This window comes from Burkholderia sp. Bp8986 (assembly GCF_003854225.1).
Classification (GTDB): domain Bacteria; phylum Pseudomonadota; class Gammaproteobacteria; order Burkholderiales; family Burkholderiaceae; genus Burkholderia.
On record NZ_QTQM01000015.1, the window covers coordinates 1 to 57,529 of the forward strand.

Below are 57,529 nucleotides of genomic sequence, written 5' to 3' on the forward strand. Positions count from 1 at the left end.
CCAGCGCAGCTCCATGTTGTAGTTCAGGCCACCGCGAATCACGTGGCAGTGGTTGTCGATCAGGCCGGGCAGCGCGCTGCGGCCGCCGAGATCGACGACCTTCGTCGCGCGGCCCGCGAGCGGCATGACTTCCGCGTCGCTGCCGACCGCGACGAAGCGGCCGTCCTTGATCGCGACGGAGGTCGCGACGGGGTTCGCGCGGTCGAGGGTCGTGAATCGTCCGTTGTGGAGGATCAGATCCGGTTGAGTCCCGGTTGCGGTCATATGCATCACCTCGCTTCGATCAGAAGCCAAAGAGCTGTTTGAGGGTGGGGATGGCCTGCACGCCGATCACCATGCCGAGCAACCCGACAAGGGCAATCAGCGGCGGTGCCGGGGAGCGCACCTTGATGGCGCTGTAAATGACACCGATCAGCAAGCCCGCACCAAGGGAAACCAGATAGGGTTCCATACGATCAATTTCTCGGACTGGTTGGAGAGCAGGTCCTGACGTCCCGGCCAACATGCCGCGGACGGCATCCGTGATTCGTTCACGGTCCGCCGTCCGCGGCAACGGAGCCGGCGCGGCGCGTTCGCATCGAACCCGCCGCACCGGCATCGACGGTCGCAGACCGTCCGCGCTTACTTCGCCGGAACGGCCGGGATCGACTCGTGCGGCGTCGCGGTGCGCTGCGGTGCCTTGTGGACCATCGTGTACGCGTAGTCGACGCCCATGCCGTACGCGCCCGAATGCTCCTTCGCGATCGCCATCACGGCGTCATACGTCTCGCGGTGCGCCCAGTCGCGCTGCCATTCGAGCAGGACCTGCTGCCACGTGACGGGCACCACGCCGGCCTGCACCATGCGCTGCATCGCGAAATCATGCGCGGCCTGCGTCGTGCCGCCCGATGCGTCGGCGACCATGTAGATCTCGTAGTCGCCTTCGAGCATCGCGCAGAGCGCGAACGTCGTGTTGCAGACTTCGGTCCACAGGCCGGAGACGACCACCTTCTTGCGGCCGTTCGCGGCGAGCGCGTCGCGCACCTTCTGGTCGTCCCACGAGTTCATCGACGTGCGTTCGAGCGTCTTCTGGTTCGGGAACACGTCGAGCAGCTCGGGATACGTGTGGCCCGAGAAGCTGTCGCTTTCGACGGTCGTGATCGTGGTCGGGATGTTGAATACCTTCGCGGCCTTCGCGAGGCCGACGACGTTGTTCTTCAGCGTCTGGCGATCGATCGACTGCACGCCGAACGCCATCTGCGGCTGCTGGTCGATGAAGATCAGCTGGCTGTTGTGCGGAGTGAGTACTTCAAGCTTCGGGTTGCTCATGGCGGTGATGTCCTTTGACGCGGAGAAAAATGCGGCCTGCCTCGCCGACCCATGCGGGAGGCAGCCAATACGCTGTGCCGGGAGATTCGACAGCCAGCCGGCATCATTCAATACGCAAATTCCCGATCACGCCAATTAATCATTCTGATTCGCGCGGGCCGCGACGCTCAGGCTTAAAAGATCTGAATTTCGTTGAACCGAACCATGGTGAACGCGAAGACCTGATAGGCTGGTCGCGGACTGCCGAAGCGACGCCGGATCGGTAGTTATCCGTATTTTTTACACGGCCGCCATTTCACCCGGATCCCATGAAACCGTACACCGCCTCGCTGTTCGCCGGCCTCCTCGCCGGTATCGTCTATGCGCTGATCGGCGTGCCGTCGCCGGCGCCGCCGATCGTCGCGCTCGTCGGCCTGCTGGGCATCCTGGCCGGCGAACAGATCCTGCCGGTCGCGCGGCGGATGTTCAGCGGTATCCGGCTCGGCACCGCGTGGCGCGATGCGAAGTGCAGCCAGCACATGTTCGGTGCGCTGCCCGGTGCCCACGCACCCGACACCGCCGCGACGCGCCGCGATTCGACGCCGACGTGACGCCGACGTGACGCACGCACGTTGACCGGATGCAGCCATGCCCGTCCGCGGGCATCGCCATGCCGTCGTGTTCCTTCGATCACGGTGGTGCCACGCGGCCTGGCCCGCGCCATGCCGTTGCGTCCCGCCGCCTGGCCGCGCGATGGATCGTCCTGAACGGTATTGGATCGAGCGGCGCTTGACGCTAACATGGCAGCCCGACGTCCCTCCGTGGAATTCGCCATGAAGCTGTCATTCGAAGCGCTCGAAGCACTGGACGCGATCGACCGCACCGGCACGTTTGCCGAAGCCGCCGAACTGCTGCACCGCGTGCCGTCCGCGCTGACTTACCTCGTACAAAAGCTCGAAAGCGACCTCGGCGTCGCGCTGTTCGACCGTAGCGGACGCCGCGCGAAACTCACGCACGCGGGGCGCGTGGTCGTCGAAGAGGGCCGCCGGCTGCTGCATGCCGCCGAACAGCTCGAACGCAAGGCGCAGCGTGCGCAGCAGGGCTGGGAAACCGAGGTCCGGATCTGTGTCGACGAGATCCTGCCGTTCGAGGCGATGTGGCCGTACGTGCACACGTTCTATGGTCTCGAGATGGACACGCGGCTGCGACTGTCCACCGAAGTGCTCGGCGGCACCTGGGATGCGCTGATTTCGCGCCGCGCGGATCTCGTCGTCGGCGCCACGGGCGAGCCGCCCGAGCTGCCGGACATCGTGGCACGGCCGATCGGCACGCTCAGGCACGTGTTCGCCGTCGCCCCCACCCACCCGCTCGCGGCGCTGCCGGAACCGCTGTCGCTGGCATCGGTCGTCGCCCATCGCGGCGCGGCGATCTCGGATACGTCCCGCGAGCTGCCGCCGCGTTCGGTCGCCATCGACGCGGGGCAGCCGTATCTCGCCGTCCCTACCCTCGCCGCCAAACTGGCCGCGCAATGCGAAGGACTCGCGGTGGGCACGCTCCCCGACTGCATCGCGGCACGCGCGATCGCGCAAGGCAAGCTGGTCGCACGCCAGGTGACCGGCATGCGCGACACGACCCAGTGCTACCTCGCGTGGCGCGGCGACGAGGCCGGACGCGCGCTGCACTGGTGGGTCGAACAACTCGACCGCCCGGATCTCGTCGACCGGTTCACCGCGCTCGCCTGACCGCGCTCTCTTCGCGGCCGCGACCGCCGTCGCCCGCCGCCCGCCACCCGCCACCCGCCGCGTCAGCCGAACGAATCGTGCAGGCGCTTCATCTCCTTCTCGAGCCACTCGATCAGGTTGAACGACGCATGCTCGCTCGCGGCCGGCGGCATCCGCATCTTCTCCTCGGTCGCGATGTGCTCGGTGAGCGATTCGCACATCAGCCGCCCCAGCTCGGGCTTCCGCGCGAGCAGCGGCGACAGGTCGCGACTGCTCAGCTGATAGGCCGTCACGGCCGTCACCGCGTAGACGCTCGCATGCAGTTGCGTGCCGGCGAGCACGACGGACTGGCCGATCGCGTCGCCGGGCGCCATCCGCCTGACTTCCGTGTCGCCCGTCGCGCCGGGCACGAACACCGCCGCGACGCCGGCCGCGACGATCGTCAGCAGGCGCGCGTCGGAGTTCGACGCGTAGATCACCTCGCCCTTGTTGAACACGCGTGACGCGAGCGCATCGGCCAGTATCGCCAGGTCCGCGTCGTCGAGCTGCCTGAACAGCTCGACCGCGCGCAGCAGGCGTTGCCCGCGCGACGCCGGACCGGGTGCCGCCGGCGCGCCCGTCAGCGGGCGCAGCGCAACGTCCGCGGCAGCCAGATGCCGGTGGGCCAGATCGTAGAGCCGGTTGCGGACGTCGATCTTTTTCTGAAGCGAGTCGACGTAACAGACGAGTTCGTATTCGATCGAGTTGGTCCTGAACGCCTTGACAACCGGGATCGGCGCCGGACTCGCGAGCACGTCCAGCGAACTGGCCGCGGCATGCGCGAGCGCATCGACGACGACGGCGGGCCGCGCTTGCGGGTCGAGCTCGATCGTCAGCGTCACGCCGTACACGTTCGCCGGTTCGCTCAGGTTGACGATCGCCGCCTTGGCCGCGACGCTGTTCGGCACGACGACCAGGTTGCCGAGGCTGTCGATCAGCTTGGTCGCGCGCCAGTTGCTTTCGACGACGCGCCCTTCCAGCGCGCCGATCGCCACCGTGTCGCCGAGACGAAACGGCTGCGTGGTATTCAGCACCAGGCCCGAGAACACGTCGTTCAGCGTGTTCTGGACCGCGAGCCCGAGGATGACGGCGACCGCCCCCGACGTCGCGACCACGCCGCTGAGCGGCAGCCCCAGCACGTAGCCCAGCGCGGCGACGGCGGCCGCACCGAACACGGCGCCCGCGGCGATATCGTGGAACAGCCGCTGGTTGCGCCATGCGCGCGGCAGCAGCAGATGATCGAGCATCAGGCTGAACACCAGCGCGCACTGCAGCCACCATGCGACGCCGATCACCTGGATCGCGAGCCGGTCGAACCGGTCGGGCGACGCCGGCACCGCGAGCGGGCTCACGCCGGTCGAGAACAGCACGTAGGTCAACGCTGCGAACGATGCGCAGCGCCACACGGCTTTCGTCGTCGAACGGCCGCGCCCGAGCAGCCGCCAGGCGATCAGGTCGGCAAGAACGATCGGCGCGCCGTAAGCGACCGTGACGGACAGGTTCGGCATGCTGGAATGGGCTGAGGGCGTGCTTCGCGACGAGCGGGGACCCTGCGCCGGCAGTCGGTGGCGTCGCGACAGCGATGAGCGGACAGTCCCCGCGCATGCAATGTAGACGCGCCGGCCGGCCGGGTCCTGTGTTCGGCCTGAAATGTTCTGAATGCGCGGTCGGCGCGCCGCGCTACGCGTCGCGCGGCGGCAGTTCGGCCTCGCCCGCCTCGAACCCGAGCGCGTGCACCGCCGACCATGCATCGTGCGCGATCTGCGTCGGCCCCGACGTGTGCGCGAGCGCGGCCGCATACGCGGCCAGCAGCCGCACGCGCGCGTCGGCGCACGCGGGCGTGTCGTCGAGATCGCGCATCGCGTCGAGCGCCGCGCGCGCCCGTTCGCGACACTCGTCCACGAGCGACAGGTCGAACAGGCAGGGCACCGCGACCGCGGCCAGCGCGATGCCGACCCGCGCGTCGCCGTTCGGCGAAAACGCCCAGTCGAGCGCCGCGCGTAGATTGCCGAGTTCGCGCCGGATCACGTCGAGCCGCGATTCGGCGAGCTGCCCGTCGTCGCTACCGGGCGCACGCCGGAACAGCGCCAGGAAGTAGCGCGCGTGCGCGAGCGCCGCGGCCGCGCATTCGCCGTTGGTCTCGAGCTGCTGCAGCGCGTACGCGCGCGTCGTCGTCAACAGCCGGTAGCGCGGCGCGCCATGCGCGCTCTCGAGGCTCAGCAGCGATTTCGACACAAGGCCCGCGATCGCGTCGAGCAGCGCCGTGTCGACGAGCCCCTTCGTTCCGACGATGTCGCGCACCGCGTCGATCGAGAAGCTGTCGCGGAACACGCCGAGCCAGCGCAGCAGCAGGCGCTCCGCGTCGTCGAGCAGGCGGTAGCTCCAGTCGTACATCGCCTGCAGTGTCTGATGACGCGGCAACGCCGTGCGAAAGCCGCCGGTCAGCAGCCGGAAATGGTCGTCGAGATGCGCGGCCAGCACGTCGATGCCGAGCACGGCTGCGCGGGCCGCGGCCAGCTCGATCGCGAGCGGCAGCCCATCGAGACGCCGGCAGACCGACGCCATCAGCGCCAGGCAGCGTTCGTCGAGCGGAAAGCGCGGGTCGGCGGCGCGGGCGCGCGCCGAGAACAGCTGCACCGCGCTCGCGCCCGCGGTCTCGCGTTCGTCCGCGCCCTCGGCGGGTACCTCGAGCGGCGGAACCGGACACAGTCGCTCGCCCTGGATGCGCAGCGCCTCGCGGCTGGTCGCCAGGACGCACAAACCGGCATCCGACTCGGTCAGCGCGGTCGCGATCCGCGCGGCGGCATCGAGCAGGTGTTCGCAATTGTCGAGCACGAGCAACATCCGCCGATGCGCGACGCTGGCGAGCACCGCTTCGAGCGTCAGCGACCCGGCCGGGTGCACGAGGCCGAACGCGCCGGCCAGCGCGTCGGGCACGAAGTGCGGGCACGCCACCGTGGCCAGCGATACGAACGCGGCGCCATCCGGAAAGCGCGCTTCGGCCCGCATGGCCGCTTCGAGCGCCACCCGCGTCTTGCCGATGCCGCCCGCACCGACCAGCGTCACGACGCGCGCGGTGTCGAGCGCCGCGAGGACGTCCGCGACCGTCTGCTCGCGGCCGATGAGTGCGGTCGGCGCGGGCGCCAGCCGCGATGTCGCGGGACGCACGGGCGCCGCGGCCGGCGCCTGTGCCTGCGCTTGCCCGCCGACCAGCCGGTAGCCGCGCCCCGGCACCGTGATGATCAGGTTCCGGTTGTCGGCGAGCGCCTTGCGCAACGCGGCGACATGCACCTGCAGGTTGTTTTCCTCCACGACCGTGTGCGGCCACACGCGCTGCATGATCTCGTCTTTCGATACCAACGCGCCGTTCGCCCGAATCAGGAGTTCGAGAATTTCGAATGCGCGGCTGCCGATTCGCAGCAGTTTGCCGTTCGAGCGAATTTCACGCCTGTCGAGGAAAACGTGAAGTGTTCCAATCCGGATCATTTGAATTCTTAATCGCTTTCCATTCATCGATGCCCTGTCGGAAATGACACCGGTGATGCAGATGCTACGGCATTTTAAGCATCCATTGATTCAAATTATTAGAAGCCAAAGAGCAAATTTTTTGAATCGACGACAACCGCGAATGGCCGCCGCAGGCCGGTATTCGCGCTGCACCTCGTCCAGCGCCGCGCATCACGGCTTCCGGCGCCGGCAACAGGCGAAACAGCGATTCACCAATGAACCCGTTTGGTGTGATAAAAGCGCCGCCATTCCTGATTTGCTTTTGCACGAATCACTTGCCGTGGCGATTTGAATGAATTGCGCCGAGGTTGCGGGAAAAAACTTTTGTTCCTGCAAGCGATGCGCGTGTTCGCATTTGCATCGATCATCGGTATGCGCCGCGGCATCGCATTCGATGCCGAATTGCTGTACGCCGCCGCGTTGTTCCATCGCATCGGGCCGACAGAAGGCCAGCGGCACAGGCGCCGGCGCGACGAAAGCGACGGCGCGAACGTCACGCACGCGTTTCTCTTTCCCGGCGGACACGGCGTCGCCGCCGAAGACGGGGCCGCGGTATGGCGCGCGATTGCGCTGCACGCGGCTGTCGGCATTCATCCGTACATGACACCACCGACGGCATTACTCGGCGCGGGGTCGAAGCGGATCTCTTTGTGCTGCGTTTCGACGAGGTGGGCCGCGCCAAAACACGCCAAAACGCGACGAGATCGTGCAGGCGTGGCCACGGGCGGAGCCCACGCTTCAAGGCGCCGTTCCTCGAGGCATACGCCGCGGGCACCGCGCATCGCCCCGAGACCGCGTTCGGCAACGTCGTCGCCGACGTGCTCGAGCGCTGCGACCCGGACTATCGTCGGACGAATTTCTGCGGCCTGGTGCTCGGCTCGAAATGGGCGGAGTGAGCGCGAGCGGCCGGCCGTGTTCGCCGCGCCGCGTCGCTCCGCCGCCGCATCACGCGCGGACGAACGCCAGCAGTTCGTCGTTCAGGCGTTGCGCGTGCGTCAGATACAGCGCGTGCGGCCCGCCCTCGTAGACGCTCAGCGTCGCGCGCGGCACGCGCTTCGCGGTCGCGGCGCCCGTCAGCGCGAGCGGCACCGTCTGGTCGTCGTCGCCGTGAATCACGAGCGTCGGCACGTCGAACCGGTCGAGATCCGCCCTGAAATCGGTTTCGGAAAACGCCCCGACGCAATCGAGCGTGCCCTTCAAGCCGGCCTGCAACGCCATGAAGGTCGTCCAGTCGAGCGCCGCGCGCGAGATCGTCGACGCGGGCCGGTTCGAACCGGTGAACAGCGGCCAGAAGTTCTCGAAGAACGCCGCGCGATCCGCGACGATGCCCGAGCGAATGCCGTCGAACACGGCAACGTCGACACCGTCGGGATGATCGTCGCGGCGCGCGACCAGCGGCGTCACCGCGCCGATCAGCACGGCTTTCGCGATGTGCCGCGTACCGTGCCGGCCGATGTAGCGCGCCACCTCGCCGCCGCCCATCGAAAAGCCGACGAGCGTGACGTCGCGCAGCCCGAGCGTCTCGATCAGCGTCGCGAGATCGTCGGCCAGCGTGTCGTAGTCGTAACCCGCCCACGGCTGGCCGGAGCGGCCGAAGCCGCGCCGGTCGTAGGCGATGCAGCGCATGCCGTGCGACGCGAGATGATGCATCTGGACGTCCCACATGTCCGCATTCAGCGGCCAGCCGTGAATGAACACGACCGGGCGGCCGGCGCCCCAGTCCTTGTAGTGAATCGAAACGCCGTCGCGTGTCGTGAACGTGCTCATGCGGATTCCTCGGTGGTGATCAGGCGGCCGCCGACCGGTGCCGACGGACGGCGCGCGGGGTGCCGCGTCATGACCGCGACAGCCTGGCGATGAAGCGGTTCAGCTCGGACGTGAGGATCACGTCCCGATAGTTCGCCGGGCGCTTCGCGCCGCGCCATTGCGGCTTGTAGATCGCATCGCCGGCACGGATCGTGATGCCGGTCAGCGCGCAGCGCCCGAGACCGCGCGACTTGGCGCTGATCCAGCGCTGCTCGTCGTAGCGAAAGCGCGTGGGATCGCTCCACGATATCAGGACCGACGAATCGGTCTGCCGCTCGGCCGCGACGATCGCGCACCGGCGGCGCATGCCGTCGCTCGACGCGGCCGGCACTTCCTCGCGATGGCGACGGCACGCGGCGTCCGGGTCGCGAAGTGGCGGCGGCGCGTGGCGGCGCGCGGCGGCCGACGGGTCGAGCAGCGTCATCACGTGTTCCCAGCGATTGAAGGCGTCCATGGCGGCGTATCCGGGCAAGTGGCGACGGGCCGGATGTCTCGCACCCGCACGCATCGCGATGCGTCATCCGCCGCCGCGAACCGGCAAGATCCGCGACGGGATGACCTGATGCCGACGATAACGGGCCGCCGCTGAAGAGTCTTTACGCCGGGCTTAATTTTTCTGGCGGGCGCGCTCGCGCGGCGAGCGGCGGCCGCGTTCACGACAATTCAGCACGATTTCAGTACGCGCCGCGCGGTCGCGGGATAGCCTCCTGTCGGCGTTCGTTCGTGCCCTTGTGTGCCTGCCGGCGCGCGAACGCGAACGCGCCGGCTGCCCGCGCGAGCGCCGCTCGCGGGCAGATCCGAAACCCTTCAAATCCAACGCGGCACCATTGCACCGCACGTTCAAGGAGTCCTCATGCGTCCCGCAGATCACGACGCCATTCCCTCGGCGCGCCGCCGAGACATGCTGCTGGCCGGCGCGACCGCCGTTGCCGCCGCCGCGCTGCCGGCCGCTGCCGCCGCCCCCAAACACGCCGCTTCCGCCCATCAAGGAGCCCATGCGATGAACACGATCACCACCAAAGACGGTACGCAGATTTACTTCAAGGACTGGGGCAGCGGCCGTCCGGTCGTGTTCTCGCACGGCTGGCCGCTGTGCGCCGATGCGTGGGACGCGCAGATGCTGTTCCTCGTGCAGCACGGTTACCGCGTGATCGCGCACGACCGGCGCGGTCACGGCCGCTCGAGCCAGCCGTCGCAAGGCAACGACATGGACACGTACGCCGACGACCTGGCGGCGCTGATGAATGCGCTCGACCTGCGCGAAGCCACGCTCGTCGGCCATTCCACCGGCGGCGGCGAAGTCGCGCACTACATCGGCCGGCACGGCACGAAGCGCGTGGCGAAGGCCGTGCTGATCGGCGCGGTGCCGCCGCAGATGGTGAAATCGGCGTCGAATCCTGGCGGCCTGCCGATGGACGTGTTCGACGGCATCCGCAAGAACGTCGCCGAGAACCGTTCGCAGTTCTACAAGGATCTCGCGGTGCCGTTCTTCGGCTTCAACCGGCCGAACGTCAAGGTGTCGCAAGGCACGATCGACGCGTTCTGGGCGCAGGGCATGATGGGCGGCGTGTACGGCCAGTATCAGTGCGTCAGGGAATTCTCCGAGGTCGACTACACCGAGGACCTGAAGAAGATCGACGTGCCGACGCTGATCCTGCACGGCGACGACGACCAGATCGTGCCGATCGACGATTCGGCGCGCCTGTCCGCGAAGATCGTGAAGCACGCGCAGCTGAAGGTGATCCCCGGCGGCGCGCACGGGATGTGCGTCGTCAACGCCGACCTGATCAATGCCGAACTGCTCGCGTTCCTGAAGGCGTAAGCGCTGCGGCACGGCGCGCGCGGCCCTGGCGCCGGCGCGCCCTTCAGGAAGATTCAGGAATTTTCAGGCCGACGCGATTCCGTCGCGGGGAGCGCGATCGCTAAGATCGTCGCTGCGCGATGCCGGGGGCTCATGGCGACGGCGCACGCGCCGGCCTGAGCAGGATGCCGATCAACACCCCCGCGACGGCGAACGCCATCGCGACCCGGAAATTGTCCGCGAGCGCGAGCGTGGTCGCCTGGACCCGGACCGCCCGGTCGAGCAGCGCATAGGTCGCCTGGTCGCCCGTGGCGAAGGTGGCGCCGTGCGACACGAGCGACGCCGCGCCAGCCCGCAGCCGCGCGAGCGTTTGCGGATCAGACAGCGTGACATGCAGACCGACGAGATTCGAATGGGTAGCCTCCATGATGCGCTGGATCACCGCGATCGACGTCGTGCCGAGTTGCCCGCTCAGCAGGCGCGTCGTCTGCACGACGGCGCCGAACGTCAGCGCGTGCTCGGCCGTCACATGCTTGCCGAAGAAGAAGATGACCGACGTGAGCGCCATCGTCTGCCCCAGCGCCTGGAGCAGTTGCGACGGGATGAAGTCCGGCTCGGCCCACGCGGGCGTGAGACGCGCGCCGAGCGCGAACGCGACTGCCACCATCAGGAAACCGGCCACGATCAGCCGGCGCGGATCGACGCGCTGCAGCAGCCACGCGACGCACGGCGCGAACAGCAGTTGCGGAATCGCGATCCAGCGCAGCGTATCGCCGATCTGCAGCGGGCGAAGCCCGTAGGTGCTCGCGAGAAACACCGACGGAATGAAGCTCGTGTTGAGCACGGTGAAGCGCACGAGACCGACGAGCAGGATCAGCAACGCGACGTTGGGCAGCGCGAGGTAGCCGAGATCGAGCCCGGCCTGCCGGGACGTGAGTTCGTGGATCAGGAATGCGGCAATCATCAGGATGCCGATGCACAGCAGCGCGACGATCAGCGGCGACTGGAACCAGAACAGCCGTTCGCCCTGGTCGAGCGCGATGCACAGGCACGCGAACCCGCCGGCACCGAGCAGCATGCCGCGCGTGTCGATGCCCGACACGAAACGCTTGACCGGCTCGTTCGACAGCGACAGCAACAGGCAGACGATGAACGGCACCGTCAGCAGCGCGTTCTGCCAGAACAGCCAGCGCCAGCTCAGGTGTTCGCTGTACCAGCCTTCGAGCGTCGCGGACAGGTTCAGCGACATCTCGAGGTTCATCGCATACGCGGCGATGCCGAACGGGATCAGCCGCGGCGGCAGCGTGCGCACGACGAACCCGACGGTCAGCGGCACGAACACGCCGGACGCGAAGCCGGCGAGGCTCTGGAACGCGATGAAGGTGCCGAAGTTCGTGCACAGCGGCAGCACGGTTTCGACGACGAGAAACACCGAGGCGCCCGCCAGCAGCACGCGGCGCGTGCCGAACACGAAGGCCGCCGCGATCGCGAGCGGGCCGACGAACATCTGCGACGCGGTGAACGCCGTGTTGATCCACGCGCCTTCGTCGAACCCGACGCCGAGCGCGCCGCGCACGTCGGCGAGGCCGAGCGACGTGATGCGCGACGTCAGCGTCGCGATGATCGCGCCGAGCAGCACGGACGCGATCGCGGCGATCGAGCGAAACGTCGGTATGTCGGCGGCCGGCGCGGCGGCCGGCCCCGGTGTCGCGCCACCGGGGGCGAACGTGGTGTTCATCGTCGAGCGGCTCCCGCATATGAGGCTCGCGCAAGCATAGCGCGATACGAAGAAAGTCGTCCGTACGATGGAGTATCCCGACCATGACCCCGAACCCGCCGGACTCGCCGTCCGTTCCCGCCGCGCGTTCGCGCAAGTGGCCGGTCGTGCTGATCGCCGCCGGCGCGCTGCTGCTCGTCGCGCTGCTGGTCTACGAATACGATGCGCACGAACGCGGCACCGACGACGCGTACGTGACCGGCCATCTGCACGTAATCTCGCCGCGCGTGGCCGGCACGGTCGAGCGCGTGCTGGTGGACGACAACCGGTTCGTGCATGCGGGCGAGCCGCTCGTGCGGCTCGACCCGCGCGATTTCGACGTGCGCGTCGCGCTGCAGCGGGCGCGCGTCGCGCAGGCCCACGCCGATGCGAGCCGCGCGAAGGCGCTGGTCGAGCAGGCCGACGCGACGCGCGTGTCGGCGCATGCGGATGCCGAGAAAGCCGAGCTCGATTACGCGCGGGCCCGCGAGCTGACCCGCGAAACGCCGCGCGGGCTGTCGCAGCAGGAATTCGATGCGGCCAACGCGGCACGCAAGTCCGCCCGCGCGCGCATCGACGCGGCCGACGCGCAATGGCGCAGCGCGCAGGCCGCGTGGCAGGCGGCGGCCGCCGTGTCGAACCAGAACGACGCCGAATTGCGCGACGCGGAACTCCAGTTGCAATACACGACCGTCGTCGCGCCGTCTGACGGTTATGTCGGCAAGAAGACCGTCGAGACCGGCGAGCACGTCGCGCCCGGCCAAGCGCTGCTCACGCTCGTCGAGCCGCACCCGTGGGTGGTCGCGAACTTCCGCGAAACCCAGCTGCGGCACGTGCGCACCGGCGACGCCGTGCAATTGCGCTTCGACGCGCTGCCGGAGCGGACCTTCAGCGGCCACGTCGACAGCCTGTCGCCCGCGACCGGCGGGCAGTTTTCGCTGCTGCCGCCCGACAACGCGACCGGCAACTTCACGAAGGTCACGCAGCGGGTGCCCGTGAAGATCCTGCTCGACGGGCAAGCGGTGACCGAGCCGCGCATCCGGCCCGGCCTGTCGGTCGTCGTCACGCTGCAACCCGAGCGCGCGCAGCCATGATCCGCATCGCCGCCCCGTTCGCCGCCGTGTTCGCGGCCTGCCTGCTGAGCGCATGCACGATCGCGCCGCGGCCGCTTGCGCCCGTACCGGTCGGACCGGCCCCGTTCCGCCATGCGGATGCGGCGAACCCACCCGCCGCGCCGCTCGCCGAGTGGCCCTCATGGTTCGGCGCGCCGCCGCTCGTCACGCTCGTCGACGCCGCGCTCGCCGGCAATCCCGACCTTCGCGCCGCCGCGGCGCGCGTCGACCAGGCGCAGGCGCTGCTCGGCGTGCGCGAAGCCGCGCTGGCGCCCACGGTCGGTGTCGCGCCGTCGTTCAGCCGCTCGCGCGTGTCGGGCACGGTCGACAACGCATTGCCGAAACGCACGATGCACAACTGGTCGGTGCCGTTCACCGCGAGCTACGAAGTCGATCTGTGGGGCCGCCTGCGCGGCGACGCCGAGATCGGCCGGCAGAACGTGCTGCAGGCGGACGCGGATCGCGCGGCGGTGCGCCTGCGCGTGGCGACCGACGTCGCGGCCGACTACCTGACGCTCCATTTCGTCGAACAGGATCTCGCGACGCTCGCGCGCGCGATCGAGCTGCGCCGCACCGCGCTCGACGTGATCGCCGCGCGCGTGCGGGCCGGCGCGGCGAGCGATCTCGACGCGCTGCGCGCGTCGGCCGATCTCGATACGGCACGCGCCGATCTCGCGGACAGCCGCCGGCTGCGCGAGAACCTCGTCGACGCGCTCGCCGTGCTGACCGGCGTGTCGCCCACCACATTCGCCGTCGCGCCCACCACATCGCTCGTGCGCGTGCCGGACGTGCCGCCCGGGCTGCCGTCCGCGCTGCTCGCGCAACGGCCCGACGTCTACGCGGCCGCGCGCCGTACCGACGCGGCGTCGCTCGAGATCGGCGTCGCCCGCACCGCGTGGCTGCCGACGTTGACGCTGACCGCGCAGGGCGGTTTCGCGAGCCGCGATCTCGGCACGTTTCTCGATCGCAACAGTTCGCTGTGGGGGCTCGGCGCGAGCGTCGCCGAAACGCTGTTCGACGGCGGCAAGCGCGACGCCGCGGTGGCCGCCGCGACGGCCGGCGCGGACCTCGCCGACGCGAACTATCGCGCGACCGCGCTCGGCGCGCTGCGCGAGGTTCAGGACGCGCTCAACGACATCGCCGCGCAGAAGGAGCGGATCGCGCGCTACGACAGCGCGGCGCGCGCGACCGAGGCGGCCGCGCGGTTGTCGCTGAGCCGTTATGCGCACGGCTACGTCAGCTATCTCGAGGTGATCGACGCGGACCGCGATGCACTGAGCGCGCAACGCCAGCTGATTCACAGCCGGCAGTCGCTCGCGATCGCGACGATCGGCCTGGTGCGCGCGCTGGGCGGCGGATGGACGCCGCCGGCGTCGGCGTCGGCGTCGGCCGGCGACGCACGTCGCGCCGGACGCTTGTGACGCTGCACGAACGCGCGCCGCGCGTTCGCCGGACGGGCGTCAGACGCTTTCATGCCGCTCTTAAGCTTACCTAACGTTTTTTGCGTTGTTGCACGGTCACCCGCTCAGTCACCCGCTCTGCCACCCGCCCCCGCCGGGCGCACGCCGAGCGCTTCGGCCTGGCGCACGAGATCCGGCAGCGTGCGGACCTGCATCTTCTTCATCACCTGCGCACGATGCACCTTCACCGTGATTTCCTGCAGCCCGAGATTCGCCGCGATCTGCTTGTTCATCAGGCCCGCGATCACCTGGCTCATCACTTCCCGTTCGCGCGGCGTCAACGACGCATAGGCCTGCCGCACCGTATCCAGCGCACGCTCGCGCGCGAGGCGTTCGCCGTCGCTGGCCAGCGCGCGGCCGACGGCATCGAGCATCGTGTCGTCGTCGAACGGCTTGGTCAGGAAATCGAGCGCGCCGCCCTTCATGGCCTTGACGGTGGTGGCCACGTCGCCGTAACCCGTCATGAACAGGATCGGCATGTTCATGCCCGCGCGCACCGCTTCCTCCTGGACGGCGAGCCCGCTCTCGTCGGCCAGGCGCACGTCGAGGATCAGGCAGCTCGGCACGTCGGGCCGCTCGAATGCGAGGAACGCGCGCGACGACGCGAACGTCTCGACGCGAAACCCGGCCGAACGCAACAGTGCGCTCAGCGCGCGCCGCAGCGTTTCGTCGTCGTCGACCACATAGACGATCGGCGCGGGATCGCCCGCGCCCTGGTGACGGTTCGAAGTCATATCCGGCGTGCTCGCCATCGCATTCCTCGTGTAGGCATCCGCTTCATTATCGAATGATAAACCGAGAAAAGTCCGGGCGGACGCGCCACTCACGCGGGCGGTGTGCCGGATGCGACCTGATCGATCAGGTCGAGCAGGTCGTCCGATGGAAACGGCTTGCGCAGGAACGCGACCGCGCCTTGCGCGAGCGCACGGCGGACCGACTCGTCGTCGCCGTGCGCCGACATCAGGATGACCGGCAGCGCCGCGTTGCGCCGCACCAGCAGGCGCTGGACGTCGAGACCGCCCATCCCTTTCATCTTCAGGTCGAGCAGCACGCACGCCGCGTCGTCCAGCGGGCCGGTCGCGAGAAATTCCTCGCCCGACGCGAACGGCAATGCGGTATGGCCCGCCGATTTCAGCAGGCTGGCAAGACTCTTTCGGACCGACGCATCGTCATCGATGATGCAAACAAGGGCCATGAAATAAAAACCTAAATGGTGTCAATCGAGGTGAGCGCCGTGCGGTTCATGCCGCATCGACAGGCGCCGCCGCTGCGCGCCAGGTCCGCGCAGCCCGGCTGTCACGCCCACGATCCGGCGACCGGCACGGCCGGCGCCGGCTGCAGCGCGTCCGCGTGCGGGTCGGCCGCAAACGACGCGCGGCGCGCGTGGAGACGCCCGGCTTCGCCCGATTCCGCCAGTTTCTCGAGCGCATACGCGCGCACGACTTCGAGCAGCGAGTAGCGCTTCGACAGTCCGACCGAATGAACGACCAGCAGCGATTTCGACGCCAGGCTGACGAGACAGTCCAGCACCTCGTCCGCACCCAGTTCGTTGCAGGCGGCCAGCGCGCAGGCCGCGTCGAGCCGGAACGCATCCGGAAACACCGCGAGACGGCACAGCACGGTGCGCTCCATGTCGTCGAGCAGCCGATAGCTCCACTCGATGGTGGCCCTGAGTGTCTGCTGGCGCGGGTGCGCCGTGCGCAGGCCGCCGGACAGCGACAGCACCGACTTGTCGAGATCCGCCGCCAGCCCCTGGATGCCGAGCGACGCGACACGGGCCGCGCCGAGCTCGAGCGCGAGCGGCAGGCCGCTCAGGCGGCGGCAGAGGGTTGCGATCGCGTCGAGCGTCTTCGCGTCCGCCGGAAGATCCGTACCCATCGCGCGCGCGCGCGCCAGGAACATCCGGACCGCGCCGCTCGCGACGATGTCGTCGGCGTTCGCGCCGGCCGGCGGCAACGACAGCGGCCCGACGCGATAGACCCGCTCGCCCGCCACCCGCAACGGCTCCCGGCTCGTCACGACGAGTATCGCGCCAGGGTTCGCGTCCGCGATCGCTTCGCTCAGGTCGGCCAGTTCGTCGACGTACTGCTCGGCGTTGTCGAACACGAGCACGACGCGCTGCTCGCCGATCGCCTGGACGACGTCGGCGGGACCCGCGCCCGGGCCGCCCGGCAGGTCGAACGCGTCCAGCACCGCGCACGCCAGGGTCGCGTCGGCCCGCAGGCCGGCCAGGTCGACCCGGACCATCTCGATCGCGTGCGCCATCGACCAGGCCGTCGCGACTTCCAGCGCCAGATGCGTCTTGCCGACGCCGCCGGGACCGACCAGCGTGACGAGCGCCTCGCGTTCGAGCAGCCCGTGCAGCTCGGCCGCTTCCTGCTCCCGGCCAATCATCGGACATTTGCGCGGCGTAGCACTCGCGCGGACATTGCCTGCCGAGTCGAACGCGAGCGGCGGGCGATCGCCGTGCGCATGGTCGGCCGGCGGCGCGAGCCGGTAGCCGCGGCCCGATTCGGTCCGGATCCACCCGTGCTTGCCGCCGAACAGCTTGCGCAGCGTCGAGACGTGGACCTGGATGTTGTTCTCGACCACGATCGTGTTCGGCCACACGGCCTGCATGATCTCGTCCTTCGACACGAGCCGGCCGGCCGCCTTCACCAGCAGTTCGAGGATCTCGAACGCCCGGGCGCCGATATACCGGGGCTGCCCGTCGACACAGACTTCGCGGCATTCAAGGGAAACCGTCACCCGTCCGAACGTGTACATGATCCGCACTCGCTTATGCTGCCTGCCACCTCGCGCCGCCTCGCGAGGTGACGCGCTCCTGGGTTGCCCGTCCGGCCATGCCGATGCATGCCGGAAGGCGTGACCGTATCGTAGGTCGCAACCGGCGCCGCGAATATTATCCATAGGTTTAAGTCCGGCCCCGGCCGGCCGCCGGGGCTCAAGGGCGCGGCGGGTACTGCAAAATCCCGCGGGCTGTCGGACAATGCACGGGTCGCGGCCCGAACGCGCGCGACCGAGCCCGGCCGATCCCGCATCGCGAGCCGCTTCCACCTCCTCCACCCAGCCCGCCGCCCCACCGTGAATCAGCCCTTGCGTAACCCGGACGACACGAACCGAATGGATGCCGAATGGCTCGCGCGTGCCCGCCTGTCGAACGTGGTGCGCTCGGGCGACGTCCTGACCTTCGACCTGACCGACCGCGCGACGGGGCGCGTGTGGCCGGCGTGCCAGACCGGCTGGGAATTCGACCAGCGCTGCCGGCAGTTCGAGCAGGAACATGCGTTGAACGGGATCCTGGACCCGGCCTGGGCGCTCTTGCCGGTGGCGCTGATCCGCGCGGCCGACGGCCCGGTGCTCGTTCATCCGCGCCTGGACGTGCGTGCGTTCGACACGCTGACCGACGGCCGGCTGCCGCTCGACGCCTTTCTCGAAACGGCGATCGGCGCCGCCCGCACGCTCGGGGAACTGCATCGGCGCGGCTGGCTGCACGGCGATCTCCAGCCGGCCAGTTTCGTCATCGCAGCGGACGGCACCGTCATGCTCCGCTCGTTCGCCCATGCCCGGGAGCGCGCGACGAAACAGGCGGCGGACCGCACGATGCGCACGGATTTCGCCGCGTACGCCGCGCCGGAAGTCTCGGCAGGCGCGTGCGTCGACGAGCGCGCCGACCTGTACGCGTTCGGCATCACGCTGTTCCGCCTGCTGACGGGCGCGATGCCTTACAAGGCCGCGTCGACGTCCGACTGGGTCCACGCGCACGTCGCGATCAAACCGTCGCCGCCCGCGGCGTTTCGCGGCGACGTGCCCGCCATCCTGAACGATCTGATCCTGAAGCTGATCGCCAAGGAACCCGCCGATCGCTACCCGTCCTGTGAAGCGGTGCAGCACGATCTCGAACGGATCCTGCACGACTGGCTCGCCGCGGGGCGCGTCGAGCCCTTCGCGCTCGGCGGCTGCGATCCGTTCGCCGGTCTGCACACGCTCGACCTGCCGGTCGGCCGAGACGTGGAAATTCATCTGCTCGAGGGGATCCTGGAGAGCGTCACGCGCACCGGCGAGTCGGCCCTCGTGCTGGTCGGCGGACCGGCCGGCGTCGGCAAGACCGCGCTCGCCGAACACTTCGTGCGTCATGCGCGCGCCGCGTCGCGCACCGCCTGGTTCGCGTCGGCCACGGTCGACCGGTTCCAGCCTGCGCGGCCGTATGCGCCCGTGCTGCAGGCGCTGCGCACGCTGTTCGGCAGTGCGCTGGCGAGGCGCGACGACGAAATCGCGGCGATCGCCGCGCGGCTGCGCGACTGCGTGGGTCGGCAGGCCAGTCTTCTTGCGGCGATCTTCCCGGAAACCGGGTGGCTGCTCGACGTCGAGCCCGTCGCGTTCGACCCTACCGATGCGATTCCCGAATTCCATCTGTGCCAGATCGTCGTGAATGCATTCCGCGCGTTCGCGGCGCCGGGCGAGCCGCTCGTCATGACACTGGACGACATCCAGTGGGCCGACGAAGCGACGCTCGCGTTCCTCGCATCGATCGCGCTCGATCCGCCGGCCCATGTCTGCATCGTCGCCAGCTATCGGAGCGGGCCGCCGCATGACGACGCGCCGGCGTTCCGGCACCTGCGCGAGCAGCTCGATCGCGCCCGCGTCGCGTTGCTGACGCTGGCACCGCTCGATACGCCCGACGTCACGCGGATGCTCGCCGGCATGCTCGGCGAGGCGCCGGCCCGCTTGTCCGGGCTCGGCGACATCGTTCATCGCAGGACGGGCGGCAATCCGTTCTACATCCAGCAGCTGCTGCGCACGCTGATCGACGAGCAGCTGCTCGGCTACGATCCGGTGCGGCAAGCGTGGCAATGGAATGCGGACGACATCGAGGCGCGCCACGAGACCGAGAACGTCGTGAGCCTGCTCGCGGTCCGGATGCAGCGCTTGCCGCACGAAACGAGAACGCTGCTGGCGCTGATGGCCTGTATCGGCATCGACATCGACGAAGCGCTGTTGCGCGCGGCCGCCGACAAAACGCTGGCCGAACTCCGCTTCTGGCTGGACCCGGCGCGCCGGATGGGTCTCGTGTCGCTCTCCGGCGACCGCTGGCGCTTCGCTCACGACCGCATCCTCGAGGCCGTCTACGCACTCACGGGGCGCCCGGAGCGCGCGCTGCGCCACGCCCGGATCGCCGCCGCGATGCTCGCGCGCGCGAACCCGCCGTCACCGGACTCCTTGCTGGCGCTCGCCGCCCAGATCGAACTGGCGCAAGGCGTGCCGCTCGACGACACGCTCGCGCTCGCATACGCGGGTGCGCTCGCCGACGCCGCGGAGGCCGCGGCCACGGCCGCCGCGCGCGATCGTGCGTTGTCGTTTCTTGCGTCGGCGCAATCGCTGCTCGGCCCGCATGCCTGGTCGCAACACTACGGCCTCGCCAGCCGGATCGGCATCCTGCGCAGCGGCCTGCTGCTCGCGACCGGCGAAACCGCACAGGCGTCCGACGCGATCGACACGCTCATGGCACGTACGCGCACGCCCGCCGACCGCGCCGAGGCGCATCGGCTGAAGGCCGCGCAGCTCACGGTGGAGGCGCACTACCGGCAAGCGATCGACGTCGCGCTGGCCGGGCTGGCGCTGCTCGGCGTCGAACTGCCCGCCGAGCCGGTCGAGGCCGATCTCGCGGCGGCCTGCGATGCGGTGCGCGCGGCGCTCGACGGCCGCGCCATCGCCGACCTGGTCGACCTGCCCGTGATGACCGACACGCGCGTGGAAGCCACGATGGCACTGCTGACCGCGCTCGAAGCCGCGATGTTCTATCCGAGCGGCGGGTTGATGCTGCTGCATTTCGCGACGATGGTGCGGCTGACGCTGCGCCACGGCGTCACCGCCGCGTCGGTGCAGGGGCTCGCGTGGTACGGCGTGAGCATCGCGGAGCACCACGGCGCGTATGAAGACGGCTTCGAATTCGCCAGGGTCGCGCTCGCGCTGGTCGATCGCCACGGCTTCGAGCGCTATCGCTCCGCCACGCTGATCGCGCTCGACCAGGTGAGCGTCTGGACCCAGCCGCTGTCCTACGCACTCGAACGCGCACGCGATGCGAAAGCCGCGGGCAATGCGAGCGCCGAGCTGCGATGGATGTGCTACAGCTGCAATCACATCGTCAGCGATCTGTTGTCGATGGGCGAGGCGCTGCCCGCGATCCGCGCCGAAATCGACCCGCTGCTGGAGATCGCGCGTGGCGCGCACTACGACGACATCACCGACCTCGTCTCCACACAATCCGAATTCATCGATGCGCTGCAGTTCGGCCAGGACCGGCTGATCGGCAGCTGGCGTGCCCGTGCGTCATCGCGGACCCCGATGTCGGTCCTGGCGTTCTGGACCGACGTGCTCGCCGGCCAGGCGGCCTTCATCTTCGGCGACGCCGCGACGGCGCGCGCATCGCTCGATGCGGCTACGTCGAGTGCATGGTCGACGCCCGCGCACATCATGCTTGCCGATTTCCACCTGTTCAGCGTGCTGGCCGGGATCGCATGCGACGACGGCGCAACGCCGCCCGAACGCATGCTCGAACGCTTCGCGCCCCAGCGCGCCCGCTTCGCGGTGTGGAGCGAGCGAAATCCCGGAACGTTTCTCAACAAGCTCGCGCTGATCGATGCCGAGTTCGCGTGCGTGCGCGGCGAGCACGTGGTCGCGATGCAGCAATACGAAACGTCGGCCAGCCTCGCGGCGGAACACGGCTTCGTGCACGAACAGGCGCTCGCGCACGAGCGGGCCGCGCAGCATGCCGCGTCGCTCGGGCTCGGCGGCCAGGCCCGTCATCAGTTGCGGCTCGCCCATGCGTGCTACCGGCGCTGGGGCGCGACCGGCAAGACGCGGGCGATGGAAGCGCAGCATCCGTTCCTCGTGATGGATCCGTCGCCGGGCGGCCCGGCCGCGCCCGCGCGCGAAGATCTCGATTTCGCGCTCGCGATGCGCGCCGCCCATTCGTTATCCGAAGAAATCGTGCTCGGGCGCCTGATCCAGACGCTGATGCGCAACATGCTCGTGTATGCCGGCGCGCGCCATGGCCTGCTGCTGCTCACCCGGCACGACCGGCTGACCATCGAGGCGGTGGCGCGCATCGCGGGCAGCGACGTGATCGTCGATATCGCCCGCAGCGAACCCACCGAACAGGATGTGCCGCTGTCGATCCTGAACACCGTCGCGCGCACGCGAAAGCCGATCGTGCTCGCGAATGCGCAGCGCGACGGCGTGCCCGATCACGTCGACAGCCTGCGCGCGCACCCGACGCGCTCGCTGTTCTGCCTGCCGCTGTTGAAACAGGGCGCGCTGGTCGGCGTGCTTTATCTCGAGAATGCACTGAGCAACGGCGTGTTCTCGCCGCGGCGCATCGCGATGCTGGAAGTGCTCGCGCCGCAGGCCGCCAACGCGCTCGAATCCGCGCGGCTCTACGCGGAACTGATCGACGAGAACGCGCGCCGGGTCGAGACCGAGGCCGCGCTGCGGCACGCGCGCACCGAGCTCGCGCGCACCGCGCACATGACGGTGATGGGCGAGCTCGCCGCATCGATCGCGCACGAGATCAATCAGCCGCTGACGAGCATCGTGTCGAGCGCCGGCGCGGGCATGCGCTGGTTGCGCGGCCCGCAACCCGATCTCGGCGAGGCGCTCGCGAGCCTGGACGACATCCGCGCATCCGGCGTGCGCGCGGCCGACATCGTCCGCGCGTTGCGATCGCTCGCGCGCCAAACGCCGCCCGCGCTGGCGCCGGTCGCGATCGACGACCTGATTCGCGACATGCTGCGTCTCACCGAGACGGAAATCGACGCGAAGCAGGTGGTGCTGCGCACCGAACTGCACTGCGACGGCATCTGCGCGATGGCCGACCGCACCCAGATCCAGCAGGTGATCCTCAACCTCGTCACCAATGCACTCGACGCAATGGACGGACTCGTCACGCAGTGCGAACTCGAAATCGCGTCGCAGGTCAGCGACGGCCATGCGGTGGTCCGCATCGCCGATCGCGGCGCCGGCATCGCTGCGGACATCGCCAACCGGATCTTCGATCCGTTCTTCACGACGAAATCGCACGGCATGGGAATGGGACTCGCGATCTGCCGCTCGATCATCGAGGCGCATGGCGGCACGCTCGAAGCGGCGCCGCGCGACGGGCACGGTACCGTGATGACGTTCCGGCTGCCGGTGTCGACGCGCGGCTGATACCGGCGGCCAACGTATCGCGGCGCCAGCGCCGCACGGCTCAGGCTGCGCCCTGCCGCTGCGCATCCTCGCTCAGGAAGCGGTGGACGAAGGTCACGGCCATCGCCCCTTCGCCGACCGCCGACGCCACCCGCTTGACCGAGCCCGACCGGACGTCGCCCGCCGCGAACGAACCCGGCACGCTCGTTTCGAGATAGTAGGGCCGGCGCTCGAGCGGCCACACGCGCCCGAATGCAGGACAGTCGTAGAGGTCGCTGCCCGTGACCAGGTAGCCGCTCTCGTTGCGAATGATGTTCGTGTCCCTCGCCCATTCGGTGTTCGGCGCACCACCGATGCAGACGAACAGGTGCGTGGCCGGCAGCACTTCCCGCGCGCCGTCTTCCGTGCGCAGCACGATCGCCTCGAGCCGGCCGTCGCCCTGCAACGCGTCGACGGTCGTGCCGTAGCGGACGGTCACGTTCGGCATGCGCTCGATCCGGTCGATCAGGTAGCGCGACAGCGTTGCCGCGAGCGATGCGCCGCGCACGATCATCGTGACTTCACGCGCGTGCCGTGCGAAGTTCATCACCGCCTGCCCGGCCGAATTTCCGCCGCCGACGATGAACACGTGCTTGCCCTCGCACATCGGCGCCTCGCTCGAGCCCGCGCCATAGAACAGGCCCGCGTTGAGAAAGCGCTGTTCGTCCGGCAGACCGAGGCTGCGGTATTCGATGCCGGTCGCGCAGATATTTGCGCGCGCGGTCAGAATCGAGCCGTCGGCCAGGTCGACGCGAATCTTGCCGTCGACGAACGTCGCATGCACGCCCTCGCGCATCATCAGCAGCTCGACGCCGAACTTGACCGCCTGCTGGCGCGCACGCTCGGCCAGCTCGGCGCCGGGTATGCCGTCCGGGAATCCCATGTAGTTCTCGATCAGCGAACTCGTCCCCGCCTGTCCACCGACCGCATCGCGCTCGATCACGACGGCCCGCAACCCTTCCGATGCCGCGTAGACGGCAGCCGACAGGCCCGCCGGGCCGGCACCGTAGATCGACAGGTCATACTCGATGAAGCGCGGCCGCGCGACCCAGCCGAGCTTGGCGGCGATCTCCGGCAGCGTCGGCTGGTACATGCACGTTCCGTCCGGAAAGACGACGACCGGCAACCGGACATCGCGCAGCGGCGCGATGCCCAGCTCGCGCACGCAGTCGGTGTCGGACGTCAGTTCGCACCACGCGTACTCGACCACGCCGCGCTTCAGGAAATCGCGAATTGCGTAGGCTTCCCTGCTGTTCGGCAAACCGATTACCCTGACATGCTGAGACTGCGTCATGAAGCCCTCCCGGCGACCGCACCGCGACATTGCACCCCGGCCGCACTTGCGACTGTACGTCGTCGTCGCCATCGCGCCGCGACGTTTAATAAGAATTAAGGTCCGCTCGCGCCACGACCGTCCACAATGAATCCTGTCCGCCTCCGCTTGCAGCTTCGTGCCGGCCGCGCTGCGAGCGCTCTGCGGCGCCGGCATCGGAGCGAAAGATGACTACCACCTGCAGTCACCTCGGCGAAGCGCGCGTCCTGCACACCGACAAGGACTACTGCGAGGAATGCGTGAAGTCCGGCAGCCGGTGGGTGCATCTGCGCCTGTGCCTGAGCTGCGGGCAAGTCGGTTGTTGCGACTCGTCGCCGAATCGCCACGCGAGCCGGCATTTCCACGAAACCGGCCATCCGCTCGCCCGTTCGATCGAGCCGGGCGAGCGCTGGGTATGGTGCTACGCGGACGAAGTCATGGCCGGCGAAATCGCGTCGTAGCGCATCGCGCGCCGGCATCCGGCACCCATTTCAACTGCGGGTAAACACCGCTCGATCGCGGCTTTGTCCTGCCGATCTTTTCTACTAGAATTTATCGAACGATAACTTATCGACTGATAAACACGAGGTGTCCCATGCCTGTATCCAGACTTGCGCACTACTCGATCCGCACGCTCGATCTCGAGAAATCGTGCCGGTTCTATGAACGCGTGCTCGGCTTCAAACGCGGCTATCGTCCGCCGTTCGACTTTCCCGGCGCATGGCTCTACAAGGGCGGCGACGAAGCCGATTACGGCACCGTGCACATCATCGGCGTCGATCCGTCCAATCCGGACGGCCTTGCCGCCTATCTCGGCGACAAGGCGCTGCCGGCCGCCGGCACCGGCACCGTCGACCACATCGCGTTCCTCGCGACCGGCGTCGAGGCGACGTGGCGCACGCTGCGCGCCGAGAACATCCCGTGGCGCGACCGCACGGTGCCGAGCCTCGGTCTGCACCAGGTCTTCATCGAGGATCCGTCCGGCGTGACGATCGAACTCAACTTCCCTGCCGCCGAGGTCGAGGGCCTCGCGCTTCCCGACGCGGCCGCATCGGCCGGCGCATCCACCGGAGACTGACATGAACAACATCACTGCAAGCAAACGCAAGGCCGCCATCGTCGGCGGTTCGCTGGGCGGGCTGTTCGCAGCCAACCTCCTGCTGCGCAACGGCTGGGACGTCGACGTGTACGAACGCGTGCCCGAGGCGCTGTCGGGCCGTGGTGCCGGCATCGTCACGCATCCGGAACTGTTCGACGTGATGCTCGCCGCGGGCGTGCGCATCGACGCGTCGATCGGCGTCAAGGTCGAGTCGCGCATCACGCTGTCGCAGGACGGAGCCGTGGAATCGGAACGGCGCTTGCCACAGACGCTCACCGCGTGGAGCAAGATGTACCACGTGCTGCGTGCTGCGCTGCCCGATCAGCACTATCACGCGGGCGCCGTCGTGACCGACGTCGCGGACGGGCCGGAGCACGCGTCTATCACGCTGTCCGATGGCTCGGTCGTGCATGCCGATCTCGTCATTGCCGCCGACGGGTTCCGCTCCGCGATTCGCGAGCGGCTGCTGCCGGACGCGCAGTTGCAATACGCGGGCTATGTCGCATGGCGCGGGCTGGTCGACGAAGCCGCGCTGTCGGAAGCGACCCACGCGAGCCTGTTCGACAAGTTCGCGTTCGGCTTGCCGCCGCACGAACAGATCCTCGGCTACCCGGTCGCCGGCCAGGGCAACAGCACGCAACCCGGCGAGCGCCGCTACAACTTCGTCTGGTATCGCGCGACGCGCGAAGACACCGACCTGCCGAACCTGCTGACCGACGAGACCGGCAAGCTGTGGGCCGGCGGCATTCCGCCGACGCTGATCCGGCGTGAGGTCCTCGCCGATCTCGAGGACGCGGCCGACGCGCTGCTCGCGCCGCAGTTCGCGGAAGTCGTCGCACGCGCGACGCAGCCGCTGTTCCAGCCGATCTACGACCTCGAAGTGCCGCGCATGGCGTTCGGCCGGATCGCGCTGCTCGGCGACGCCGCATTCGTCGCGCGGCCGCATTGCGGAATGGGCGTCACGAAGGCGGCCGGCGATGCGCTCGCGCTCGTCGCGTCGCTCGCCACGCGCGCCGACACGCTCGACGCGCTGTGCGAATACAGCGAGACGCGCACCGCCTTCGGCGTCGCGATCGTGCAGCACGCGCGCCATCTCGGCGCGTACATGCAGGCACAACTGAAGAACGACACCGAGCGCGCAATGGCCGAGCGCTATCGCACGCCGGAAGTCGTGATGCGGGAAACCGCGGTGCCGCCGCATTTCTGAGCCGCATTTCCGAGCCGGGCACGGGCGGGCGCCGCGCACGAGACGCGCGACGCCCGGCCGCGACATTCGATCCATCGAGGAGACACCGTGAACCACCCGCTTCCAGCCACCGCCGGCACCGCGCCCGCGCATGACTCGCCGGCGCAGGCCGCCCATCCGCTGCTGCGCGATGCCCGTTTTCGCACGCTCGTCAGGCGCAGAAGGCTGCTCGCCTGCTCGCTGACCGTCGTCATGCTCACCCTCTATTTCGCGTTCATCCTGACGCTCGCGTTTTCGCCGACGCTGCTCGGTCAGCCGATCGTGCCGGGCCGGCCGACGCCGTGGGGCATCCCGGTCGGCTTCGGCATGTTCGTCGTCACGTTCGCGCTCGTCGCGCTGTACGTATTCCAGGCCAATTCGGTCCACGACGCGCTCGTCGCGTCCCTTCGTCACGGAGACACGCCATGAAACGCCTGCTTCTCGCCGCGATCGCCGCCGCCGGCACGGCACCGGCGTTCGCGGCCGGCCCCGCGGCGATCGCACACGGGCACAACCCGGTCGCGATCGGCATGTTCCTGCTGTTCGTCGCGTCGACGCTCGTCATCACGCGCTGGGCCGCGCGCAAGAATCACAGCGTGGCCGACCACTATGCGGCCGGCGGCCGGATCACCGCGTTCCAGAACGGTTGGGCGATCGCCGGCGACTACATGTCCGCGGCATCCCTGCTCGGCATTTCCGCGCTGGTGTTCACGAGCGGCTACGACGGCCTGATCTATTCGGTCGGCTTTCTCGCGAGCTGGCCGATCATCCTGTTCCTGATCGCCGAGCCGCTGCGCAACCTCGGCAAGTACACGCTCGCCGACGTCGTGTCCTATCGCCTGCGGCAACGGCCGATCCGCGCGTTCGCGGCGTCGAGCTCGATCGTCATCGTGCTGCTGTATCTCGTGTCGCAGATGGTCGGCGCGGGCAAGCTCGTCGAGCTGCTGTTCGGTCTCGACTACACGGTCGCGGTGCTCGTCGTCGGCGTGCTGATGGTCGTCTACGTATTCTTCGGCGGGATGCTCGCAACCACCTGGATCCAGATCATCAAGGCCGTGCTGCTGCTCGCCGGCGCGGCGTTCATGGCGTTCATGGTGCTCGGCCGTTTCGGCTTCAGCCTCGACGCACTGTTCGCGCAGGCAGTCAGCGTGCATCCGAAGCATGCGGCGATCCTGCGTCCGGGCGGCCTGGTCTCCGATCCGGTCTCGGCCGTGTCGCTCGGCCTCGCGCTGATCTTCGGCACGGCGGGCCTGCCGCACATCCTGATGCGCTTCTTCACGGTCGGCGACGTCAAGGCTGCCCGCAAGAGCATCCTCCATGCGACCGGCATCGTCGGCGTCGGCTACGTGCTGATCGTGATCATCGGCTTCGGCACCATCGCGCTCGTCGCGCCGGACCCGCACTACCACGACGCGTCCGGCGCCGTGACGGGCGGCGCGAACATGGTGGCGATCCACCTCGCGCACGCGGTCGGCGGCAACGTGTTCCTCGGCTTCATCTGCGCGGTCGCGTTCTCGACCATCCTCGCCGTGGTCGCCGGACTCACGCTCGCGGGCTCGTCGGCGATCTCGCACGATCTCTACGCGAACGTGCTGCGCCGCGGACGCGCATCCGACCAGGAGGAAATGCGCGTGGCGCGCGCGACGACCGTCGTGCTCGGCGTGCTCGCGATCCTGCTCGGCATCGCGTTCGAGAAGCAGAACATCGCGTTCATCGTCAGCCTCACGTTCTCGATCGCGGCGAGCTCGAACTTTCCGGTGCTGCTGCTCTCGATCTACTGGCGCGGGCTCACGACGCGCGGCGCGGTGCTCGGCGGCCTACTCGGGCTCGCCACCGCCGTCACGCTCACGGTGCTGAGCCCGACCGTGTGGGTGACGGTGCTCGGTCATGCGCATGCGGTCTATCCGTACGAATACCCGGCACTGTTCTCGATGGCGGCGGCGTTCGCCGGTGTCGTCCTGTTCTCCGTCACCGATCGCTCGGCCCGCGCACGACACGAGCGTGCGCAGTTCGACACCCAGCTCGTCGCGTGCGAAATGGGCACCACAACGGGCATCACGCAACGCGGCTGAGCCGCACGATTCGAAGGGCCGACATCCTCATGAGACATCCCACGTTGACCTGCACCTGCTGCCCGTCGCCGGCCCGGCGACGCCTGCTCGGCACGTTCGCCGCGCTCGCCGGCACGGCCTTGGCCGGCCGTTCGGCACCGGCTGCCGCAACCGCGAGCACGCCGGCCGCATCGGCCACCGCGCCGCTGCAGCGGCCGCGCGCGATCGACATCCACGCGCACTACTACCCGAAAAGCTTCTGCAATCTGGTCGGCGGCGAAGGCAAGCGCTTCGGCGGGTCGTTCACGTGCGACGACGCGTCGTTCACGTTCCGCACGCCCGCCGGCGGCCTCGGCCCGCTGCCGATGAAGTTCATCGACGTCGATGCCCGGCTCAGGGACATGGATGCGTCCGGCGTCGACGTCCAGGCGCTGTCGCTCAGCGTGCCGATGGCGTACTGGGCCGACCGGCCGTTCAATGCGAAGCTCGCGCGCGACTGGAACTCGGCCGCGTCGCGCATCTACGAGCGGCATCCGACGCGCTTCGTCGTACTCGCGACGCTGCCGATGCTGAACGCGACCGACGCGATCGACGAACTCGAGCGCGCCGCGCAGTTGCCGGGCGTGCGCGGCGTGTACATGGGCACCAACATCGACAATCGCGATCTCGACGACCCGCTGTTCGCACCCGTCTTCGCGCGCATCGCGCAACTGAACCTGCCGGTGTTCCTGCATCCGCAGCAAACGGTCGGCGGCGCACGGCTCGGTGACTTCTATCTGAGCAACCTGCTCGGCAATCCGTTCGACACGGCGATCGCGGCCGCGCACCTGATCCTCGGTGGCGTGCTCGATCGCCATCCGGACCTGCACTTTACGCTGCCGCATGCCGGCGGCGCGTTGCCGATCGTCGCGGGGCGCCTCGACGCGGGCTGGACCGTGCGCCCCGAAACGCGCCGGCTCGCGCAGAAGCCCAGCAGCTATCTGCGGCGCTTCAGCTACGACACGGTGTCCCACTCCGGGCCCGTGCTGGACTTCCTGATCGCGAACGTCGGCATCGACCGGCTCGTGCTCGGCAGCGACTACTGCTTCGACATGGGTTACGAACAGCCGGTCCGTTTTCTCGACCGGCTCGACCTGAGCGCGGACCAGCGCGCGCTGATACTCGGCGGCAATGCGGGAAAGCTGCTGCGGATCTAGCGCGATCGGGCTGCCATGTCGCGCTCGCGCGACGACGCTTGCACGATCGGCGCAGCCCGCCGGTCGACATGCCATCATCCGGCGAGCCGTCGGCACCGCACGGCAAACGTCGCCGCGCAGCCGGGTCACCGTACCGCCATGCCGCCTTTCGAACAAGGAGTCACGCACGATGAAAATAGCCATTGCCGGCGGCTCGATCGCCGGTCTCGCGACCGCGCTGACGCTCGATTGCATCGGTCACGACGTGACGGTCTACGAGCGCTCGCCGTCCCCGCTGCGCGGCCAGGGCGGCGGCGTGGCCGTGCTGCGCCGGATGATGGCGTTTCTCGAACAGCATGGCCGTCATTGCCGGCAGATGATCAGCGTGCCGACGCGTCGGCGTCGCTGGATCGAGCGCGACGGCAGCGTCACGCGGGACGAACCCGAAATGCTGCCGTTCTCGTCGTGGGACGCCGTCTACCGGTCGCTGTGCGACACGCTGCCGCGCGGACGCATCCGCTATGGCCGCACGGTCAGCGGCTTCACGCAGGACGCGACTGGCGTCGACGTGCACCTGGGCGACGAACACGTTCGCGCGGACGTGCTGGTTGCGGCCGACGGGTCGGGCTCGACCCTGCGCACGCACCTGTTTCCCGGCCATGCGCCGTCATTCGCGGGCTACCTCGCGTGGCGCGGCATCGTCGACGAAGCCGGCTTCGAGCCCGCCGCGATCGCGCCGCTGGTCGAGAACATGACGCTTCACAAGGCGCCGGGCGAACTGTTCATGGCGTTCCTGATTCCGGCGCTCGACGGCTCGCTCGTGCCGGGCACGCGCCGCTTCAACTGGCTGTGGTATCGCAACGAAGCCGATCGCGCCGCGCTGCGCCGCCACCTGACCGACCGGAACGGCAACGTCCATCATGCGTCCGTGCACCCCGGCATGCTTGCCGACGAGACCGTTGCGTCGCTGCGGCAGCTGGCGCAAGAGCGCTTGCCGGCATCGCTGTCGCAGCTGGTGCTCGCGACACGCGCGCCATTCAACCAGGCGATCTTCGACGTGCTGAGCCCCGCCTTCGCCGACGGTCGCGTCGCACTGGTCGGCGATGCGGCCTGCACCGTGCGCCCGCATACGGCATCCGGCACATCGAAGGCGGCGGGCGATGCCGTGTCGCTCGCGCAAGCGCTGCCGGCCGACGTGTCCGATGTCGTCGAGCGGCTCGCGCAATGGTCGGCGCGGCGGCGCGAGGAAGTGACCGCGTTGCTCGAGAAAGGGCCGCAACTCGCCGCATCGTTCGGCCTCGGCTCGCCGCGCTGAGGTCATTGCATGATGTTCCGTGTTTCCTTTCTGCTTCGTTATCCTGACCTTGTGGCATCGGCGGCCGCGTTCTTCGACGGAACCCGCCCGGTTGATGCCGCACGGCGCGGCCATTGCTGCGCCGGCCTGTTTTGCCACGCGCATCATTCGACCCGCGCACGGCTGCAAGAAAGTGGTCGCCGCCTGCCGGGACGAAGGTGGGCGACTTCACGTTCGTGCTGCTCGCGCCGGCGCTGGCGCCGCTCGCGCGCAAGTCACGGCCGGCGTGTGCGCGTGCGCCGCCCGTCACCGTTCAGAACGATTCAGCGCGGCTTCAGGAATTGCCGCCGACGCGAGCGTAGACTGCCTCCATCAATCGCCGCGCGGCCTCTGGCCCGCGCGCCCCACCCCAGGAGTGACGACATGATTGCCGCCGCGAATCGCTGCGGCCGGACAGGCCTCGCATGGCCGGATCGATCGGCGATGCCGCATCGCCATCCGGCGGCCCCGGCTGCGACATCCACCGCCGGCACGCGCTGTCCAGGCCGCGCACACCGGCCCGCGCGCTACGCCACACCGGTGCGCGCCGCAGCGGGCAACCGGCCTGGCCGGCGTCCGTTCCCGTGCCACGCCGATTGCATGACGCCGGATGAACCGGTTCGCGCGGAGTACGCATGAAGCACAAACGACTCTGGTTCGGCGCGGCGGTTGTCGCGGTCGTCGGTCTCGCGGTCGCGATCGGCATCATGGTCCGGCCGTCGATCGCGCCGGTCGATCCGCCCGCGCGCACGTCTTTCGATCCGCAGCTCGTGCGCGCGGGCGCACGCGTCGTCGCGCTCGGCGACTGCGTCGTGTGCCACACCGCGAAGGACGGCAAGCCGTTCGCCGGCGGCCTGCCGCTCGCGACGCCGTTCGGCACGATCTACGCGACCAACATCACGCCGGATGCCGACACGGGCATCGGCCGCTGGTCGCAGGCCGCGTTCGCGCGGGCGCTGCGCAGCGGCATCGCCCGCGACGGCCATCCGCTCTACCCGGCGTTTCCGTACATCCATTTCACGCGGATGTCCGACCAGGACATCGAGGCCGCATACGCGTACCTGATGACGCGCGAACCGGTGCAGACGAAGACGCCGGCGAACGACCTGATCTTCCCGCTCAACTTCCGGCCGCTGGTCGCGCTCTGGAACGTGCTGTTCCTGCGCGAGGGCGCGTACCAGCCCGATCCGTCGCAATCCGCGCAATGGAATCGCGGCAAGATGCTCGTCGACGGCCTCGGGCACTGCGCGTCCTGCCATTCGCCGCTGAACGCGATCGGCGGCGAACAGGCCGGCAAGGCGTTCGACGGCGGCATCGTCGACGGCTGGGACGCGCCGCCGCTCAACACGCTCGGCAACGCGGCCCGGCCGTGGACGCAAGCGCAACTGGTCACGTACCTGCGCACCGGCCGCGCGAGCGAGCACGGCGCGGCTGCCGGACCGATGCTGCCGGTCACGCGCGATCTCGCGACGGTGCCGGCGGAAGACGTCGAGGCGATCGCCGCGTACATCCTGTCCATCCAGAAGCCGGCCGCCGCGCGTCCCGCAACGACGGCCGCTGCGGAACACGGCCCGACGACGCCGGCCGCGCAGCGCGGCGCGGTGCTGTTCCAGGCGTCGTGCGCGCAGTGTCACGGGCCGGCCTCGCCGATGCAGTCGATCGGGGAGCGGCCGACGCTCGCGTTCAGCACGGCCATCCATGCCGACACGCCGCGCAACGCGATCCAGATGATGTTCAACGGCATCGGCTGGCATGGCGAGGACACGCTGAACTACATGCCGTCGTACCTCGACCAGTACGACGACGCGCAGATCGCGGATCTCGCCGCCTACCTGCGCGAGACGTATTCCGATCGCCCCGCATGGAGCGGCATCGACACCCTAGCCGCGAAGCTCAGAAAGGAGGACCGCGCACCATGATCGCCCTCACCGTGAATGGCGTGCGGCACACGCTCGACATCGACCCGTCGACGCCGCTGCTGTACGCGCTGCGCAACGACCTGCACCTGCACGGCGCGAAATTCGGCTGCGGCCTCGGGCAATGCGGCGCATGTACCGTGATCGTCGACGACAAGCCGATGTTCTCGTGCCTGATTCCGGTCGCCGCGCTCGGCGAGCGCCGCGTCAGAACCGTCGAAAGCCTCGGCACGGCCGACCATCCGGGCAAGCTTCAACAGGCGTTCATCGACCACCAGGCGGCGCAGTGCGGCTACTGCATCGCGGGCATGATCATGCGCGCGCAGGCGCTGCTCGAACGCAACCCGAAACCGACCGAACGCGAGCTGCGCACCCACATGGAACCGAACCTGTGCCGTTGCGGCACCCACATGCGGATCCTGGCCGCCGTGCGCCAGGTCGCGGGCCTGCCGGAGCCGGAACCGTCCGCCGCGCCGGTCATGATCAGCAAGGGAATCTGATGAACGCACCCGACGACATCGACGAAGGCCGCCGGCACTTCATGGTCTCCGGCGCGCTCTTCGTCGCGTTCAGCCTCGCGCCGGCCGCGCGCGCGGCCGCCGAAGTCGTGATCGCGGACGAAGGCGCCGCCGTCCACGTCGCCAAGGCCACCGAAACGCTGGCCGGCAGCCTCAAGACCAACCCGCTGCTCGACGCGTGGATCAAGATCGCGCCCGACGGCAAGGTCACCGTGTTTACCGGCAAGGTCGAGCTCGGCACCGGCGTGCGCACCGCGTTGCTGCAGGTAGCCGCCGAGGAGCTGAACATGAAGCCCTCGCTGATCACGTTCCTGACCGCCGACACCGGCGCGTCGCCGGACGAGGGCCTGACGGCCGGCAGCCACACGATGGCGGACAGCGGCTCCGCGCTGCTGAACGCCGCCGCGCAGGTGCGCGGGCTGCTGGTCGACGGCGCGGCGAAGCAGTTCGGCGTCGATCCGCGCACGCTCACCGTCGCCGATGCCGTCATCAAGGCGCCGGACGGCCGCACGATGCGCTACGGCGACGCGGTGCGCACCGTCGACCTGCACCGCAACGCGACGCCGACCTCGCCGCTGAAGCCCCCGGCCACGTTCACCGTGATCGGCACGTCGCTGCCGCGCGTCGACATCCCGAACAAGGTCACGGGCGGCGTCAGCTACGTGCAGGACATGGAACTGCCGGGCATGCTGCACGCGCGCGTCGTGATGCCGCCGGTGTACGACGCGGCACTGCAGTCGTTCGACGAAGCCGCGATCCTGAAGATGCCGGGCGTCGTGCGGATCGTGCGCAACGGCAGCATGCTCGCGGTCGTCGCGCACGGCGAATGGCAGGCGGTCGTCGCGCAGCGCGCGCTGGCCGCAAGCTGCCGCTGGTCCGGCGGCCGCGCGCTGCCCGATCGCGCGACGGTCCACGCGGAGCTCAAGCGGATCGCGACCCAGCGCATCGAAATCGCCAACACGCATGCGCCCACCGCGCCTGCGACGAAGACGCTGTCCGCCACGTTCCTGAAGAACTACCTGCTGCACGGCTCGATCGGGCCGTCGTGTTCGGTCGCGCATCTCGAGAACGGCACGCTGACGGTGTGGACCCACTCGCAGGGCGTGTACCCGCTGCGCGACGCCCTTGCCGAGATGCTGTCGCTGCCGAAGGCGAGCGTGCGCTGCATTCACACCGAGGGTTCCGGCTGCTACGGGCACAACGGCGCGGACGATGCGGCTGCGCATGCGGCGCTGATCGCGGCGGCGATGCCCGGCAAGCCGATCCGCGTGCAATGGATGCGCGAGCAGGAACATACGTGGGACCACTTCACGCCGGCGATGGTCACCGAGCTCAGCGCGTCGCTCGACGCGGGCGGTCGCATCGTCGACTGGAACTATGCGCTATGGAGCAGTTCGCACAACGAGCGCATCGTCAACGCCGGCCGGCTGCTGCCCGCGCGGATGCTCGAGCCGCCGTTCGTGTCCGCGCCGTCGACGCCGATGCTGCAGCCCGAGGGCGGCGGCGATCGCAACGCGATCCCGCTCTACGCGCTGCCCAACATGCACATCGTCAACAACTTCTCGCCGACGATGCCGCTGCAGACTTCCGCGATGCGCTCGCTCGGCGCGCACACCAACGTGTGGGCCATCGAGAGCTTCATGGACGAGCTCGCGCACGCGGCCGGCGTCGATCCGGTCGAATTCCGCCTGCGCCACATGCAGGACCCTCGCGCGCGGCAGGTGATCCAGCTCGCCGCGGCCCGGTTCGGCTGGCCGCGGCCGCCGCGCGCGCGCAATCGCGGCGTCGGCTTCGCGTTCGGCAAGTACAAGAACCTGATGGCCTACGTCGCGATCGCGATCGAGATCACGGTCGAGCCGGAGACGGGCCACGTGACGCTCGATCGCGCGGAAGTCGCGGTCGACGCCGGCCAGGTCGTGTCGCCGGACGGCATCCGCAACCAGATCGAGGGCGGCATCGTGCAGGCCGCCAGCTGGACACTGTACGAGGCGCTGAAATACGATACGCAGCGCATTCGCAGTTTCGACTGGAGCAGCTATCCGATCCTGCGGTTCGGCTCGGCCCCGCAAAGCATCAAGGTGCATCTGATCAATCGCCCCGGTGCGCCGTTCCTCGGCGCGGCCGAGGCGTCGATGGGGCCGACCGCGGGCGCGCTGGCCAACGCGATCTTCGACGCGACCGGCCAGCGCATGCGCGAAATGCCGTTCGCCGGCGATTCGCTCAGGAAACGGATCGACGCATAGCCGCACCTCACAACCGACCGCGCCGGCACGGACCGGCGCCGGCAACCCGACAGGCTGGAGATTTCTGAACGATGGATACCTTGCTTTCGATGCGCGTGTTCACGCGCATCGTCGAGACGGGCAGCTTCACGCGCGCGTCGGACACCACCGGGCTCACGACGCCGCGCGTGTCCGCGCTGCTGAGCACGCTCGAACAGCATCTCGGCTGCCGGCTGCTGAACCGCACGACGCGACGCATCTCGCTGACCGAGGACGGGCAGGCCTATTACGAACGCTGCGTCGGCGTGCTGCGCGAGATCGACGACATGGAAGCGGCCGTCTCGCAGGCGCGCAACGTGCCGCGCGGCCGCCTGAAGGTGAACCTGCCGCCGGCGATGGCGAAACAGATCATGGTGCCCGCGCTGCCCGAATTCCTCGCCGCCCATCCGGGCATCTCGGTCGAACTCGGCGTGACGGACCGGCAGATCGACCTCGTCGGCGAAGGGGTCGATTGCGTCGTGCGCATCGGCGCGCTCGACGACTCGGGGCTGGTCGCGAAACGGATCGGCAGCCTCACCACCTGCACCTGCGCGGCCCCCGCGTATCTCGAGCGCTGCGGCGCACCCGATACGGTGGACGACCTCGCGCAGCACATCGCGGTCAGCCACATGTCGGCCGATACGGGCCGGCCGCGGCCGTGGGACTACGTCGTCGACGGCGAGACGCGCATCATCCAGATGTGCGGCACGGTCGCGGTCAACGACGCCGACACCTACATCGCATGCGGCGTCGCGGGAATCGGCCTGATCAAGACCTCGCTGTACCTGGTCGAGCCGTACCTGAAATCGGGACGCCTGCGCGAGGTGCTGACCGATTTCAACACGCCGCCGCGGCCGATCTCGATCCTGTATCCGCCCAACCGGCACACGCCCGTCAAGCTCAAGGTCTTCGTCGACTGGCTCGCCGGCCTGTTCGCGCAGATCCCGACGCTGCAGGGCCAGCGAGGCTGAAGGCCGCCCGCATCGCGCAGCGCATGAATCAAGTGATTTAAGGCGGCGTTTTAGGACAATTCAGCCCGCGCGATCCAGACTGGTTTCATGGGCTTCGCGATCCGCGATATCCGCGCCGGAGGCCCGCGACGAGAGGCCATCATGAAGATCGCGATCGCCGGCGGCTCCATCGCGGGCCTGGCTGCCGCCGTCACGCTGAATTGCATCGGCCGCGAGGCCGCCGTCCACGAACGTCGCGACCGGCCGTCGCCCGCTCAGGGCGGCGCGGTCGCGGTACTGCGCCGCCTGACCACCTTTCCCGACACGCACGGCGAACCGTTGCGCGGCCATCTGGCCGCCCCCGGGCGTCCGCCTGCGCGCTCGCGTCGGCCAGGCTCGCCGCCACCGGCGTCCACCTGCGCGCCCGCCGCGGCCGGGCTCGCCGTCACCGGCATGCGGTTCGCGGCCGATCCCTGCCGCGGCGGACGCGCATGACGCCGCCCGCGATCCGCCCCCTTTGCGCGCCGCGCAATGCTCGATTGCGCGGCGGCCGTATTCCCTTGTTATCGATCGATCAATAATCTTGACGGCAATGCGGCGGCTTCCGTTTCGCCGCGACCCACACCGCATCATCCGCCCGACGACCGGGCACCCGACATCTCTTTCGAAGGAGTCGACCATGTCAGCAGAATCCACCCCGCTCGCGCCCCAGGGGCACGCGGCCAAGCTCACGCAGGGCCTCATCCTGCTGTTCGCGTTCAGTTGCGGCGCGATCGTCGCGAACCTGTACTACGCGCAGCCGATCACCGAACTCATCGCGCCGAGCCTGCACATGTCCGGTGCGACCGCGAGCCTCATCGTGTCGCTGACGCAGATCGGCTACGCGCTCGGCCTGTTCTTCATCGTGCCGCTCGGCGACCTGCTCGAGAACCGCAAGCTGATGATCACGACCGCCGTCGTGTCGATCGCGAGCCTCGCGGCGGCGGCGATGGTGCATACGCCCGGGCCGTTCCTCGCGATCTCGCTGCTGATCGGCTTCAGCTCGGTCGCCGTGCAGATCCTGGTGCCGCTCGCCGCGCACCTCGCGCCCGATCATTCGCGCGGCCGCGTGGTCGGCACGATCATGAGCGGGCTGCTGCTCGGCATCCTGCTCGCGCGCCCGCTGTCGAGCGTGGTGGCCGACGCGTTCGGCTGGCGCTTCGTGTTCGCCGCCGCCGCCGTGCTGATGACGCTCGTGACGGCCGTGCTCGCGCTGACGATCCCGTCGCGCCAGCCCGATCACCGCGCGACCTATTTCGAACTGATCGGCTCGCTGCTGCATCTGGTCCGCACGATGCCGGTGCTGCGCCATCGCGCGTTCTACCAGGGCCTGATGTTCGCGTCGTTCAGCCTGTTCTGGACCGCCGTGCCGGTCGAGCTCACGCGTCACTACGGCCTGTCGCAATCGGCCATCGGCCTGTTCGCGCTGGTTGGCGCGATCGGCGCGACGTCGGCGCCCGTCGCCGGCCGCCTCGCGGATGCCGGGCACACGGTGCGGGCAACGCTGATCGCGCTGGTCGCCGGCGCACTGTCGTATGCGGTTGCACTGGTCCACGGCGCCGGGCTGTACGGCCTCGTCGTCACGGGCATCGTGCTCGACTTCGCGGTGCAGATGAACATGGTGCTCGGCCAGCGCGAGATCTACGCGCTGCATGCGGCGAGCCGCAACCGCCTGAACGCGCTGTACATGACCAGCATCTTCGTCGGCGGCGCCGTCGGCTCCGCGCTCGCGAGCCCGCTGTACGAGCATGGCGGCTGGCCGCTCGTCGCGGCCGTCGCCGGCGCGTTCCCGATCGTCGCGCTCGCCCACTACCTCGTGATCGGGCGGCCGCACGCGCAACGCCACGCCCAGGCTTGAACCGGCGCCGGCACCGGTTCACGCGCGAACGCCGCTCGGGTCGCTCACGCCATTGGAACGCTGCCGGCACGTCACCTCCGACTTTCCGCAGGGCCCGCCGCGACACCGGCCACGGCCGCACGATCCGCGGCGCCGCCCTGCTCCACGCAAAAGGAATTCATCATGTCTACCCTGCTCGGTAACTACGATCTGCGCGGCCTGCCGCTTCCCAACCGTATCGTGATGGGGCCGATGACGCGTTCTCGCGCGCCTTCGCGCGGCCAGCCGACCGCGCTCATGGCCGAGTACTACGCCCAGCGCGCATCCGCCGGCCTGATCGTGACCGAGGCGACCAACGTCAGCCCGGCCTCCGCGGCATTCGAACTGACGCCCGGGCTCGTCACCGACGAGCAGGCGGCCGGCTGGAAACAAGTCACCGACGCAGTTCATGCGAACGGCGGGCGCATCTTCGCGCAGCTCTGGCACGGCGGCCGGGTCAGCTCGCTGACGCTGCTCGGCGGCGAAGCGCCGCTGTCGCCGTCCGGCGTCAACGACGATCTCGAACAGCTGCAGGTGTGGGCGCAGTTGCAGAACGGCTACTACACGAAGATTCATGCGACGCCGTCGCGCGCGATGACGACCGACGAGGTCGCCGCGACGGTCGAGGAATTCCGCCAGGCGGCGCTGCGCGCGAAGGCGGCCGGCTTCGACGGCGTCGAGATTCACGCGGCCAACGGCTACCTGCCGCACCAGTTCCTGTCGTCGACGCTGAACCGCCGCGACGACCGCTACGGCGGCTCGGTCGCGAACCGCGCGCGCTTTCTCGAGGAAATCGTCGACGCGGTCGGCGGCGTGATGCCGCTCGACCGGGTGGGCGTGCGCATCTCGCCGTACGCGAAGTACAACAACGTGCGCGACGCGGATCCGGATGCGACGTACGCCTACGTCGGGCGCATGCTCGACGAAGCCGGCGTCGCCTATGTACACGCGGCGGACACCAACGGCTGGAGCGGCGAACCCGACCTGCCGCGCATCGTCGCGAACACGCGCAACGCGTACCGCGGCACGCTGATCGTCAACGGCGGCATCGCGCCGGAGGCCGCGAATGCGCTGATCGATGCGGGTGATGCCGATCTCGTCGCGTTCGCGCGCGCCTACATCGCGAACCCCGATCTCGTCGAGCGCATCGCGGCGAAGGCGCCGCTCGCCGCGCCGAAGCCGGTCGGCTGGTATGGCGGCGACCGCGCGGGTTATGTCGACTACGCGCGTCATGACGCGGCGGGCGCGAACGTTTGAACGTTTGAACGTTTGGGCGCTTGGGCGCTTGGACGCTTGGACGCATGGACGTCTGAGCGCCTGAGCACCCAGGCACCCAGGCACCGCAACAGCGGCCAAGCTGCCGCCGCGGCAAGCTCGCGCCGCCGGCTCCGGAACGAAGCCGTCAAACGTCCTTCCAGCGCGCACCCAGCACGCGCCCGCAGAAATTCGGCCGCTGAAAATCCGGGTCGGCACGCTCGAGCACATCGGCGCTCCACGTGCCGAACGTCGACGCCGGCCGGTGCGCGACGCCACGTGCGACCGCATCGAGGAACGCGTCGCCGAACCCGTCTTCGCGCGGATATGCGGCGAGCAGCGCCCGACGCTCGTCCGCCGAATACGCGTCGAAGCCGCTCGCCATCAGGTCCGCCGCCACAGCCTCGGCCAGCGCGCACGCCAGCGGCGAGACGCGCGCCGCCACACCGGGCGTCGTATGCAGCGCGATCGCGCGCCACACGTCGTCGCGCTGGCGCTGCGACGTGTGATGCCGCAGCAGGAACGCGTGCGCGGCATCGGCACTGTCGACCTCGTAGCGCGCGCTCGAGCGGCAATAGGCGGGGCTCAGTCCCATGTTCGCGTACATCGCGGCCACGTACAGTGCATCGGCATCGAGCGTCTCGCCGGCACGGCGCGCGGCAAGCGACGCCAGGACGAACACCCGGCATGCGTGACCGGTCAGCACCGGCGGCAACGATGCACACGCCGCTTCGGCCGCTTCGATCGCCATCGGCGTCCGCGGAATGCGAACGCCGGCGACTTCGTCATCGGCGGGTGCGCACGTCGGCGCTCCACTCATCTCGTCTCCTTCTGCCCCGCGCCGGGGCGGAAAATTGTCTGTTCATCGGGCCGCACGCGCCGGCCCGCCGACCTGCCGCCTACGAGGCGACGCCGGGATAACCGAATGCTTCGCACTGCTCGACGACTTCCCGCACAGCCACCTGCAGGCGCCGCGCGAAACGCACCGCTGGGCCGCGCACGGCACCGGCGTCCGCGCGGGCGGCATCCGCGCTGCCGCCGCCCGCCGCGCGCAGCGACGCCGCCGCCGCGGGACGACGCCGGCCGAAACCGCCGAATTCGACCACCGGCGACCACGCGGGGCTGACCGGCAACGGCGGGGGCGCCAGCGGCGCGAACTCGTCGTCCGCATGCACGACCTTGCCGCCGACGACGGTCAGCACCGAGGAGAGCGTCTTGATCTGCGCCTCGTCGATCGTGAAGTAGTCGTCCGTCAGCACGGCGAAATCCGCGTACTGGCCGGGCACCAGCGCGCCCTTGCGATCGTCTTCGTTCGAAAACCACGCGCTGCCGACCGTATAGCGGCGCAGCGCTTCCATCCGGCCGAGCCGGTTCCATTCGGGATAAAGCGCCGTGCCGCCGACGGTGCGCCCGGACACCATCCAGTACAGCGACAGGAACGGGTTGTAGCTCGCGATGCGCGTCGCATCGGTACCCGCGCCGACCGGCAGCCCGGCCGCCAGCATCGCGCGGATCGGCGGCGTGCGCGCGGCCGCTTCCGCGCCGTAGCGCGCGATGAAGTACTCGCCCTGGAACGCCATCCGGTGCTGGACCGTCACGCCGCCGCCGAGCGCGGCGATGCGCGCGATGTTCGCATCCGAGATCGTCTCGCAATGATCGAAGAACCAGCGCAGCCCGTCGAACGGCAGCTCGCGGTTCACGGCTTCCAGCACGTTCAGGAAGCGGCCGATCGATTCGTCGTAGGTCGCGTGCAGTCGGAACGGCCAGCGGTGCCGCACCAGCAGCCGGACCACGGCGGCCAGTTCCGCCTCGAGTGCGTCGGGCAGGTCGGGGCGTGGTTCGAGAAAATTGCCGAAATCGGCTGCGGAATACACCAGCAGTTCGCCGGCGCCGTTCATCCGCAGGAACGCGTCGCCGTCGCCGGGCTTGGCCAGCGTCACCCACCGCGCGTAGTCGTCGAGCTCGCGCCCCGCCTGCTGCACGAACAGGCTGTACGCGATGCGCACCGTCAGTTCGCCGCGCTTCGCGAGCGCCATGACCGCCGCGTAGTCGTCCGGATAGGCCTGGAAATCGCCACCCGCGTCGATCGTGCTCGTCACGCCGAAACGGTTCAGTTCGCGCATGAAATGCCGCGTCGAATTGATCTGGTCGTCGTGGCCGAGCTTCGGCGCGCGCTCGAGCACCGCATGCAGGATGCCCATGTCGGGGCGCGCGATCAGCATGCCGGTCGGCCGGCCGAGGCGATCGCGCTGGATCTCGCCGCCGGGCGGATCGGACGTGTCGCGGCCGTAGCCGATCGCGCGCAGCGCGGCCGCGTTCAGCAGCGCGCTGTCGCCCAGGTGCAGGATGAAGACCGGCGTGTCGGGCGCGATCGCGTTGAGCTCGGCCACCGTCGGCCCGCGCTTTTCCGCGAACTGGAATTCGGTCCAGCCGCCGACCACGCGCACCCAGTGCGGCGCGGGCGTGCGCAGCACCTGGCGGCGCAGCATGCCGAGCGCGTCGGCCAGCGTCGGCACGCCGTCCCAGCGCAGCTCGAGGTTGAAGTTCAGGCCGCCGCGGATCATGTGCAGGTGCGAATCGTTCAGCCCCGGGATCACGGTGCGGCCGTTCAGGTCGATGCGCGGCGTGCCGTCGCGCGCATGGCGCAGCACGTCGCGGCCGCTGCCGCTCGCGAGGATCCGGCCGTCCTTCACCGCGAGCGCGGTCACGAACGACTGCCGCGCGTCCTGCGTCGCGATCTTGCCGTTGTAGACGATGAGGTCCGCCGCTTCGGCGAATGCCGTCGTGTCGAGCACCGTCAGCCCCCCCTGCTCGCGCCGAACGCCGGCATGCGGCCGCACGCGGCATGCACCCGGTTTGACGATACACCGACCATCCCTTCCCCCTTGAACATTGCACGATCAGGCCGCCGCGCCGCGGCGCGCGGACGCGACGGCGCCCGGCGCGGGCCCGGCACGCCGTTACGCCGCCGACTGCATCGCATCCGCCGCCTCGCGTCGCCTGCGCGTCAGGCCCGTCGGCGCAGCCGTCTCCGGGCGAACGAAGTTCTGCAGGCGCGCCAGGCGGCGCACGTCGAACGCCCGCGATTGCGGGTCGACATGCCCCGACAGGTCGGCCACCAGCGACGACGCCTGCGCGGTGCGCCCGCGCTCGATCAGGTGATCGGCCAGATCCAGCGTGGCGCGCAGCGCCCACATCGCGGCACCCTGGCCGTTCGCCGCATGAATCGCCATCAGCAGATGACGGTGCCCGTCGGCTTCGCACGCGATCGCGAGATCCGGGTCGGCGGTGCGGGCCTGTTCGAGCGTCGCCAGCCCCCTCGCGCGCAGCAGTTCCGGCACGAACAGATGCTCGCCGTGCGCGCGGCAGCGCGCGAGCGTCGCGTCGAGCTTCGTGCACGCGTCGGCCGCGCGGCCCGTGCGCGTCAACCCTTCCGCGTAGGCGACGACCAGCGGCGCGAGCAGGCGCCGGAAGCCGCTCGCTTCGATGCGCCGCAGCGCGGGCTCGAGCCGCGCGAGCCCGGCGCCGGGATGGCCGGCCTGCATGTCGAACTGCCCGGCGAGACACTCGGCATGGCTGCGCCAGATGTCGAAGCCGTGCGCATCGGCGGTCGAGCGCAGCGTCTCCAGATAATCGGAAATCGCGTCATGATCGCCGTAGGACAACGCCATCGGCACGGCCGCGGCGCCGAGCACGACGCACAATGCCGGCGCCGAGCCGCTGCGGCGCGCGCATTCGACCGCCTGCGCGGCCAGCCGCATCGCATATTCCGCATCGCCCTGCAGCCAGACGAGCCGCGTCAGCATCGTCCGGCCGAGCGTCGCGACGTCGATGCCCAGCGCCGCCTGAGCACAGGGCGGCTCGCCGGCGACGGCCAGCTCGGCCGTCGCCGCCTCCAGCCGCTCGCGCGCCTGCGCATGCTCGCCGAAGTAATGCAGCGAGGTCGCGACCATCGCGTCCGCCAGCAGCCGCTGCGGCCGGTCGCCGCGCCGCTCCGCGGCCCGCTCGAAGCGCGTCGCGTAGCGCAGCGATTCATGAATGTCGGAGCGCGTCAGCATCGTGTTCCACAGCCCGACCAGCGCGCGCGCGTCGAACGCCTCGTCGCCGATCCGGCCGGCGAGACCGAGCGTCCTGTCCCACGTCGCGGCGGCCGTGTGCGTATCGCCGTCGGTATGCAGCAGCGCCGCCGCGTAGGCCGCGCGCAGGCGCATCTCGCGTGCCGCGTCGACGGCGCCGTGGGCGCCGGCATCGAGCGCGTCGAGCGCGCGCCTCGCCGGGATCGAACTTTCGCGCATGCGCGCCGGTTCGAGCAACGCATGCGCCAGCGCGTCGATTTCCGCGGCCGGCGGCCCGGCCACCGCGAGTTCGCGCAGCGGCGCGATGCCCGCGCCGGCACCCAGGCTGGCCGCATGCGCGGCCTGGGCCTGGGCCGCCATCGCGGCATCCGCCTGCTCGCGTTCGTAGCGCGCATGACGTGCGGCGACCGTGTCGAACTCGCCTTCGTTGTGCAGTTTTTCGAGCGCGTACGCGCGGGTCGATTCGGTCAGTCGGTAGCGCGCCTGCGCGCCGTTGAACTCGACGGTCACCAGCGACTTCGCGACCAGCTCGCCGAGCAGCGCGATCATTTCGGCGGACGGCATGCCCGGGTCCATCGCGACATCACGCGCGGCATCGAACGTAAACGGGCCGACGAAGCAGGCCATCCGGCGAAACAGCGACCGCGCGGCCGCATCCAGCAGCACGTAGCTCCAGTCGAACGTGGCGCGCAGCGTCTGGTGGCGCGGCAACGCCGAGCGCAGCCCGCCCGTCAGCAGGTTCAGCCGGTCGTCGAGACGCGCCGCGACGACCTCGAGCCCGAGCGTCGCGACCCGCGCGGCGGCCAGCTCGATCGCGAGCGGCAGCCCGTCGAGGCGCCGGCAGATGTCGCCGATCAGCCGCATGCCGGCCGCATCGACCGCGCAATCGGGCGTGGCCGCGCGAATCCGCGCGAGGAACAGCTCGACGGCCGAATGGCGCGCGATCTCGTCGACGCCGGCATCGGCGTCCGGCACCGCCAGCGGACTCACGCGAAACACGGCCTCGACCGAGATATGCAACGGCTCGCGGCTCGTCACGAGCACGCGCAGCGGCGCGGCGTGCGACGTCAGCGTTTCGACGAGGTCGGCCGCCAGGTCGACGACGTGCTCCGCGTTGTCGAGCACGAGCAGGCCGCGCGACGCGGCGAAGGCCTCGCCGATCCGTTCGACGGCCGGCACGCCATCCGCGTCGAGCCCGAGTTCCGCGCCGATCGCGCGCAGCACGTCGTCGCGCGTCGCCGCGCGCGCCAGTTCCACGAACAGCACGCGCTCGCCGGCGCGGCCGCGCAGTTCATGCGCGACGCGCTCGGCCAGGCTCGTCTTGCCGATGCCGCCCGCGCCCACCAGCGTGACGACCGATGCCCGCTCGAGCATGTCGACGATCTGCCCGATCTCGGTCTGACGCCCGACGAGCGGCGCCGGATGGGGTGCCGCGGCCGCCTCGGGCTCAACCTCGGGCGCAACCTCGGATGCGCGCGGCGCCACCGCGTGCGCGACCGGCGGATGCGCGATCAGCAGGTAGCCGCGGCCCGGCACCGTCTTGATCAGGTCGCGGTTCGGGCCCAGCGCCTTGCGCAACGTCGCGACGTGCACCTGCAGCCGGTTCTCCTCGACGATCAGGCCCGGCCACACCGCGTCCATGATGTCGTCCTTCGATACGAGGGAGCCGTTCGCGCGATGCAGTACTTCCAGTATGTCGAGCGCACGCGCGCCGATACGCAACGACGCACCGTGGTCGCGTATGTCGCGCTGCTCGAAATCCACCGACAAATTCCCGATCTGGATCATGGCCGCCTCCAGGTTCCCCACGATGACCGCCATGTGAACACGCGGTTCACCGGGGCGGGAGTCCGCGCCCGGCTGCACGGCAGGCGGGCGCAAAGTCTCAAAAAGTGGCCCGAGTCTAAACGCCATATCAATAAAAATCTTGAACGAAAATGCACTGGCGCCCGCCGCCTCGGCCCGCGGCGGATACGCGGGCCGCGCGGATATAAATGGGGCGATATCGTTCGACCTGTCGCTTCCGCCAGCAGGTCGAGCGTCGGCGCCGGCGCTCGGCCGGACGGCGATTTTTTCGTCAGCAAGCGGACATTTATTCAAGTTATGCTGAGCCGGATGTGTGTGCCGTATAAACTTGCACGTAAAACTGCTCGTATGCCGTACCCCATTGAAGGACGTTCCGTCATGTCAGATCCTTTCGCCGCAGTGCCCGCGGCGGTGCCGAAAGATACGCTCGGATGCGTGTCGAGCCTGTTGTCCAAGGATATCGACCGGTCGGTCGGCGGCCTGACGCTCCACCGCAAATGCATGCGCGACGAACACTTCGAGCGCATCGAGATGGCCGCCAGCGATCGCGGCTTCCTGATCGGCGTGTCGCTGAACGGCGGCCACCGGCGCACGATCTATGGCGGCGCCGGCAAATCCGAGCGGCGGTTCCAGCACGACTCGATCTACATTCGCGACTTTTCCCGGAATTTCCGCGCCGACCTGTACGGCAAGTTCGATTTCGTGCTGATCGAGCTGTCGCATAGCTATCTTGACCGCCTCGGCCGCGAACACGACGGCACGGCGATCGGCGGCCTGACCTGCGCGCCCGACGTGCAGGACCCGGTGCTCGGCCATCTCGCGCACGCGGTCGCCGACAGCCTCGACGTGCCGGGCGCGCTGAACACGCTGTTCGTCGAGCAGATGGGAGTCGCGATCGGCGCGCATCTCGCCAGCCGCTACGGCAACGCGCGTGCGCGCGACCTGCAGCACAAGGGCCTGCTGTCGCCGGCCAAGACGGCACTCGCGAAGGAACTGCTGATGGAAAAGGCGAACCTCGGCGTATCGATCGAGGAAGTCGCGAGCGAATGCGATCTGTCGCGCGGCTATTTCATCCGCGCGTTCTCGCGCACGACGGGGCGCACGCCGCATCAGTGGCTGCTCGAGCAGCGCGTGATCCGGGCCCGCCAGCTGATCGAGACGACCGACATGACGCTTGCGGAAATCGCGGCCGTCTGCGGTTTCGCCGACCAGAGCCACCTGAACCGCATCTTCGCGCGCATCGTCGGCCATCCGCCCGGCGCATGGCGGCGCGGCATGACGCGCTGACACCGTCGCGCACGTCATCCGGTCAGCGCAGCGGCGTCGCGTCGTAGTTGACCGGTACCCAGTCGTACCGCTCCCCGTCCCTGCGCAAGTGCCCGAGCCCGGGAAACGCGATGTGCGCGGCGCCGACCAGATAGCGCCGACCGGCCACGCGCCGGAGCACGTCGCGCCGCGTGCGGCGCGCCGCATCGGCATCGCTGTCGTACTGGACGGTCGCATCCGGATCCTGCAACTGGATCGCCGCGACGTGCACGATGTCGCCCCATGCGAGCAACCCGGCGTCGCCGCTCTCGATCAGATAGGCCGTATGGCCCGGCGTATGGCCGGGCATCGGCACCGCGCGGACGCCGGGCGCGAGCGTCGCTTCGCCACGAAACGTCCTGAAACGGCCGGCCGCGACATACGGCGCGACCGACGCGGCCGCCGCATCGAAAAACGACGCCAGGAACGCCGGCGCCTGCGCCTTGTGGTCCGGGTCGAGCCAGTAATTCGCCTCGATCTCGTTCACCCGGACGACCGCGTTCGGAAAGGTCATCCGCCCGTCCGTCACGATGCCGCCGACATGATCCTTGTGCAGGTGCGTGAGCAGCACCTCGTCGATCTGCGCGGGCGCGTAGCCTGCCGCTCGCAGGTTGCCGAGCAGCTTTCCGCAGCAGTCGCCGTACAGCACGCCGGCGCCCGTATCGACCAGAATCCGCCGCGATCCCGTGTCGACCAGGAACGCATTGATCGACCCTTGTACCGGCGGCTCGAGAAAGGCGCGGTCGAGATCGCGCCGGATCTCGTCCTTCGACACATCGCGAAAAACCGTATCGACCGGAAACGGATGCGTGCCGTCGGACAGCGCGACGATCGTCAGGTCGCCGAGCTTCTGCCGGTAGAAGCCCGGCGGCTGAGTGCCGTCGCCCGGCTCGGCGGCGAACGCGGCCGATGCGAGAAGGCCGACGCACCATGCGACGAGCAGCATGGCGCCCGCGCGCAGCGCATGCATGCGCCGGTTGAGCCTGTTCATGTCCGATTTCCCCGGTTGCGTATCGACGTCGCGCGGCGCCTGCCGGTCCGGCAAGCGACATCCGCACGACGTCGAGCGTACCGGCCGCCCGCGCAATAATCCTGAGCCGGACATGAAACGTTCTGAAAACCGGGGCGCGACGGCCCCGGCGGCGGCAGGTCAGGCGGCCGCGTGATGCGCGGCGAGCAACGCCTCGAGAAACACGGCGGCCGGTTGCGCGCCGCTGATGACGGTGGATCCGATGCGCGTCGACGGCACCGATGCGATGCCTGCGCGCACCGCGTCGGCCTCGAGCGCGATCACCGCGTCGAGTCCCTCGCCGGACGCGAGGAACGCCCGCACCGCGTCGCCCGGCAAGCCGGCGCCGGCCGCGATCTCCACGAGCATGTCCGCATCGCCGATGTCGCGGCCGTCGCGGAAGTACGCGGCGAACAATGCATCGACGAGCGCGGCCGCACTGCCGCGCTGCTGCGCGAACCAGACGAGCCGGTGCGCGAGCCGGGTGTTCGGCGTACGCGCGATCCGCGCGTGATCGAACACCAGGCCCGCCGCGCGGCCGGCCTCGGCCACCTGCGCGTCGAGTGCCTGCGAGCGCGCCCAGCTGCCGAATTTCGCGCTGCGGTATGCCTTGCGATCGATGCCTGCGGCCGGCATCGCCGGGTTCAGTTCGAACGGCACGAACCTGACCTTCACGTCACCGGTCAGTCCCGCTGCGTCGATCGCCTCCGCGAGCCTGCGCTCGGCGATCCAGCACCACGGGCAGATGAGGTCGTAGGTGACCGTGACTTCGACGGAATTCATTGCGCTCTCCTGTTGATTGCAGTTTCAACGATAGCGCTTGCCGGCCGGCGCTAGAATGCGAACGGCGCGCAACGGATCGTTGCGGCATGCACAAAGGCGACGACATGGACAAATTCTCCGCGCTGCGCGCGTTCGTGGAAGTGGCGGAAGCCGGCGGCTTCTCGAGCGCGGGACGCCGTCTCGACCTCGCGGCCTCGTCGGTCGTGCGCGCGGTGGATGCGCTCGAGGCATCGCTCGGCACCGCGCTGCTGAACCGCACGACGCGCCAGGTCACGCTGTCCGATGCCGGCTCCATGTACTACGCGCGCGCGAAGCGGCTGCTCGAGGAACTCGCGGAAGCGGACGCGCTCGTCTCCGATCGCGGCGACGAGCCGTCCGGGCCGCTGCGCGTGTCGGTGCCGGTCGCGTACGGCGTGCGACGCATCGCGCCGCATGTCGCGGCCTTCCTCGCGCGCCATCCGAAACTCGATCTCGACCTGCAGCTCACCGACGAACGCGTCGATCTCGTCGCCGGCCGGATCGACGTCGCGATCCGGCTCGGCGAAGCGGCGCCTTCCGCGGAGGTCGTCGCACGGCAGCTCGCGACGTTCCAGCGCTATGTCGTCGCGAGCCACGACTATCTCGACGCGCACGGCACGCCGGCAACGCCGGGCGAACTGGTCGATCACGCGTGCGTGCGCTTTCACTTCGGCGGCGACCAGCAGGCGTGGTCGTTCGCCGATGCGCACGGCACGACGCGGGTGCTGGTCGCCGGGCGCCTGAAATCGAATCACAGTGAAGTGTTGCGCGAGGCCGTGCTCGACGGCGCCGGCATCGCGCTGCTGCCCGACTGGCTCGTCGATGCCGATGTCCAGTCGGGCCGCCTGCGCAGGCTGTTCGAAACGTACGACGTCACGCCCGATGCGGCGCGCTCGGTCGTGACCGCGCTGTACCTGCCGAATCAGCGCGGCTCGAAGCGCGTCACCGCGTTCATCGATTTCGTCGAGGCGCTCGCACGCGCGCAGCCGTGAGCCGCGCGGCTTGCCGCGTTACCAGCCGAACTTCGCCTCCATGCCGACGTAGTCGGCATTGCGCGCGCCGAGCGCGCGAATCGAATCGGCGACCTGGAAATGCACGGCCTCGACCGCCAGCGCCACGTTCGCATTGACCAGCCAGTCGACGCGCGCCTGCGCATACATGCCCGTGCGCGCGCCGCCCTTGCCGGCCGTGCCGGGCACCGCCTGCATCCCCTGCCCGTAGATCGCATCGGCGGTCGTCTGGCGCCACTGGAAACCGACCGCGGTCAGCACCGTCACGTTGCTGGCCGGCTTGAACGTCAGCGACGGCTTCACGTGAATCAGGTTGCTGTAGCCGGTGTAGCCGGCGAGCGTGAAGTAATAGCCGTTCGGGAACAGCGGATTGAAGGTGCCCATGCGCCCGTCGCCGGGATGCTTGTCGCCCGACGCGCCGTCGACCTGGATGCCGATGCGCGGCGTGCCCGGCGCTTTCGCGAACGTGTAGCCGCCGAGCGCGCCAAAGGCCCATGCGCCGATCGTGTCCTGGCCGATGTGGCCGGTCTGCAGCATCGCTTCGGCGTCCCAGTCGAACCCGGAAGACTTGCCCGCGTAGCGCATGTCGAACACGTCGCGCCGCTCGGTGCCGGCGCCGGCGAGATAGCGCGCGTTGTCGCGCGTATAGCGTGACCAGTAGGCCGACAGTTCGCCTGGGCCCACGGCGTTGTGCTCGATCCGCACGCCGTCGAAGCGCAGGTGCCGATTCGACACGTCGTCGAACACCGCGTCATTGCGATATTGCACCGGACGCGTCACGTAGCCGATCAGCCGCCAGTTGCCGATTTCGTAATCCGCCCACAGCGCGTCGAATGCCTGACGCACGTTCGGGCCGTCCCGCACCGACACGAACCGCTGCAGGTCGTACGCCATTTCCTGCCGGCCGACACGCGCCTTGAACGTTCCGCCGCCCAGCTGATCGACATACGCGACGAACGCCTGCTCGATGTCGAGCTGATCCTTGTCCACCGTACCGACCGTGTCTTTGCCGAACGGCCGCGCATCGACGAACTGCACGAACGCCTGGAAATGCCCGGCATAGCGCAGGTCCGCGTGCACCGTCGCGCGCTGGATCACGTAGTTGTCGTCGTGCGCGGTGCCGAGCCCGAACAGCGGCGCGTTGTTCAGCTCGAAACGCTCGCGCAGGTTCGCGCCGAGCGACAGGTAGGTCGACGGGTCGCCGCCGAGCGGGATGTACTTCAGCCCGTCGAGCGGCTTGCGCGGCACGCACGGATTCGCGAGCACCGACCAGTCTTCCTGCCAGCGGTTGAACAGCACCGCGGGCCGCTTCGCGGTGCACGTCGTGCCGGCGGCCGAGGCCGAGGCCGAGGCCGAGGTCGGCGCCGGCGCCACGGTGTCCTCGGCGGCGGCCGCCGTCCCGGCGTATGTCGCGACGCCGCCCGCCAGCACGGCGGCCGGCAGCACGCCCCGCCACGCCCACCTCATCGCCCGATGCGCCATTACTTCGACCGCGCGTGGATCTCGGCGACGTAGCCGCCCGGGAACTGCACGAGCGCCGCATCGCGCCCGTCCGACGTGAAGGGCGGCACCAGCACGGTCACGCCGGCGGCCTTGGCCTTCTCCAGCGTGGCGGCGAGGTCCGGCACTTCGTAGCCCGTCATTTCGCGCCCGAACGGATAAGGCAGACGGCCGTCGGTCGCCAGCACGGTCATCTTGCCGAAGCCCGACTCGATGCGGATGCGGCGATACGTGTCGTTCGGCCGGCCGATCTCGATGCCCGGCGCCTTGCGCACGTCGGACACGACCTTGCCGCGCGAGAACGCGACGAAGTCGTGCACCAGCTTGCTCGCGCTTTCCGGCGACACGTACACGCGGTTTTCCGGCACCGTCTGCAGCGGGTCGTAGTGCGGCGCCTGGGTGTGCCAGTACAGCTGCATGTTCACGCCGCCCGGCCAGCGGATGATCGCGTCGCGGCCGATCGGATCGGGGAACGTGTCGACGACCACGTCCGCGCCGTGTGCGCGCGCCGATTTCATCGCGACGTCCATGTCGGTGACGAGGTAGCCGGTGCGCTCCTCGCAGAACGGATACGGGATCGGCGTCTTGAAGCCGAACACTGAAATCGTGCCGAACGGCGTCAGCACGAGCTGCGACATCGTCTGGCTCGGCGTCGGCGTGACCTGGAACACGCCCTGCTGCGACTTCTTGCCGCCGAACGTCGCGACGAAGCTGTCGGTGAAGCGGTCGAAGTCTTCCGGCGCGACGCACACGTGCGTCGTGTCGTATTGCGGGCCGACCGCGACGGCCGGCACCTTCCCTGACGAGGTATCGAGCAGGCGCGTCTCGTCCGCGTGGGCCGGCGCGCTCGCCAGCAATGCGCCGAACATGGCCGTCGATGCGGCCATCATCCGCAGTACCTGTCGCAACTTCAGTGCAATCATCGAAATCTCCTTGAAAATGACAAGCGCGGCCATACGCCGCGCGCGGATTCAGCGTGACGCCGGCCCGTCGTCGGGCCGGCCGGATCGGTAGGCGAGGAAGCACAAGGCCGCGAGCGGCAACGCCAGCGCCCAGAACGCGGCGGACACGTAGGCTGCGGCCCCCGCGCCGGCCCCGAGCGCGAAGCCCGCGACCGGCGGCAGCGTGCGCCGCAGCCGCGCGCGCGCGGCTTCGCGTTCGGCCGGCGCGGCAAGCGGCACGAGCCAGTCGAATGCATCGATCACCGCCTGCGTGACGTTGCCCGTCATCACCGTATTGGCGACGACCGAGCGCGCCGTCAGCCGGCCGTGCGCGTTCTGGACGCCCATCGCCGCGGCGCCGAGCAGGCCGCACAGGATCGTGCGCGGTGCGTCGGCGTCCGCGATCGGCGACGCCATCACGCCGGCCAGCATGAACCCGGCCAGCAGCACGGCCTGCAGTGCATACAGCGAACGCGCGCGCGGGCCGTGGCCGAGCGAACGCATCCGGTGGTCGAGCACGCGCGCGCCGACGATGCCGGCGATGAAGGCGGGGAATGCGAGCCACTTGATCACGAGCCCTTGCCCGACGCCGGCCAGCCCCGAGCCGATCAGGATGAAGTTGCCGGTGACGTGCGCAGTGAACAGGCCGAACAGCGCGACGAAGCCGAGCGTGTCGACGTAGCCGGCGATCGACGCGAGAAACACGTCCTCGCCGCGCACGTGATCGGGCGCCGCGGCCGCGGTTACCGGCTGCGTCGGCATGGCCCGGGTTCCTGGATGGCGACGGTTGCGCCGGCGCACGTGCTGCCTGCGTCCGGCGAGTTCAGATAACACATGTTCCGCTCCGGTTGCGCCGAACGGCCCGGAGGCGCCGACTGGCGTCCGGTCCCAACGGCGGTTCGGAAGCAAGACTAGTTAAGGAACGTCTTAATGTCATGGCGGCGGCCCTGAATTTTCCTGAATATGCCGCCCGGACGCCCGGCCGGACTGCGGGGTCGACGCGACGCGGTACGCTTAGGAAAACGCTCTCGCATCGCAGCGACCTCGGCGCAGCGATCGGCCCGCACGGTCCGATCGTGTTATTTTTCGAGCGATAGCTTAAGCGCGCCATCAGGAGCCGATGCATGACCGAAAGAAAACGCAGCACGCCGGCCCGCGAGCGCGGGACGGACGCCGACGGCAACGCCGTCACGCCGGGCCGCCGGCTCGCGCCGGAAGCGCGCGAGCGGCAAATCGTCGAGAAGGCGATCGAGCACTTCGCGACGCACGGCTTTTCCGGCAGCACGCGCGAACTCGCGCGGCAAATCGGCGTCACCCAGCCGCTCTTGTACCGGTACTTCCCGAGCAAGGAAGCGCTGATCGATCGCGTGTACGAGGAGATCTACACGTGGAACTCCGACTGGGAAAAACTGATCGCGGACCGCACGGTCCCGCTGCAGGAACGGCTCGTCACGTTCTATCGCGCGTACGCGCAAACCATCCTGCGGCGCGAATGGATCCGCACCTTCATCTTCGCGGGGCTCAGCCGCGAGGGTTTCAATACTCGCTACCTGTCGCGGTTGCGCGAACGCGTGTTCCTGCCGGTGCTGCGCGAGTTGCGGCACGAGTACGACATTGCGACGCCGGCGACTGAGGCACAGCGCAACGCGGAAATCGAACTGGTCTGGAGCCTGCACGCGAGCATCTTCTATTTCGGCGTCCGCAAGTGGGTCTACGGCCTGCCGGTGCCCGACGATCTCGACACTGAAATCGAACGGCTGGTCGATGCGTTTCTCCACGGCACGCCCGCGACGCTGAAGCAGCTCGCGTCCGGCGCGGGTGGCCGGCGCCGCCGGCGCGCGTAATCCGGCGCGGCGCACGCCCCCAGACGATTTCAGAACAATTTATCCGGCGCGCCGATCGCTTCGCCTATCCTCGAACGGCATCTGCGCCCGCCTCCGGCTGCGCGCACACCGAACCGGACAGGGACCACCCGATGACCCACGACGCGCCTTCGATCACGCATCACACCGTCACCGCGAACGGCATCCGCCAGCACTACATCGATGCCGGCAGCGGGCCGGTCGTCGTGCTGCTGCACGGCTTCCCGGAAACCAGCTTCGCGTGGCGCTTCCAGATCCCGGCGCTGGCGCGGCGTTACCGCGTGATCGCGCCCGACCTGCGCGGCTACGGCGAAACCGACAAGCCGGCCGCCGGCTACGACAAGCGCAACATGGCGCGCGACGTAGCCGGCCTGCTCGATGCGCTCGGCATCGGCCGCATCGCGCTCGTCGGCCACGATCGCGGCGCGCGTGTCGCGACGCGCTTTTCGAAGGACTTCCCCGAGCGCGTCGACCGGCTCGTCGTGATGGACAACGTGCCGACGCGCATCGTCGCGCAGAACATGACCGCGCAAACCGCGCGCGCGTACTGGTTCTTCCTGTTCCATCAGGTGCCCGACCTGCCCGAGGCACTGATCGCCGGCAAGGAAGCCGAGTGGCTGAGCCATTTCTTCGCCGACTGGTGCTACAACCCGCACGCGATCTCCGGCGACGCGTTCGACACGTACGTGCGTGCGTACCGGCGCCCGGGCGCCGTGCGCGGCGCGCTGGCCGACTATCGCGCGAACGCGGAGGACGTGAAGCAGGATCTCGTCGACGCCGACGTCCCGATCGCCTGCCCGACGATGGCCATCTGGGGCGAGGATTTCTACGCGGTCGGCAAGCTGTTCGACATGAAGTCCGTATGGGAAAGCATGGCGACGAACCTGCGCGCCGAGCCGATCGCGCAGTGCGGACACCTGCCGCAGGAGGAGCAGCCGGAGCGCGTGAACGCGTTGCTGCTCGACTTCCTCGCGCACTGGGAAGGTTGAACTGCCGCGTGCGGCGAATCATCGGGGGAAAGCAATCATGAGCGACGTTTCGGGCCCGTCGGCGATCGTCGTCGGCGGATCGGTGGGTGGACTGTTCACGGCAACCGCGTTGCGGGCGGCCGGTTGGCGCGTCAAGGTGTTCGAGCAATCGCCGAACGATCTCGACAGTCGCGGCGGCGGCATCGTGCTGCAGCCGCCGATCGAGCGCGCGTTCGCATTCGGCGGCGTGCCGGTGCCGCGCGATGCGGGCGTCGATTCGGGCGACCGGATCTACGTCGACGAACACGACCGTATCGCGCAACGCTTCTACATGCCGCAGACGCAGACCGCATGGAACGTGATCTATACGGCGCTGAAGCGCGCGCTGCCCGCCGACGTCCTGCACGCCGGCGTCGCGTTCGACCGGCTCGAGCAGGACGGCGCGCGCGTGTTCGCGCACTTCTCGGACGGCCGCGTCGAGCAGGCCGACCTGCTGGTCGGCGCCGACGGCGGCCGCTCGGCCGTGCGCGCGCAGCTGCTGCCCGATGCGCGCCCCGCGTACGCGGGGTATGTCGCGTGGCGCGGGCTCGTCGACGAGCACCTGCTTCCCGACACGGTGCTGCAGGTGCTGCGCGAGCGCTTCACGTTCCAGCAAGGCGACGCCCATCTGTTCCTGACCTATCTGGTGCCCGGCCGCGACGGCGCGATCGCGCCCGGCAAGCGGCGCGTGAACTGGGTCTGGTACCGGCGGCTCGCGCAGGATCGCCTGCCATCGCTGTTTCTCGGCCAGGACGGCATGCAGCGCGACGGCTCGCTGCCGCCCGGCGCGATGCGCGACGACAACCGGCTCGAACTCGTGAACGCCGGCCGCCGGATGCTCGCACCGACGCTCGCCGCGCTCGTCGACGCGACACAGGCGCCGTTCGCACAGGCGATCCTCGATCTCGCGGTCGAGCGCATGGCGTTCGGCCGCGCCGTGCTGCTCGGCGACGCGGCCTGCCTCGTGCGGCCGCATACGGCCGCAGGTGTCGCGAAAGCGGCGGACAACGCGGTCGGTCTTGCCGAGGCGCTGCGCGGCGGCGTGCCCGCCAACGCGTTCGACGCCGCGCTGTCGCGCTGGGAAGCTGTTCAGCTCGCCACCAGCGCGTCGCTGTCCGAACTCGGCATCTCGCTCGGCGCGCGGATCATGGGGCGCGCGTGACCGGCCGGCCGCCGTGTGCGGGCTCGATCGTTTGCATCGACCGCCGATTCGTGATTCCAGGTCAAAAATGATTTCGCCGGCGGCCCGTTTTTCCGCGGCGTCGGGATACCTATATTGGCAGCACTCGCAACGACGACGACGTGGTTGCGGTTCACTCGACCCGATAGGTACCCCTGATGAAAACGCTCGTTTCTTCCACGCTTGCCGCACTGATCATCGCCACGCCGGCCGTTTCGTTCGCGCAGCAGCATGACCGCCCGCTGACCCGCGCCGAAGTGAAAGCCGAAATGGCCCGCCTCGCGGCCGTCGGCTATACGCCGGCACTGGACCACAACCAGTATCCGGTCGCGATCCTCGCCGCCGAAAAGCGCGTGCGTGAAAACGCCGTCGCGCAAGCGGCATCGAACACCGCACCGGCAGCCGACACGACCGGCTACGGCAGCGAAGGCACCAGCACCAGCGCATCCGGCCGCGCACTGACGACCAACGGCCGCGACGCGATCTATCGCGGTCATTGAGCGGCATCGACGCGCGCGCGAGCCCCTTGCCCGCCACGCGCCCCCGCTCGTCCATCCCCTCCGCATCGCCGGCCCGAATCGCCTGAACAGGCGTTCGGGCCGCGCGTCGTCGCACCGCTTCCCGCATCACGCCCCTGCCGCGCGCATCGTCGCCGCACCGCGCGATTCGTGACTGCGCAGTACAAGTTCTTATGACGCCGCGTCCGTTTATCCATCGCGCGCCACGCACGATACTGCGCACCATCCGGCGCCGTGCGCGTCATTCGATACATCGAACAACATGAACAGCTACCCAGGATTGAAGCGCTTCGCGCGACCGGCCGTGCTGGCCGCCCTTCCGCTCGCCGCATTGCTCGCGTTGACGGGCTGCCGGTCGGACGACACCGCGCCGGCCCCGAAGCCGAACGTGATCGTCAGCGCACCCGTCGCGCGCAACGTGAACGACGTCGACGTCTACACGGGCCGCTTCGAAGCGGTCGACACGGTCGACGTGCGCCCGCGCGTGAGCGGCCATCTCGAACGCGTCGCGTTCCAGGACGGCGCGACCGTGAAGAAAGGCGACCTGCTGTTCGTCATCGATCCGCGCCCGTACCAGGCGGCGGTGACGGCCGCGCAAGGCACGCTCGAGCGCGCGCAGTCGCAACTGAAGCTGAGCCGGCAGGATTTCGAGCGGGCCAGCGTCCTGATCAAGACCGACACCATCGCGCAGAGCCTGTACGACCAGCGCCGCCAGGCCGTGCAAAGCGCGCAGGCCGACGTGACGAGCGCGCAAGGCGCGCTCGAACGCGCGCGGCTCGACCTGTCGTTC

Annotated in this window: 49 protein-coding genes (1 of these 49 cut by a window edge); 28 read left to right on the forward strand and 21 right to left on the reverse strand. The window is 69.3% G+C overall.

Annotated features, from left to right (window positions below; genetic code table 11):
• The 3 genes from DID99_RS15665 to DID99_RS15675 all read right to left on the reverse strand — a co-directional run.
• Positions 1–264 (reverse strand): amidohydrolase family protein (locus DID99_RS15665; RefSeq protein WP_148094676.1); only part of this gene is annotated, 264 nt, incomplete at its 3' end.
• A gap of 19 nt (positions 265–283) precedes the next feature.
• Positions 284–451 carry a DUF1427 family protein gene (locus DID99_RS15670; protein ID WP_044847131.1) on the reverse strand — a complete coding sequence of 56 codons (168 nt, stop codon included), beginning with the start codon at positions 449–451 and terminating at the stop codon, positions 284–286.
• A 170-nt stretch (positions 452–621) separates the two neighbouring features.
• Complete coding sequence (locus tag DID99_RS15675) at positions 622–1,308, reverse strand: hydrolase (RefSeq protein WP_044847130.1); 687 nt, start codon at positions 1,306–1,308, stop codon at positions 622–624.
• A gap of 308 nt (positions 1,309–1,616) precedes the next feature.
• Between DID99_RS15675 and DID99_RS15680 the strand changes: the two genes are divergently transcribed.
• Together DID99_RS15680 and DID99_RS15685 are read left to right on the forward strand one after the other, a co-directional pair.
• A complete protein-coding gene (locus tag DID99_RS15680) occupies positions 1,617–1,898 on the forward strand; it encodes a XapX domain-containing protein (protein ID WP_044847129.1) in 282 nt (93 codons plus the stop codon).
• A gap of 222 nt (positions 1,899–2,120) precedes the next feature.
• On the forward strand, positions 2,121–3,029 hold the full coding sequence (locus tag DID99_RS15685) for a LysR family transcriptional regulator (protein WP_124667105.1): 909 nt from the start codon (positions 2,121–2,123) through the stop codon (positions 3,027–3,029).
• A 62-nt stretch (positions 3,030–3,091) separates the two neighbouring features.
• Here the strand turns inward: DID99_RS15685 and DID99_RS15690 are convergent, their stop codons facing one another.
• The 3 genes from DID99_RS15690 to DID99_RS15700 form a co-directional block, all read right to left on the reverse strand.
• Positions 3,092–4,555, reverse strand: a complete 1,464-nt coding sequence (locus tag DID99_RS15690; protein ID WP_124667106.1) for a mechanosensitive ion channel family protein — start codon at positions 4,553–4,555, stop codon at positions 3,092–3,094.
• Positions 4,556–4,727: 172 nt separating this feature from the next.
• Positions 4,728–6,533, reverse strand: coding sequence for a winged helix-turn-helix domain-containing protein (locus DID99_RS15695; RefSeq protein ID WP_124521276.1), 1,806 nt, complete (start codon positions 6,531–6,533; stop codon positions 4,728–4,730).
• 192 nt (positions 6,534–6,725) lie between these two features.
• Positions 6,726–7,148: a hypothetical protein gene (locus DID99_RS15700; RefSeq protein ID WP_124667107.1), complete on the reverse strand. Its 423-nt coding sequence runs from the start codon at positions 7,146–7,148 to the stop codon at positions 6,726–6,728.
• A 56-nt stretch (positions 7,149–7,204) separates the two neighbouring features.
• Between DID99_RS15700 and DID99_RS15705 the strand changes: the two genes are divergently transcribed.
• A complete protein-coding gene (locus DID99_RS15705; RefSeq protein WP_124667108.1) occupies positions 7,205–7,450 on the forward strand; it encodes a hypothetical protein in 246 nt (81 codons plus the stop codon).
• Between the two features lie 49 nt (positions 7,451–7,499).
• Here the strand turns inward: DID99_RS15705 and DID99_RS15710 are convergent, their stop codons facing one another.
• Both DID99_RS15710 and DID99_RS15715 read right to left on the reverse strand, forming a co-directional pair.
• Positions 7,500–8,321: an alpha/beta fold hydrolase gene (locus tag DID99_RS15710; RefSeq protein ID WP_124667109.1), complete on the reverse strand. Its 822-nt coding sequence runs from the start codon at positions 8,319–8,321 to the stop codon at positions 7,500–7,502.
• Between the two features lie 67 nt (positions 8,322–8,388).
• Positions 8,389–8,814: a DUF3331 domain-containing protein gene (locus DID99_RS15715; protein ID WP_124667110.1), complete on the reverse strand. Its 426-nt coding sequence runs from the start codon at positions 8,812–8,814 to the stop codon at positions 8,389–8,391.
• Positions 8,815–9,360: 546 nt separating this feature from the next.
• On the opposite strand from DID99_RS15715, the gene DID99_RS15720 reads away from it, so the two are divergent.
• The gene (locus DID99_RS15720) at positions 9,361–10,182 is read left to right on the forward strand and encodes an alpha/beta fold hydrolase (protein ID WP_185640873.1); all 822 of its coding nucleotides are present in this window, start codon (positions 9,361–9,363) and stop codon (positions 10,180–10,182) included.
• A 130-nt stretch (positions 10,183–10,312) separates the two neighbouring features.
• On the opposite strand, the gene DID99_RS15725 is transcribed toward DID99_RS15720, so the two are convergent.
• A complete protein-coding gene (locus DID99_RS15725; RefSeq protein WP_044847121.1) occupies positions 10,313–11,899 on the reverse strand; it encodes an MFS transporter in 1,587 nt (528 codons plus the stop codon).
• An 83-nt stretch (positions 11,900–11,982) separates the two neighbouring features.
• Between DID99_RS15725 and DID99_RS15730 the strand changes: the two genes are divergently transcribed.
• Together DID99_RS15730 and DID99_RS15735 are read left to right on the forward strand one after the other, a co-directional pair.
• Positions 11,983–13,011: an HlyD family secretion protein gene (locus DID99_RS15730; RefSeq protein WP_124488012.1), complete on the forward strand. Its 1,029-nt coding sequence runs from the start codon at positions 11,983–11,985 to the stop codon at positions 13,009–13,011.
• Entirely contained in the window at positions 13,008–14,450 is a 1,443-nt protein-coding gene (locus tag DID99_RS15735) for an efflux transporter outer membrane subunit (protein WP_124667112.1), read from the forward strand. Before DID99_RS15730 ends, DID99_RS15735 begins: the two co-directional genes overlap by 4 nt.
• A gap of 104 nt (positions 14,451–14,554) precedes the next feature.
• On the opposite strand, the gene DID99_RS15740 is transcribed toward DID99_RS15735, so the two are convergent.
• The 3 genes from DID99_RS15740 to DID99_RS15750 all read right to left on the reverse strand — a co-directional run bounded on the left by DID99_RS15740 (position 14,555) and on the right by DID99_RS15750 (position 17,255).
• The gene (locus DID99_RS15740; protein ID WP_260444584.1) at positions 14,555–15,223 is read right to left on the reverse strand and encodes a response regulator transcription factor; all 669 of its coding nucleotides are present in this window, start codon (positions 15,221–15,223) and stop codon (positions 14,555–14,557) included.
• 89 nt (positions 15,224–15,312) lie between these two features.
• The gene (locus DID99_RS15745; protein ID WP_124488014.1) at positions 15,313–15,684 is read right to left on the reverse strand and encodes a response regulator transcription factor; all 372 of its coding nucleotides are present in this window, start codon (positions 15,682–15,684) and stop codon (positions 15,313–15,315) included.
• A 101-nt stretch (positions 15,685–15,785) separates the two neighbouring features.
• The gene (locus DID99_RS15750; protein WP_185733778.1) at positions 15,786–17,255 is read right to left on the reverse strand and encodes a winged helix-turn-helix domain-containing protein; all 1,470 of its coding nucleotides are present in this window, start codon (positions 17,253–17,255) and stop codon (positions 15,786–15,788) included.
• A gap of 357 nt (positions 17,256–17,612) precedes the next feature.
• Here DID99_RS15750 and DID99_RS15755 point away from each other — a divergent pair, with 357 nt between their 5' ends.
• Complete coding sequence (locus DID99_RS15755; protein ID WP_124667114.1) at positions 17,613–22,697, forward strand: ATP-binding sensor histidine kinase; 5,085 nt, start codon at positions 17,613–17,615, stop codon at positions 22,695–22,697.
• Between the two features lie 40 nt (positions 22,698–22,737).
• Here DID99_RS15755 and DID99_RS15760 read toward each other — a convergent pair whose 3' ends face one another.
• Entirely contained in the window at positions 22,738–24,009 is a 1,272-nt protein-coding gene (locus tag DID99_RS15760; protein ID WP_124667115.1) for an NAD(P)/FAD-dependent oxidoreductase, read from the reverse strand.
• Between the two features lie 206 nt (positions 24,010–24,215).
• On the opposite strand from DID99_RS15760, the gene DID99_RS15765 reads away from it, so the two are divergent.
• The 14 genes from DID99_RS15765 to DID99_RS15830 all read left to right on the forward strand — a co-directional run bounded on the left by DID99_RS15765 (position 24,216) and on the right by DID99_RS15830 (position 39,727).
• Positions 24,216–24,488: a ubiquitin carboxyl-terminal hydrolase 14 gene (locus tag DID99_RS15765; protein ID WP_124521100.1), complete on the forward strand. Its 273-nt coding sequence runs from the start codon at positions 24,216–24,218 to the stop codon at positions 24,486–24,488.
• 134 nt (positions 24,489–24,622) lie between these two features.
• On the forward strand, positions 24,623–25,105 hold the full coding sequence (locus DID99_RS15770; RefSeq protein ID WP_124529611.1) for a VOC family protein: 483 nt from the start codon (positions 24,623–24,625) through the stop codon (positions 25,103–25,105).
• A 1-nt stretch (position 25,106) separates the two neighbouring features.
• Positions 25,107–26,333: an FAD binding domain-containing protein gene (locus DID99_RS15775; protein WP_124488020.1), complete on the forward strand. Its 1,227-nt coding sequence runs from the start codon at positions 25,107–25,109 to the stop codon at positions 26,331–26,333.
• A gap of 87 nt (positions 26,334–26,420) precedes the next feature.
• Positions 26,421–26,780, forward strand: coding sequence for a DUF485 domain-containing protein (locus DID99_RS15780; protein ID WP_124667116.1), 360 nt, complete (start codon positions 26,421–26,423; stop codon positions 26,778–26,780).
• Positions 26,777–28,423 (forward strand): cation/acetate symporter ActP, encoded by a 1,647-nt coding sequence (gene actP, locus DID99_RS15785; protein ID WP_124521108.1) that lies wholly within the window; start codon positions 26,777–26,779, stop codon positions 28,421–28,423. The genes DID99_RS15780 and actP overlap by 4 nt, the downstream gene beginning before the upstream one ends.
• A gap of 29 nt (positions 28,424–28,452) precedes the next feature.
• Positions 28,453–29,598, forward strand: a complete 1,146-nt coding sequence (locus DID99_RS15790) for an amidohydrolase family protein (RefSeq protein WP_124667117.1) — start codon at positions 28,453–28,455, stop codon at positions 29,596–29,598.
• Between the two features lie 169 nt (positions 29,599–29,767).
• Entirely contained in the window at positions 29,768–30,892 is a 1,125-nt protein-coding gene (locus DID99_RS15795; protein ID WP_124667118.1) for an FAD-dependent monooxygenase, read from the forward strand.
• Between the two features lie 653 nt (positions 30,893–31,545).
• Positions 31,546–32,829: a cytochrome c gene (locus tag DID99_RS15800; RefSeq protein WP_124667119.1), complete on the forward strand. Its 1,284-nt coding sequence runs from the start codon at positions 31,546–31,548 to the stop codon at positions 32,827–32,829.
• Positions 32,826–33,326 (forward strand): (2Fe-2S)-binding protein, encoded by a 501-nt coding sequence (locus DID99_RS15805; protein ID WP_044847105.1) that lies wholly within the window; start codon positions 32,826–32,828, stop codon positions 33,324–33,326. The genes DID99_RS15800 and DID99_RS15805 overlap by 4 nt, the downstream gene beginning before the upstream one ends.
• Positions 33,326–35,587, forward strand: a complete 2,262-nt coding sequence (locus tag DID99_RS15810; RefSeq protein WP_124667120.1) for a molybdopterin cofactor-binding domain-containing protein — start codon at positions 33,326–33,328, stop codon at positions 35,585–35,587. Before DID99_RS15805 ends, DID99_RS15810 begins: the two co-directional genes overlap by 1 nt.
• 71 nt (positions 35,588–35,658) lie before the next feature.
• Positions 35,659–36,576 carry a LysR family transcriptional regulator gene (locus tag DID99_RS15815; protein WP_044847103.1) on the forward strand — a complete coding sequence of 306 codons (918 nt, stop codon included), beginning with the start codon at positions 35,659–35,661 and terminating at the stop codon, positions 36,574–36,576.
• A 141-nt stretch (positions 36,577–36,717) separates the two neighbouring features.
• On the forward strand, positions 36,718–37,050 hold the full coding sequence (locus DID99_RS15820) for a hypothetical protein (RefSeq protein WP_124488027.1): 333 nt from the start codon (positions 36,718–36,720) through the stop codon (positions 37,048–37,050).
• Between the two features lie 184 nt (positions 37,051–37,234).
• Complete coding sequence (locus DID99_RS15825) at positions 37,235–38,452, forward strand: MFS transporter (RefSeq protein WP_124667121.1); 1,218 nt, start codon at positions 37,235–37,237, stop codon at positions 38,450–38,452.
• Between the two features lie 162 nt (positions 38,453–38,614).
• Positions 38,615–39,727, forward strand: a complete 1,113-nt coding sequence (locus DID99_RS15830) for an alkene reductase (protein ID WP_124667122.1) — start codon at positions 38,615–38,617, stop codon at positions 39,725–39,727.
• Between the two features lie 145 nt (positions 39,728–39,872).
• Here DID99_RS15830 and DID99_RS15835 read toward each other — a convergent pair whose 3' ends face one another.
• The 3 genes from DID99_RS15835 to DID99_RS15845 all read right to left on the reverse strand — a co-directional run bounded on the left by DID99_RS15835 (position 39,873) and on the right by DID99_RS15845 (position 45,588).
• Positions 39,873–40,544 carry a phosphohydrolase gene (locus DID99_RS15835; RefSeq protein ID WP_124667123.1) on the reverse strand — a complete coding sequence of 224 codons (672 nt, stop codon included), beginning with the start codon at positions 40,542–40,544 and terminating at the stop codon, positions 39,873–39,875.
• A gap of 79 nt (positions 40,545–40,623) precedes the next feature.
• Entirely contained in the window at positions 40,624–42,519 is a 1,896-nt protein-coding gene (locus tag DID99_RS15840) for an amidohydrolase (protein WP_124667161.1), read from the reverse strand.
• 165 nt (positions 42,520–42,684) lie between these two features.
• Complete coding sequence (locus tag DID99_RS15845) at positions 42,685–45,588, reverse strand: winged helix-turn-helix domain-containing protein (protein WP_124667162.1); 2,904 nt, start codon at positions 45,586–45,588, stop codon at positions 42,685–42,687.
• A 396-nt stretch (positions 45,589–45,984) separates the two neighbouring features.
• Between DID99_RS15845 and DID99_RS15850 the strand changes: the two genes are divergently transcribed.
• Positions 45,985–46,893 carry an AraC family transcriptional regulator gene (locus DID99_RS15850; RefSeq protein ID WP_124667124.1) on the forward strand — a complete coding sequence of 303 codons (909 nt, stop codon included), beginning with the start codon at positions 45,985–45,987 and terminating at the stop codon, positions 46,891–46,893.
• Between the two features lie 22 nt (positions 46,894–46,915).
• On the opposite strand, the gene DID99_RS15855 is transcribed toward DID99_RS15850, so the two are convergent.
• Positions 46,916–47,857, reverse strand: coding sequence for an MBL fold metallo-hydrolase (locus DID99_RS15855; protein WP_124667163.1), 942 nt, complete (start codon positions 47,855–47,857; stop codon positions 46,916–46,918).
• A gap of 204 nt (positions 47,858–48,061) precedes the next feature.
• Positions 48,062–48,703, reverse strand: a complete 642-nt coding sequence (locus DID99_RS15860) for a DsbA family oxidoreductase (protein WP_124529635.1) — start codon at positions 48,701–48,703, stop codon at positions 48,062–48,064.
• Between the two features lie 104 nt (positions 48,704–48,807).
• Here DID99_RS15860 and DID99_RS15865 point away from each other — a divergent pair, with 104 nt between their 5' ends.
• On the forward strand, positions 48,808–49,713 hold the full coding sequence (locus DID99_RS15865; protein WP_124521131.1) for a LysR family transcriptional regulator: 906 nt from the start codon (positions 48,808–48,810) through the stop codon (positions 49,711–49,713).
• An 18-nt stretch (positions 49,714–49,731) separates the two neighbouring features.
• Here the strand turns inward: DID99_RS15865 and DID99_RS15870 are convergent, their stop codons facing one another.
• Genes DID99_RS15870 through DID99_RS15880 form a run of 3 tightly spaced genes read right to left on the reverse strand, consistent with a single transcriptional unit; the run spans position 49,732 to position 52,934 of the window.
• Positions 49,732–51,198 carry an alginate export family protein gene (locus DID99_RS15870; RefSeq protein ID WP_185733779.1) on the reverse strand — a complete coding sequence of 489 codons (1,467 nt, stop codon included), beginning with the start codon at positions 51,196–51,198 and terminating at the stop codon, positions 49,732–49,734.
• Between the two features lie 14 nt (positions 51,199–51,212).
• Positions 51,213–52,154, reverse strand: a complete 942-nt coding sequence (locus DID99_RS15875; protein ID WP_124667126.1) for a glyoxalase — start codon at positions 52,152–52,154, stop codon at positions 51,213–51,215.
• A 48-nt stretch (positions 52,155–52,202) separates the two neighbouring features.
• Entirely contained in the window at positions 52,203–52,934 is a 732-nt protein-coding gene (locus DID99_RS15880) for a YoaK family protein (RefSeq protein ID WP_124488034.1), read from the reverse strand.
• 362 nt (positions 52,935–53,296) lie between these two features.
• On the opposite strand from DID99_RS15880, the gene DID99_RS15885 reads away from it, so the two are divergent.
• The 5 genes from DID99_RS15885 to DID99_RS15905 all read left to right on the forward strand — a co-directional run.
• On the forward strand, positions 53,297–54,016 hold the full coding sequence (locus tag DID99_RS15885) for a TetR/AcrR family transcriptional regulator (RefSeq protein ID WP_124529639.1): 720 nt from the start codon (positions 53,297–53,299) through the stop codon (positions 54,014–54,016).
• A gap of 131 nt (positions 54,017–54,147) precedes the next feature.
• Positions 54,148–55,023: an alpha/beta fold hydrolase gene (locus DID99_RS15890; protein ID WP_124521137.1), complete on the forward strand. Its 876-nt coding sequence runs from the start codon at positions 54,148–54,150 to the stop codon at positions 55,021–55,023.
• 37 nt (positions 55,024–55,060) lie between these two features.
• Positions 55,061–56,203 (forward strand): FAD binding domain-containing protein, encoded by a 1,143-nt coding sequence (locus DID99_RS15895; protein WP_124667127.1) that lies wholly within the window; start codon positions 55,061–55,063, stop codon positions 56,201–56,203.
• 176 nt (positions 56,204–56,379) lie between these two features.
• Entirely contained in the window at positions 56,380–56,721 is a 342-nt protein-coding gene (locus DID99_RS15900) for a DUF4148 domain-containing protein (RefSeq protein ID WP_124646377.1), read from the forward strand.
• 280 nt (positions 56,722–57,001) lie between these two features.
• A protein-coding gene (locus DID99_RS15905) for an efflux RND transporter periplasmic adaptor subunit (protein ID WP_124667128.1) crosses the window boundary here: on the forward strand, positions 57,002–57,529 show its beginning. The gene runs 708 nt beyond the window's last position; the window shows 528 of its 1,236 coding nt (coding positions 1–528); the start codon lies at positions 57,002–57,004; its stop codon lies off the right edge, out of view.

What these genes read in the sequence shown, in the direction of transcription:
- DID99_RS15870 (WP_185733779.1), bottom strand. Translation starts at nt 51,198, where the DNA reads ATGAGGTGGGCGTGGCGGGGCGTGCTGCCGGCCGCCGTGCTGGCGGGC.
- DID99_RS15695 (WP_124521276.1), bottom strand. Translation starts at nt 6,533, where the DNA reads ATGATCCGGATTGGAACACTTCACGTTTTCCTCGACAGGCGTGAAATT.
- DID99_RS15745 (WP_124488014.1), bottom strand. Translation starts at nt 15,684, where the DNA reads ATGGCCCTTGTTTGCATCATCGATGACGATGCGTCGGTCCGAAAGAGT.
- DID99_RS15900 (WP_124646377.1), top strand. Translation starts at nt 56,380, where the DNA reads ATGAAAACGCTCGTTTCTTCCACGCTTGCCGCACTGATCATCGCCACG.
- DID99_RS15885 (WP_124529639.1), top strand. Translation starts at nt 53,297, where the DNA reads ATGACCGAAAGAAAACGCAGCACGCCGGCCCGCGAGCGCGGGACGGAC.
- DID99_RS15795 (WP_124667118.1), top strand. Translation starts at nt 29,768, where the DNA reads ATGAAAATAGCCATTGCCGGCGGCTCGATCGCCGGTCTCGCGACCGCG.
- DID99_RS15765 (WP_124521100.1), top strand. Translation starts at nt 24,216, where the DNA reads ATGACTACCACCTGCAGTCACCTCGGCGAAGCGCGCGTCCTGCACACC.
- DID99_RS15675 (WP_044847130.1), bottom strand. Translation starts at nt 1,308, where the DNA reads ATGAGCAACCCGAAGCTTGAAGTACTCACTCCGCACAACAGCCAGCTG.
- DID99_RS15715 (WP_124667110.1), bottom strand. Translation starts at nt 8,814, where the DNA reads ATGGACGCCTTCAATCGCTGGGAACACGTGATGACGCTGCTCGACCCG.
- DID99_RS15750 (WP_185733778.1), bottom strand. Translation starts at nt 17,255, where the DNA reads ATGTACACGTTCGGACGGGTGACGGTTTCCCTTGAATGCCGCGAAGTC.
- DID99_RS15820 (WP_124488027.1), top strand. Translation starts at nt 36,718, where the DNA reads ATGAAGATCGCGATCGCCGGCGGCTCCATCGCGGGCCTGGCTGCCGCC.
- DID99_RS15725 (WP_044847121.1), bottom strand. Translation starts at nt 11,899, where the DNA reads ATGAACACCACGTTCGCCCCCGGTGGCGCGACACCGGGGCCGGCCGCC.
- DID99_RS15880 (WP_124488034.1), bottom strand. Translation starts at nt 52,934, where the DNA reads ATGCCGACGCAGCCGGTAACCGCGGCCGCGGCGCCCGATCACGTGCGC.
- DID99_RS15865 (WP_124521131.1), top strand. Translation starts at nt 48,808, where the DNA reads ATGGACAAATTCTCCGCGCTGCGCGCGTTCGTGGAAGTGGCGGAAGCC.
- DID99_RS15760 (WP_124667115.1), bottom strand. Translation starts at nt 24,009, where the DNA reads ATGACGCAGTCTCAGCATGTCAGGGTAATCGGTTTGCCGAACAGCAGG.
- DID99_RS15815 (WP_044847103.1), top strand. Translation starts at nt 35,659, where the DNA reads ATGGATACCTTGCTTTCGATGCGCGTGTTCACGCGCATCGTCGAGACG.
- DID99_RS15740 (WP_260444584.1), bottom strand. Translation starts at nt 15,223, where the DNA reads ATGACTTCGAACCGTCACCAGGGCGCGGGCGATCCCGCGCCGATCGTC.
- DID99_RS15810 (WP_124667120.1), top strand. Translation starts at nt 33,326, where the DNA reads ATGAACGCACCCGACGACATCGACGAAGGCCGCCGGCACTTCATGGTC.
- DID99_RS15720 (WP_185640873.1), top strand. Translation starts at nt 9,361, where the DNA reads ATGAACACGATCACCACCAAAGACGGTACGCAGATTTACTTCAAGGAC.
- DID99_RS15685 (WP_124667105.1), top strand. Translation starts at nt 2,121, where the DNA reads ATGAAGCTGTCATTCGAAGCGCTCGAAGCACTGGACGCGATCGACCGC.
- DID99_RS15755 (WP_124667114.1), top strand. Translation starts at nt 17,613, where the DNA reads ATGGATGCCGAATGGCTCGCGCGTGCCCGCCTGTCGAACGTGGTGCGC.
- DID99_RS15895 (WP_124667127.1), top strand. Translation starts at nt 55,061, where the DNA reads ATGAGCGACGTTTCGGGCCCGTCGGCGATCGTCGTCGGCGGATCGGTG.
- DID99_RS15825 (WP_124667121.1), top strand. Translation starts at nt 37,235, where the DNA reads ATGTCAGCAGAATCCACCCCGCTCGCGCCCCAGGGGCACGCGGCCAAG.
- DID99_RS15850 (WP_124667124.1), top strand. Translation starts at nt 45,985, where the DNA reads ATGTCAGATCCTTTCGCCGCAGTGCCCGCGGCGGTGCCGAAAGATACG.
- DID99_RS15790 (WP_124667117.1), top strand. Translation starts at nt 28,453, where the DNA reads ATGAGACATCCCACGTTGACCTGCACCTGCTGCCCGTCGCCGGCCCGG.
- DID99_RS15800 (WP_124667119.1), top strand. Translation starts at nt 31,546, where the DNA reads ATGAAGCACAAACGACTCTGGTTCGGCGCGGCGGTTGTCGCGGTCGTC.
- DID99_RS15680 (WP_044847129.1), top strand. Translation starts at nt 1,617, where the DNA reads ATGAAACCGTACACCGCCTCGCTGTTCGCCGGCCTCCTCGCCGGTATC.
- DID99_RS15830 (WP_124667122.1), top strand. Translation starts at nt 38,615, where the DNA reads ATGTCTACCCTGCTCGGTAACTACGATCTGCGCGGCCTGCCGCTTCCC.
- DID99_RS15775 (WP_124488020.1), top strand. Translation starts at nt 25,107, where the DNA reads ATGAACAACATCACTGCAAGCAAACGCAAGGCCGCCATCGTCGGCGGT.
- DID99_RS15835 (WP_124667123.1), bottom strand. Translation starts at nt 40,544, where the DNA reads ATGAGTGGAGCGCCGACGTGCGCACCCGCCGATGACGAAGTCGCCGGC.
- DID99_RS15890 (WP_124521137.1), top strand. Translation starts at nt 54,148, where the DNA reads ATGACCCACGACGCGCCTTCGATCACGCATCACACCGTCACCGCGAAC.
- DID99_RS15860 (WP_124529635.1), bottom strand. Translation starts at nt 48,703, where the DNA reads ATGAATTCCGTCGAAGTCACGGTCACCTACGACCTCATCTGCCCGTGG.
- DID99_RS15735 (WP_124667112.1), top strand. Translation starts at nt 13,008, where the DNA reads ATGATCCGCATCGCCGCCCCGTTCGCCGCCGTGTTCGCGGCCTGCCTG.
- DID99_RS15710 (WP_124667109.1), bottom strand. Translation starts at nt 8,321, where the DNA reads ATGAGCACGTTCACGACACGCGACGGCGTTTCGATTCACTACAAGGAC.
- DID99_RS15875 (WP_124667126.1), bottom strand. Translation starts at nt 52,154, where the DNA reads ATGATTGCACTGAAGTTGCGACAGGTACTGCGGATGATGGCCGCATCG.
- DID99_RS15700 (WP_124667107.1), bottom strand. Translation starts at nt 7,148, where the DNA reads ATGAATGCCGACAGCCGCGTGCAGCGCAATCGCGCGCCATACCGCGGC.
- DID99_RS15770 (WP_124529611.1), top strand. Translation starts at nt 24,623, where the DNA reads ATGCCTGTATCCAGACTTGCGCACTACTCGATCCGCACGCTCGATCTC.
- DID99_RS15855 (WP_124667163.1), bottom strand. Translation starts at nt 47,857, where the DNA reads ATGCTGCTCGTCGCATGGTGCGTCGGCCTTCTCGCATCGGCCGCGTTC.
- DID99_RS15730 (WP_124488012.1), top strand. Translation starts at nt 11,983, where the DNA reads ATGACCCCGAACCCGCCGGACTCGCCGTCCGTTCCCGCCGCGCGTTCG.
- DID99_RS15670 (WP_044847131.1), bottom strand. Translation starts at nt 451, where the DNA reads ATGGAACCCTATCTGGTTTCCCTTGGTGCGGGCTTGCTGATCGGTGTC.
- DID99_RS15690 (WP_124667106.1), bottom strand. Translation starts at nt 4,555, where the DNA reads ATGCCGAACCTGTCCGTCACGGTCGCTTACGGCGCGCCGATCGTTCTT.
- DID99_RS15805 (WP_044847105.1), top strand. Translation starts at nt 32,826, where the DNA reads ATGATCGCCCTCACCGTGAATGGCGTGCGGCACACGCTCGACATCGAC.
- DID99_RS15845 (WP_124667162.1), bottom strand. Translation starts at nt 45,588, where the DNA reads ATGATCCAGATCGGGAATTTGTCGGTGGATTTCGAGCAGCGCGACATA.
- actP (WP_124521108.1), top strand. Translation starts at nt 26,777, where the DNA reads ATGAAACGCCTGCTTCTCGCCGCGATCGCCGCCGCCGGCACGGCACCG.